The 57671-nt window shown below is 39.5% G+C and carries 43 protein-coding genes and 1 pseudogene (2 of these 44 cut by a window edge); 10 read left to right on the plus strand and 34 right to left on the minus strand.

Going from position 1 to position 57671, the window contains the following annotated elements:
• From AC2SLN_RS12745 to AC2SLN_RS12755, 3 genes are all read right to left on the minus strand, one after another.
• On the minus strand, positions 1-78 hold the 5' portion of the coding sequence (locus AC2SLN_RS12745; protein WP_486549092.1) for an enoyl-CoA hydratase. The gene continues 738 nt to the left of window position 1, outside the view; only the first 78 of its 816 coding nucleotides appear in the window; it begins with the start codon at positions 76-78; the stop codon falls past the left edge of the window.
• A 250-nt stretch (positions 79-328) separates the two neighbouring features.
• Complete coding sequence (locus tag AC2SLN_RS12750; protein ID WP_486549091.1) at positions 329-1180, minus strand: mechanosensitive ion channel family protein; 852 nt, start codon at positions 1178-1180, stop codon at positions 329-331.
• 182 nt (positions 1181-1362) lie between these two features.
• Complete coding sequence (locus tag AC2SLN_RS12755) at positions 1363-2211, minus strand: IclR family transcriptional regulator (protein WP_486549090.1); 849 nt, start codon at positions 2209-2211, stop codon at positions 1363-1365.
• A 432-nt stretch (positions 2212-2643) separates the two neighbouring features.
• Here AC2SLN_RS12755 and AC2SLN_RS12760 point away from each other — a divergent pair, with 432 nt between their 5' ends.
• On the plus strand, positions 2644-3837 hold the full coding sequence (locus tag AC2SLN_RS12760) for an acyl-CoA dehydrogenase (protein ID WP_486549089.1): 1194 nt from the start codon (positions 2644-2646) through the stop codon (positions 3835-3837).
• Positions 3838-4088: 251 nt separating this feature from the next.
• A complete protein-coding gene (locus tag AC2SLN_RS12765; protein WP_486549088.1) occupies positions 4089-5342 on the plus strand; it encodes a CaiB/BaiF CoA transferase family protein in 1254 nt (417 codons plus the stop codon).
• 349 nt (positions 5343-5691) lie between these two features.
• Here the strand turns inward: AC2SLN_RS12765 and AC2SLN_RS12770 are convergent, their stop codons facing one another.
• A complete protein-coding gene (locus tag AC2SLN_RS12770; RefSeq protein ID WP_486549087.1) occupies positions 5692-6501 on the minus strand; it encodes an IclR family transcriptional regulator in 810 nt (269 codons plus the stop codon).
• Positions 6502-6690: 189 nt separating this feature from the next.
• On the opposite strand from AC2SLN_RS12770, the gene AC2SLN_RS12775 reads away from it, so the two are divergent.
• The 3 genes from AC2SLN_RS12775 (at position 6691) to AC2SLN_RS12785 (ending at position 11526) form a co-directional block, all read left to right on the plus strand.
• Positions 6691-8157, plus strand: a complete 1467-nt coding sequence (locus AC2SLN_RS12775) for an NAD-dependent succinate-semialdehyde dehydrogenase (protein WP_486549086.1) — start codon at positions 6691-6693, stop codon at positions 8155-8157.
• Positions 8158-8658: 501 nt separating this feature from the next.
• Positions 8659-9945 (plus strand): 4-aminobutyrate--2-oxoglutarate transaminase, encoded by a 1287-nt coding sequence (gene gabT / locus AC2SLN_RS12780; protein WP_486549100.1) that lies wholly within the window; start codon positions 8659-8661, stop codon positions 9943-9945.
• 141 nt (positions 9946-10086) lie between these two features.
• Entirely contained in the window at positions 10087-11526 is a 1440-nt protein-coding gene (locus AC2SLN_RS12785) for an APC family permease (RefSeq protein ID WP_486549085.1), read from the plus strand.
• Positions 11527-11618: 92 nt separating this feature from the next.
• Here AC2SLN_RS12785 and maiA read toward each other — a convergent pair whose 3' ends face one another.
• Entirely contained in the window at positions 11619-12263 is a 645-nt protein-coding gene (gene maiA / locus AC2SLN_RS12790; RefSeq protein WP_486549099.1) for a maleylacetoacetate isomerase, read from the minus strand.
• A gap of 180 nt (positions 12264-12443) precedes the next feature.
• On the opposite strand from maiA, the gene AC2SLN_RS12795 reads away from it, so the two are divergent.
• Positions 12444-13286, plus strand: coding sequence for an IclR family transcriptional regulator (locus AC2SLN_RS12795; protein ID WP_486549084.1), 843 nt, complete (start codon positions 12444-12446; stop codon positions 13284-13286).
• A gap of 59 nt (positions 13287-13345) precedes the next feature.
• Here the strand turns inward: AC2SLN_RS12795 and dctP are convergent.
• The 4 genes and pseudogenes from dctP to AC2SLN_RS12815 form a co-directional block, all read right to left on the minus strand.
• Positions 13346-14431, minus strand: a pseudogene (dctP, locus tag AC2SLN_RS12800) (TRAP transporter substrate-binding protein DctP).
• Between the two features lie 166 nt (positions 14432-14597).
• Positions 14598-15173, minus strand: coding sequence for a VOC family protein (locus AC2SLN_RS12805; RefSeq protein ID WP_486549083.1), 576 nt, complete (start codon positions 15171-15173; stop codon positions 14598-14600).
• Positions 15174-15331: 158 nt separating this feature from the next.
• A complete protein-coding gene (gene fahA / locus AC2SLN_RS12810) occupies positions 15332-16621 on the minus strand; it encodes a fumarylacetoacetase (protein ID WP_486549082.1) in 1290 nt (429 codons plus the stop codon).
• A 252-nt stretch (positions 16622-16873) separates the two neighbouring features.
• On the minus strand, positions 16874-17791 hold the full coding sequence (locus AC2SLN_RS12815) for a LysR family transcriptional regulator (RefSeq protein ID WP_486549081.1): 918 nt from the start codon (positions 17789-17791) through the stop codon (positions 16874-16876).
• A 167-nt stretch (positions 17792-17958) separates the two neighbouring features.
• Here AC2SLN_RS12815 and hppD point away from each other — a divergent pair, with 167 nt between their 5' ends.
• Together hppD and AC2SLN_RS12825 are read left to right on the plus strand one after the other, a co-directional pair.
• Positions 17959-19050 carry a 4-hydroxyphenylpyruvate dioxygenase gene (gene hppD, locus AC2SLN_RS12820; RefSeq protein WP_486549080.1) on the plus strand — a complete coding sequence of 364 codons (1092 nt, stop codon included), beginning with the start codon at positions 17959-17961 and terminating at the stop codon, positions 19048-19050.
• 188 nt (positions 19051-19238) lie between these two features.
• Positions 19239-20633, plus strand: a complete 1395-nt coding sequence (locus tag AC2SLN_RS12825) for a Na+/H+ antiporter NhaC family protein (RefSeq protein ID WP_486549079.1) — start codon at positions 19239-19241, stop codon at positions 20631-20633.
• Positions 20634-20875: 242 nt separating this feature from the next.
• Here AC2SLN_RS12825 and frdD read toward each other — a convergent pair whose 3' ends face one another.
• From frdD to AC2SLN_RS12850, 5 genes are all read right to left on the minus strand, one after another.
• Complete coding sequence (gene frdD, locus AC2SLN_RS12830) at positions 20876-21226, minus strand: fumarate reductase subunit FrdD (RefSeq protein WP_486549078.1); 351 nt, start codon at positions 21224-21226, stop codon at positions 20876-20878.
• A complete protein-coding gene (locus AC2SLN_RS12835) occupies positions 21223-21627 on the minus strand; it encodes a fumarate reductase subunit C (RefSeq protein WP_486530483.1) in 405 nt (134 codons plus the stop codon). The genes frdD and AC2SLN_RS12835 overlap by 4 nt, the downstream gene beginning before the upstream one ends.
• Before the next feature lie 2 nt (positions 21628-21629).
• On the minus strand, positions 21630-22415 hold the full coding sequence (locus AC2SLN_RS12840) for a succinate dehydrogenase/fumarate reductase iron-sulfur subunit (protein ID WP_486549077.1): 786 nt from the start codon (positions 22413-22415) through the stop codon (positions 21630-21632).
• A gap of 1 nt (position 22416) precedes the next feature.
• On the minus strand, positions 22417-24231 hold the full coding sequence (frdA, locus tag AC2SLN_RS12845) for a fumarate reductase (quinol) flavoprotein subunit (RefSeq protein WP_486549076.1): 1815 nt from the start codon (positions 24229-24231) through the stop codon (positions 22417-22419).
• A 98-nt stretch (positions 24232-24329) separates the two neighbouring features.
• Positions 24330-25598 carry an MFS transporter gene (locus AC2SLN_RS12850; RefSeq protein ID WP_486549075.1) on the minus strand — a complete coding sequence of 423 codons (1269 nt, stop codon included), beginning with the start codon at positions 25596-25598 and terminating at the stop codon, positions 24330-24332.
• A gap of 428 nt (positions 25599-26026) precedes the next feature.
• Between AC2SLN_RS12850 and AC2SLN_RS12855 the strand changes: the two genes are divergently transcribed.
• Both AC2SLN_RS12855 and AC2SLN_RS12860 read left to right on the plus strand, forming a co-directional pair.
• Positions 26027-29428, plus strand: coding sequence for a UDP-N-acetylmuramoyl-tripeptide--D-alanyl-D-alanine ligase (locus AC2SLN_RS12855; protein WP_486549074.1), 3402 nt, complete (start codon positions 26027-26029; stop codon positions 29426-29428).
• Positions 29429-29609: 181 nt separating this feature from the next.
• Complete coding sequence (locus AC2SLN_RS12860) at positions 29610-30677, plus strand: hypothetical protein (protein WP_486549073.1); 1068 nt, start codon at positions 29610-29612, stop codon at positions 30675-30677.
• A gap of 253 nt (positions 30678-30930) precedes the next feature.
• On the opposite strand, the gene AC2SLN_RS12865 is transcribed toward AC2SLN_RS12860, so the two are convergent.
• The 20 genes from AC2SLN_RS12865 to AC2SLN_RS12960 all read right to left on the minus strand — a co-directional run.
• Positions 30931-32133 carry a DegT/DnrJ/EryC1/StrS family aminotransferase gene (locus AC2SLN_RS12865; RefSeq protein WP_486549072.1) on the minus strand — a complete coding sequence of 401 codons (1203 nt, stop codon included), beginning with the start codon at positions 32131-32133 and terminating at the stop codon, positions 30931-30933.
• Positions 32134-32298: 165 nt separating this feature from the next.
• Entirely contained in the window at positions 32299-35712 is a 3414-nt protein-coding gene (locus AC2SLN_RS12870; protein ID WP_495057340.1) for a glycosyl hydrolase family 28-related protein, read from the minus strand.
• 570 nt (positions 35713-36282) lie between these two features.
• Positions 36283-37353 (minus strand): DUF4184 family protein, encoded by a 1071-nt coding sequence (locus tag AC2SLN_RS12875; RefSeq protein WP_486549070.1) that lies wholly within the window; start codon positions 37351-37353, stop codon positions 36283-36285.
• A gap of 98 nt (positions 37354-37451) precedes the next feature.
• The gene (locus AC2SLN_RS12880; RefSeq protein ID WP_486549069.1) at positions 37452-38111 is read right to left on the minus strand and encodes a NeuD/PglB/VioB family sugar acetyltransferase; all 660 of its coding nucleotides are present in this window, start codon (positions 38109-38111) and stop codon (positions 37452-37454) included.
• A 384-nt stretch (positions 38112-38495) separates the two neighbouring features.
• Entirely contained in the window at positions 38496-39572 is a 1077-nt protein-coding gene (locus tag AC2SLN_RS12885; protein WP_486549068.1) for a GNAT family N-acetyltransferase, read from the minus strand.
• 4 nt (positions 39573-39576) lie between these two features.
• Positions 39577-40185: a sugar transferase gene (locus tag AC2SLN_RS12890; protein WP_486549067.1), complete on the minus strand. Its 609-nt coding sequence runs from the start codon at positions 40183-40185 to the stop codon at positions 39577-39579.
• 14 nt (positions 40186-40199) lie between these two features.
• A complete protein-coding gene (locus tag AC2SLN_RS12895; RefSeq protein ID WP_486530471.1) occupies positions 40200-41336 on the minus strand; it encodes a glycosyltransferase family 4 protein in 1137 nt (378 codons plus the stop codon).
• Between the two features lie 11 nt (positions 41337-41347).
• Positions 41348-42433 carry a glycosyltransferase gene (locus AC2SLN_RS12900; protein WP_486549066.1) on the minus strand — a complete coding sequence of 362 codons (1086 nt, stop codon included), beginning with the start codon at positions 42431-42433 and terminating at the stop codon, positions 41348-41350.
• A complete protein-coding gene (locus AC2SLN_RS12905) occupies positions 42426-43508 on the minus strand; it encodes a hypothetical protein (RefSeq protein ID WP_486549065.1) in 1083 nt (360 codons plus the stop codon). Before AC2SLN_RS12905 ends, AC2SLN_RS12900 begins: the two co-directional genes overlap by 8 nt.
• A gap of 102 nt (positions 43509-43610) precedes the next feature.
• A complete protein-coding gene (locus AC2SLN_RS12910) occupies positions 43611-44849 on the minus strand; it encodes a lipopolysaccharide biosynthesis protein (RefSeq protein ID WP_486549064.1) in 1239 nt (412 codons plus the stop codon).
• Positions 44850-44879: 30 nt separating this feature from the next.
• A complete protein-coding gene (locus AC2SLN_RS12915; RefSeq protein WP_486530467.1) occupies positions 44880-45974 on the minus strand; it encodes a DegT/DnrJ/EryC1/StrS family aminotransferase in 1095 nt (364 codons plus the stop codon).
• Between the two features lie 2 nt (positions 45975-45976).
• Positions 45977-46558 (minus strand): acyltransferase, encoded by a 582-nt coding sequence (locus AC2SLN_RS12920; RefSeq protein ID WP_486530466.1) that lies wholly within the window; start codon positions 46556-46558, stop codon positions 45977-45979.
• 22 nt (positions 46559-46580) lie between these two features.
• Entirely contained in the window at positions 46581-47531 is a 951-nt protein-coding gene (locus AC2SLN_RS12925) for a Gfo/Idh/MocA family protein (protein WP_486530465.1), read from the minus strand.
• 29 nt (positions 47532-47560) lie between these two features.
• On the minus strand, positions 47561-48592 hold the full coding sequence (locus AC2SLN_RS12930) for an NAD-dependent epimerase/dehydratase family protein (protein WP_486549063.1): 1032 nt from the start codon (positions 48590-48592) through the stop codon (positions 47561-47563).
• Positions 48593-48620: 28 nt separating this feature from the next.
• Entirely contained in the window at positions 48621-49910 is a 1290-nt protein-coding gene (gene tviB, locus AC2SLN_RS12935; RefSeq protein WP_486549062.1) for a Vi polysaccharide biosynthesis UDP-N-acetylglucosamine C-6 dehydrogenase TviB, read from the minus strand.
• A gap of 71 nt (positions 49911-49981) precedes the next feature.
• Positions 49982-52015, minus strand: a complete 2034-nt coding sequence (locus AC2SLN_RS12940) for a polysaccharide biosynthesis protein (protein ID WP_486549061.1) — start codon at positions 52013-52015, stop codon at positions 49982-49984.
• Between the two features lie 24 nt (positions 52016-52039).
• Positions 52040-54292: a polysaccharide biosynthesis tyrosine autokinase gene (locus AC2SLN_RS12945; protein ID WP_486549060.1), complete on the minus strand. Its 2253-nt coding sequence runs from the start codon at positions 54290-54292 to the stop codon at positions 52040-52042.
• Between the two features lie 62 nt (positions 54293-54354).
• Entirely contained in the window at positions 54355-54786 is a 432-nt protein-coding gene (locus tag AC2SLN_RS12950) for a low molecular weight protein-tyrosine-phosphatase (RefSeq protein WP_486530460.1), read from the minus strand.
• Positions 54787-54838: 52 nt separating this feature from the next.
• Positions 54839-55996, minus strand: a complete 1158-nt coding sequence (locus AC2SLN_RS12955; protein WP_486549059.1) for a polysaccharide biosynthesis/export family protein — start codon at positions 55994-55996, stop codon at positions 54839-54841.
• A 357-nt stretch (positions 55997-56353) separates the two neighbouring features.
• Positions 56354-57671, minus strand: the 3' portion of a protein-coding gene (locus tag AC2SLN_RS12960; protein WP_486549058.1) for an ATP-dependent helicase. It continues 896 nt past the right edge of the window; the window shows 1318 of its 2214 coding nt (coding positions 897-2214); its start codon lies beyond the right edge, outside the window; its stop codon occupies positions 56354-56356.

Genomic DNA, 57671 nt, shown 5'->3' on the forward strand with positions numbered 1-57671 from the left:
AACACCATTTATGGCGTTGCTGTTGTCTCTTAGGACAAAAGGGTCTTCTGGGTAAGGGGTGGTATTTGAGTGTGTCATTCGTCATCCTTAACGAGTCGTGTGTTATTTATAGGCAGTTTAATATAGGCAGTTTAAATATAACATAACTTATGTTATTTGAGGGTATCAAGCATTAAGAGTATCAAGCAATTTTTTGCAATACTGTCTCCCCCTTAAATTCACTAGGCTGTTACGCTGAAATGTTGGTATCGCCGCCCTGTATAATTGCTGTCGTCATGTTAAAAGCAGTTGTAAATAAAATCCTTTTACTCACAAGTTATTCCGTAGTTTAGGACTGTTTGGCATTAGCCACCAGTTTTTCTAAACCTTCAATATGTACGCTGCGTTGCGGAAATGGTATTTCGATATGATGATCATCCAGCGCTATTTTAAACTGCTCAAGTAGATCGCAGTTTAATGCCCACCAGTCTGAATTCGTTGTCCATACATTCAAGGTTAAATCGACAGCGTTATCACCAAGATTGGTCACTCGTACGATAGGTTCAGGATCTTGAAGAGTAAGTGGGTTATCTTTTGCGAGCTTTAGCATGATGTCCTTTGCTGTCTTGATATCTGCACCGTAGCCAATGCCGACTGTGATATCCACACGTCGATTGGGCAGAGCAGTATAATTGATAATCGCAGATGTGCTGATGTCGTTATTAGGAATAATGACATCATGATTATTAATAGTAGTGAGATGGGTGTTGACTAAGGTAATTTTTGTGACCGTACCGGTGTAATCACTAATTTGTACAAAGTCGCCGCTGACAAAAGGACGAAATAGAACAATTATGATGCCTGCTGCAAAGTTAGACAGTTGGTCTTTTAATGATAGACCAATAGCTAGAGCGGCACCACCTAGAATAGCCACAACTGAGTTCGTTTGCACACCGACTTTGTTCAGCGCGGCTAAAATAACAATAACTAGTAATACGCCATATAACAACCGACTTAAAAATCCAGATACCGTATCATCTAGATGGCTGCGTTTCATCATCCGAGTGGCAAGATGTACCACTCTTTTAGCCAGCCAGCGGCCCACAATAAATATCAGTATTGCTACTGCTACTTTGATAACCAAACCTAATGCATTTTCGCTTAAGCTCGCGATGTCTAAAGTAAACCCTAAAAATTCCATAATTACTCTTTTTAATATTGTGTGGTTGATATTATGTGGTTAATTATTTAAGTATGAGAATATTGAAAAATGTGAATAAGTAGATTAATGTAGACTACATTATATAAGTAGATTAATGGGCTCATAGCGCTGGTTGCTCAAACTAAACTAATTAGTAACACTCTGAAAAAATAAAGTCGCCGTTATTCGCCCTCTATTTGTGAGGCAAGCAGTTTAAGCTTAGGGACAATAGTATTCACATAATCATGGGTAGCCCAGTTTGACTTGGGTACACTGGCGTTTAGGGCATGGGTATACTGTCTTTTTGTACTGTCGTATAAAGGAACGGCAACCGCCAGTATGTCGGGAGAATATTCTCCATCTGATAGGCAGTACCCATGTTTATAAAAAAACTGCGCCTGAGTTTTTAGTTTTTCACTAATGTGCTGTTTATCTTCTTCACTATCTAAATCTGGCAAGCTGTTAATAACCTGTTGCTGCATAGATGGGCTAAGCATCGCAAAATAAGCCCGACCAATTGCCGTCTTATCAATGGGCACGCTAGAGCCAGCAGCAAGATTAACCGCAAGCCGAGCCGGACTACGATAGCAAGCCAAATAATGCATCTCGCCTTCAATCTCAGTGGCAATATTCACAGACACCTTATTTTCCATAGCAAAATCTTTAAGCAGGGGCAGCGCTTCGTTTGCTAGGTCATGTCTGTGCCAAGAGCTAGCACTGAGCTTCAGTAGGTTTTTTCCTAAGCAGTAGCTGTCATTCTCTTTTCGGCGCATAAAACCAAGTGTGTGTAAGGTATGAATCAGTCGGCTGACCGTCGCTTTGGGTAACTGTGTTAGTTCACATAGTTGCTGGTGAGTCAGCTCGCTTGCATGTTCAAAGGTACTAAGCAACAACATACCGCGTCCGAGTGCGTGAATGAAGGCTCTATCATCATTATGTTTTGCTTGTGACAGGGAGGCTTTGATTGAGTCCGTTAATTCGGGGTGCGGATCTATGTGAGGCGGTTGCTTAGATGTGTTGATTGTATTCATATTGATAACCCTGTCTTAGGCTGTCGGTTGGTATGGCTACGTTATAGCGCTCATGCTTAAGCCAATCATCAATAGCTAAAGCATGGTTATAGCACTAATTTAAATGAATGCACTGATTTAACTCAATGACTTTACATCAGTGATGACATCTGCTTTAATAATTATCAATTAATGGAACTTAGTTTCGCATAGTGGAACTTGTTTGTCTAATATTTTTTACCGATTAGTTTTCAAAGTGTCCATACTCGTATCGCCGCACCTGCTGAACGTCGTAATGCTTAAAACTAGGGCTGTTTAAAAGGAGCGACGTTTGAATAGCGCTTTTAATATGACTTTTCTCATTAGCTGTTACTGCTAATTTTTCATAGCCTTTAATAGCAACAAATGAGTAGTAAAGCCTCAATTATTGATGACATTAACAAGGAGTTAGTCATGTCTGATACGCCAACATATTCACAGCCATCATTTGAATGGTCGGACCCTTTTTTGCTACGTGACCAGTTAACGGAAGAGGAGTTAATGGTTCTGCGTTCGGCGCGTGACTTTTGCCAAAGCGAATTAATGCCTGGTATTAAGGAAGCCAACCGTCATGAAAACTTTGATCGTAACATCATGCGTAAAATGGGTGAGCTTGGCTTACTTGGTGTGACTATCGACGGTTATGGATGTGCCGGGTTGTCGAGCGTGGCATATGGGTTAATCGCCAAAGAAGTTGAAGCGGTCGATTCTGGGTATCGCTCTGCTATGAGTGTGCAATCAAGTCTGGTAATGCATCCAATTTGGGCTTATGGTACCGATGCGCAGAAAGAGAAATATTTGCCTAAGCTTGCCACTGGCGACTATGTTGGCTGCTTTGGTTTAACAGAACCGGATGCTGGCTCTGATCCTGGGTCGATGAAAACCCGTGCTAAATCTGTAGACGGCGGCTATCAGCTTAAAGGTAGCAAAATGTGGATTACTAATAGTCCGATTGCTGATGTGTTTGTAGTATGGGCAAAAGATGACAATGATGAGATTCGTGGATTCATTTTAGAGAAAGGCATGGAAGGATTATCGGCACCTAAAATTGAAGGTAAGTTTTCACTGCGAGCCTCAATTACAGGCGAGATTGTGATGGATAATGTGTTTGTACCAGAAGAAAATGCCTTTCCGAATATACGCGGTTTAAAAGGTCCGTTTGGCTGTTTAAATAAAGCGCGTTACGGCATTGCTTGGGGCTCTATGGGTGCGGCAGAATTTTGCTGGCAAGCAGCACGTCAATATACACTGGACCGCAAACAGTTCAATCGTCCTTTAGCAGCAACCCAGCTGGTACAGTTAAAGCTTGCTGATATGCAGACTGAAATTGCCTTAGGCTTGCAAGCCGCACTACGGGTTGGCCGGTTAATGGATGAGCATAATGCAGCCCCAGAGATGATTTCACTGATTAAACGGAATAACTGTGGTAAAGCATTGAATATTGCTCGTGTTGCCCGTGATATGTATGGAGGCAATGGTATCAGTGATGAGTATCACGTTATTCGTCATGTTATGAATCTAGAGGCGGTTAATACTTACGAAGGTACTCATGATGTTCATGCCCTTATTTTAGGTCGTGCACAGACGGGTATTCAAGCGTTTGCTTAATCTTAATACAGTCGGTAGTCAGTGAACCTATAAGCTGCTGAGGTGTTAACCTCGTTTAGACGACCCAATGTCGTGCTTTTAATCGTTTACCTCGCTAGTCTATACCTTGAACTCACTACTGTATTTGTTGAAAATGGTATTAATTATAGTTTTCACAATCAAAGTTTCTTTCACAGCATGCCCTAAAGTGATTAAAGCGCTTTAGGGCATGTTTTGTAATAAGTGTGAAAATGGATTTTTGTGGAGATAATATGCACACTCAAGCAATAAACACCCAAGCCATAAATAATAAAACAATAACCAAGCAAGCCGCTCAAACCCAAGCCTTACACGGTATTAAAGTGCTGGATTTATCTCGCGTGTTGGCAGGCCCGTCTTGTACACAAATATTGGCAGATCTGGGCGCAGAAGTTATCAAAGTGGAAAGACCAAAAATTGGCGATGAAACACGGCATTGGACACCGCCGAGCTTTGTTGATGGCGATGATTTAACCTCTGCCTATTTTGCGACGGTTAATCGCAATAAAAAATCCATCACTGTGGATATTACTCAGTCAGAAGGGCAGGAGCTAATTAAAAAGCTAGTTATGGATAGTGATGTGTTGGTGGAAAATTTTAAAGTGGGTGGACTTAAAAAATACGGTTTAGACTATGCGTCGTTAAAAACGTTAAACCCAACGCTTATTTACGCATCACTAACAGGGTTTGGGCAAACAGGCCCTGATGCCCATAAGCCAGGATATGATTATATTATTCAGGGTTTATCAGGATTGATGAGCATTACTGGCCCAAGTGACGGCGAGCCACATAAAGTTGGCGTTGCTGTGGTGGATTTGTTTGCAGGCTTGCAGCTGACGATTGGTATACAAGCGGCCCTATTGGCGAGGCAACAAACAGGCTTAGGTCAGCAGGTTGATGTGGCACTTCTTGATAGTGCTATTGCCATGTTGGCAAATATTGGTATGAACCATTTAGCAACTGGCGATACGCCACCCCGATTGGGTAACGCTCACCCCAATATTTGCCCGTACCAAGTTTTTGAAGCGGCTGATGGCAATCATTTTATTTTAGCATGTGGTAATGACAGCCAGTTTGCTAAGATTTGTGAGGCATTAGAATTAGAGATACATGGAGATGCGCGTTTTGCTACCAATCCAAGCCGAGTAGCAAATCGTGATGAGCTGACAGACATTTTAACCACTGCATTTAAACAAAAAAATCGTGATGCATGGTTAGCTACTCTGCAAGCGACACATGTACCTTGTGGGCCAATCCATAATGTGACAGAAGCCTTGGCCATGCCGCAAGTGGCGGCGCGTGATATGGTCATAAGCTTTGCAGATAGTCCTGTTCATGTGCTTGGCAATCCTATTAAGTTATCTGGCACGCCCGTGCGCTACGATACACCACCACCTAGATTTGGTGCTGATACCGAAGCAGTCCTTAAAAGCTTAGGGCTAACGGCTCATGAAATTGAAAAATTGCAGTCTCATGACATAGTGTAGTTGATGTTGATGCCAATGATACCGATGCCGTCATTGATGCTATTAGTGCTATTGATACTATAGTCAAAGAAGTCTAAAATGGTTACAAGGCAACCGAGTGCAAGTACTACTGGAGTAGGCTTAACGAGGTTAACGCCGTAACCGTTTAGTAGTTCGCTGACTATATTAGTGCGATTAGTAATGCAACGGCGCACGCAGGATATTAATGAGACCAATAGCAATTATAAATAGCAATGCTAAAGCCTTACTCCTACCGAGTAAGGCTTTTTTTTAAGTTATGAGGATGAAGCGTTTAACAACATAAATTAACTAAGACAAGAAACCTAAAGTTTTAATCATTAAAAACTGATTAAGCCGCGTTGGCTGAGCTCAATCGTTCGGTTATGTCTGCTGAAAGTGCCAGTAAGGCCTCACTCACCTCCTGTTTATTTTGCTGGTACTCTCTTTGCAAAAAGCTCACTGCCATGCCCGCTATGGCAGTACCAGTTGCGTCACGAATGCAAGTGCCCAAACAATACATACCTTCGCGTAACTGCCCGTTATCCAATGAAACCCCAGTTTTTCTGACTTGGCTGAGCTCATTCTGCAACTCTCCTAAAGTGGTGACGCCATAGCTGGTCATCGGATCGGGCATCGAATACTGATACATCTGCATTAACATCTCGTCACTATAGGTTGCCAGCATGGCTTTACCAGTAGCCGCAAACACAGCGGGCACACGCACCCCAGCATGGAAGGTAAAACCGAGTGGGGCAGGAGATTCGTGGCAGGCTAGAAACACGACTTCATGACCATCCATCTTTGATAGGGTAACCGTATGTTTGAGTAAGGTTGGGTAGTGGTTGATTAGCTCATGGAATAGTTGAATCACGGTGTGCTGTTGCTCGTATTTTCCTGCCCAGTAAAGCAGATATGATCCTAAGTGAAACCGATTGTCACGGTCTTTAAAAACCAAGTTTTTGGATAATAAACTTTGCAAAATAGTGTGAGTGCTACTTCTTGGTAATGACAGCTGCGTTGCAATCTCCGCTGAAGTCAGCGGAAAAGGGCTTACCGTGATTAAATCTAAAATGAGGCACATTTTGTCAATAGCCGGTACGCTAACAGCAGGTCTTTGGTAATTGGCTTTTTCCTGAGGCTTGTGCTGAGATGGTTTCAAATGGCTATTCCTATAGATCTTTGTATGAATTAATGACTTTTATATTTTAAAATCGATCTTTATCGTTTTTATTGCAATTACTCGAAAAGGCACTTTATAATGGGTTGTCTTATATAAAAAACAACGATTCAGTATATTGAATTTAATGTTTTTAATCAAATGCAATTTTAGCGCCCAAGGAGTGTCGTAATGTTCTCACTAAAGAATCCTTCATTGATTAAGTCTCAATGCTTGGTTGGCAATAGTTCAGGCAATGGCTGGATTGATGCTGAAGATGGAAGCACTATTGAGGTAACCAACCCATTTGATGGTTCAGTTATTGGTAAGGTACCTAGCTTAAGCCAAGCGCAAGTTGAGCAGGCGGTTGCTGCTGCAGATAGTGTACAAGCCGAATGGGCCTCGAAAACACCTAGCGAGCGGGCAAAATTGTTGAATAAATGGGCGGATCTCATTGATGAAAACCATGAGGATTTAGCCGTTCTAATGACGGCTGAGATGGGTAAACCGTTAAAAGAATCTCGTGGAGAAATTACGTACGCGAATAGCTTTATTCGTTGGTTTGCCGAAGAGGGCAAGCGTGTTTATGGCGATACTATTCCTGCTAACAAAACCAGCCAACGTATCACCGTGCTTAAACAACCTGTGGGTGTATGTGCCGCTATTACACCTTGGAATTTCCCCTCTGCTATGATTACTCGTAAGGCTGCGCCTGCCTTAGCTGCGGGCTGTACTATGGTGGTTAAACCTGCCTCGCAAACGCCTTTATCAGCATTAGCTTTAGGCGAGCTTGCTATGCAAGCGGGTATCCCTCAGGGCGTTTTACAGATAGTGACGGGTAAATCATCTGTCGCCGGTGATGTACTGACAGGCGATAAACGTATTCATAAGCTCTCTTTCACAGGGTCTACCGAGGTAGGTCGCAACTTAATGGCGCAATGTGCTGATACGATTAAGAAGTTATCGCTTGAGCTTGGCGGCAACGCCCCGTTCATTGTATTTGAGGATGCTAATTTAGAGCAGGCAGCAGCGGGTTTGATTGCGGCCAAATATCGTAATGCAGGACAAACCTGTGTCTGTGCCAACCGTGTGTACGTTCAACAGTCAATTAAAGATAAGTTTTTAGACATATACCTCAAAAAAGTGGCTGAATTAAAAGTAGGTAATGGTCTTACCGAGGGCGTGGATATTGGTCCACTTATTAACCAAGATGCCTTAGATAAAGTAAAAGCTTTGCTGCAAGATGCTCTAGATAAAGGGGCAACCTTACTAGCAGGCGGTAGTGAAAACGAGGCTGCAAAACTTACCTTTAATCCAACCGTTATCACGGACATTAGTGCAGATATGGATATTGCACATGAAGAAATTTTTGGCCCCATTACCTCTATCTTTACATTTGATGATGAAGCTGAGGTTATTAAACAAGCCAACGATACTATCTATGGCTTGGCTGCCTATTTTTATAGTACAGATTTAGCCCGATCATGGCGTGTTACCGAGGGCTTAGAATACGGTATGGTCGGTCAAAACACAGGCATTTTATCCACCGAAGTCGCTCCGTTTGGTGGGGTTAAGCAGTCTGGCTTTGGTAGAGAAGGCTCGAAATACGGTATTGAAGAGTACCTGATTGTTAAATACTGGTGTCAAGAGCTGGGCTAATGCTTGCCCAAAACTTAGTAAAACATTCTAAAGTGGCTTGATGTGACGGATTGATATGACAGCTTGATATGAGGGGTAACCTTACTCAATTTGTACTCTGGTTTGTCTCGCTTAAAGTATACCTTGTACGATTCATGCTGGGTTGCCCAATATCTAATTTAGATTTTTTCTTATAGCTGTTTTGAAGGCCAATTTTGATAGCCGATAACTTTAAATTCAGTGAATTTAAATGTGATAGAAAGTAAGCGTTACAGGTAATTTTATTCAGCAAACGCTAGGGCGTATCCTCAATTCGTACAATTGCATTTAAATGGGCTAAAAATAGCTAAATCTTGTCATACCACGTCAAATAACGGGTAAATATCTCGATATTTACCTATTATTTTCCTTGTCTGACTGCGATTTATCTAATTTTTATCTCCATTTTCAAAATGAGGACACGCCCTAGACAAACCATCTAATACAAGGAAAGTAACTATGAATGATATGACGAATAATATGATGAATAATGTGACGAATAATAATCTAGCAACCGCGACAACCAATCAATCACTATTAGCCCGTCGCCAAGCTGTATTGCCAAAAGGGCTTGGTGTGGCTTTTCCAGTGTTTGCAGATAAAGCAAAAAATACAGAGGTTTGGGATATTGAAGGCAACCGTTATATCGATTTTATTGGTGGAATATCTGTATTGAATACCGGTCATAATCATCCAAAAATTACTCAGCGTGTGCGTGAACAGCTTGATAAGTTTACCCATACCGCTGCTCAGATTATGAACTATGAAAGCTATGTGACCTTGGCAGAAAAGCTGTGCGAAAAAGCACCCATCAGCGGCGACAAAAAAGCAGTATTTTTTACCACAGGTGCTGAAGCGGTTGAAAATACTTTAAAAATTGCCAAGGCGAGTACGGGTCGTTATGGGGTTATCTCATTTGTTGGCGGTTGGCATGGTCGTACCGCTATGTGTCTGGGGCTCACAGGTAAAGTAGTACCCTACAAAAACAATTTTGGTCCGATGCCAGCGTCTATTTATCATGCGCTTTTCCCCGCACCTGAACTTGGTGTGATTGAAGAGCAGGCGCTAAATAGTATTGATATGATATTCCAAGCATCCATTCACCCTAGCGATGTCGCAGCGATGATTATCGAGCCAGTACAAGGCGAGGGTGGCTTCCATCAAGTGACTCCGTCTTTTGCGAAAGCGCTACGTCAGATATGTGATGAACATGGCATTGTGCTTATTTTTGACGAAGTACAATCTTGCTTTGGACGTACGGGTACCTTGTTTGCGACTGAGCAATTGGGTGTAGAGCCAGATTTAATGACCAGTGCCAAAAGTTTAGCAGGGGGTTATCCCCTCTCAGCAGTTATCGGACGCGCTGATATTATGGATGCGCCACAACTAGGTGGTCTGGGTGGCACATACTCGGGGAATCCCCTTGGCTGTGTCGCAGCACTGGCAGTTATGGAAGTGATTGAAGAGGAAAACTTACTTGAGCGCAGTCAGGTTATCGGCGATAAGATTGCTAGATTTTTAGAAGATTTGAGCCATCCAAATATCGCAAACATACGCCATAAAGGGGCAATGTTGGCCTTTGATTTAGTCGATGACACTGGTAACCCTGACCCTGCTGCAACTGTAGACTTAAGAGCAGCGGCTTTTGAAAAAGGTCTGTTATTGGCATCCTGTGGCCGCTATGGTAACTCGGTACGTATTATGGTGCCGTTAACGGTATCAGACGAGATACTAAAGGAAGGTTTAGAGATTATTAAGGCGTGCTTATGAAGACAGGCTCTTAGATTAATCGGGATAAAGGCCACCTCAGATTCTGGGTAGTTTTCTTATGGATATAAGCTCTTTTTATTGAGATGAGCAATGTAGATGGTGGTATTAAATTAAGTCACAGATTAAAACAAAGGATTTGTTATGTCTGATTTTAAAAAATCGTTAGGAACGGTTGATATTATTGCACTCGCATTTGGTGCCATGGTAGGCTGGGGCTGGGTAGTCTTAGCGGGAGGCTGGGTTATCTCAGCAGGTATTTGGGGTGCTGTACTGGCATTCTTGATTGGTGGTTTGGCGGTAATACTGATAGGTGTCACTTATGCGGAGCTCGCTGCTTCAATGCCTATTACAGGTGGGGAGCATACCTATACCCATAGGGCGATGGGCACGCATATCTCGTTTATATGCTCGTGGAGTATTTTATTTGGCTACTTATCTGTCGTTGCTTTTGAAGCAGTAGCCTTACCGACCGTTGTAGAATATCTTGTGCCAAATTTTAACCAAGGTCTACTTTGGAATATTGCCGGCTGGGATGTTTACGGCTCTTGGGTGGCAGTGGGTATGATAGGCTCAATTCTAGTGACTTGGCTGAACATTCGCGGTATAGGTGTTAGTGCTATGTTCCAGAAAATCGCAGTGACAGGCATTTTACTGGTTGGTATATTGCTGTTCATCGGTGCGCTTTTATATACACCAGCTAACTCTGATGCGGTTCAAGCACCTGCCTTTATTGGCGGAGTTGGCGGTATTATGGCCGTCATCATCATGGTGCCGTTCATGTTTGTTGGATTTGACGTGATTCCTCAGGCTGCAGAAGAGATTGATTTAACCCGCCCAAATATTGGTAAGTTCCTAATACTATCATTGATAGTTGCCGTTGCTTGGTATGCTGGAGTTGCATGGAGTGTAGGACGTACCCTACCGCTTTTACAAGCGCAAGAATCCACCCTAGCCACTGCCGATGCAATGACCAATGCGTGGAATGGTAAATGGGCAGGGATATTACTCGTGATGGCTGGTGTACTTGGTATTCTATCAAGCTGGAATGCCTTTTTGATTGGCGGCAGCCGTTTAATGTTTGCGATGGCTAAGTCACACATGTTACCCAACTTTTTGGCAAAAATTCATCCTAAATACAATACCCCAGTTAATGCTATTCTGCTTATTGGTGGCCTTGCCACCTTAGCGCCATTGTTTGGGCGTAGAATGTTGGTTTGGGTGGTTGATGCCGGTGGTTTTGGTATTGTCATTGCTTATACTTGTGTTGCTCTTGCCTTTTTAGTGCTACGTTATCGTGAGCCAGATATGGTTCGACCTTTCAAAATACCTGCGGGTAAAGCGGTTGGTTTTGTGACCATTATTTTAAGTCTTGGTTTATTGGCTTTATATATGCCGGGCATGCCGTCGGCCCTAATAGCCATTGAATGGTGGATTTTCTTGGGATGGACAGTGCTTGGTATCCTTTTATATGGATATTCGCTCGTTAAATATCCCGGTAAGAGTAAAGAATTTATGGATGAAGAAATTGTTGCCGTAAAAGAGCTGAATGTCGAATGGCTTAAGGAAAATAGACTACTTTAACGTTTAGTCTTAAATGGTCAAATTAAGAAAGCTCTGCTTAGAAATAGGCAGAGCTTTCTTAATTATCTAGGGGGCTAACAGTTCAGTCACAATTAGCTTTTTGGCGCATCTTCTTGGTTATTCGGTGCTGCTTTTTCAAATGCTGGCAATGATCGGCAATGTGCATCAATAGCAGCAATGTTTGGATAAGGCGTGAGGTCTACCTTGAAGCGATTGGCTGAGTAAATCTGTGGAATTAAATAGCAGTCTGCTAAGGTAGGGCTATTGCCATAGCAAAAATTACCACGGCTAGTATCTGCTGCCAATAACGTTTCTAATGCACTAAAGCCATCCACCATCCAGCGTTGGCACCATGCCATTACTTGGTCTTGATCTGCTGATAATTGGTTGCGTAGATATTGTAAAATACGGCGATTATTGATGGGATGAATATCACAACCAATCATAGCGCAGAGCGCACGCACACGTAAACGACCCTCTGCATCTTTAGGTAATAAAGGCTTATCTGGGTAGGTTTCCTCTAGCCATTCTAAAATAGCAGGACTTTGAAACATCAGTAGGTCGTCTACTTTTAGTACGGGGACTAAGCCTTGTGGATTGATAGATTTAAACGCCGCCTCAGATTGCTCGTCTTGTGCTAAATTAACGGGTAGCGATTGATAATCTAACCCCTTAAGGTTTAGTGCTATACGAGTGCGGTATGACGTGCCACTGCGAAAGTAGCCATAAAGTTGCATCATCTTAGTGTCCTTATAAGCAGTTATAGATAGTTTCAATAAACAGCCATCGTTAATAGGAATTGCTTTTGTACATGTTAAACAGCTTACATTATGGTTATAATCAGGTCAGAATTTATCTCATATACCAATGGCTAAATTGTCAGAATACATTACGATTTTACAGAGTAAACTAAAACTATGTCATTAGTCGAACCATCTGCACGTTCAAACAAAATCCAAAGTGGTGTGCAGTCACTTGAAATCGGTCTGTCTGTGTTAGATGTACTTATTGATAAAAATCAGCCTATGATGCTCAAAGATATTGCCCAAGTTATGGATATGAATCCTGCAAAAGTGCATCGTTATTTGGTAAGCCTCATCCGAAAGCAATATGCGCAAAAGTTAGAGGATGGCCGCTATAGCTTAGGCTTACGAATAAATGCGCTTGGACATAATAGCTTAGAGCAAAACAATATTTTACAGAGACTATTGCATGCAGCAACTGATATTAAAGACGCTTTAAACTGTGGTGTACAAATCGCAAAATGGGTCAGTGAGGGTCCAGTTATTATTCAGTCTGTAGAGCCTGATAGCCCTATTAGCCTCATTACTCGCATTGGCTCAAGAATGCCACTAACAGCGTCTGCAACGGGTTATTTATTTGCGGCTTATCAACCTGAATCTATGGTAAAAGAGCTTATGTTTGCGGAGTGGCAAACTCAATCTGACAAAATGCAGTCGGCAGTTTTCAGTGAGAATACGCAATCTAATCGATCAATTCATAACAGTGATCTCGATAAGAATTGGGAACGATTCACACAGCTTAAGGCAGCCATCTTAACCCAAGGGTATGCTGCTGTAACAGGTGATTTACTGATGGGCATCAACGCTATATCTTTACCGGTATTGCTATCGCCGTCTACCGCCAAGCCTTTAGAGTATGCCATTACCGTTATTGGTACGGCAGAGCAACTACCAAGAGAGAAACACCAGCATATTGCTGATGTTATCTCGTCAATCGCTACACACCACAGCATGTAATCTATATAACTAGCCTATAACAAGCAGGTGTAACATGCAGGCTCGATTAAACCGTAACGCTATTGAGCACACGCTAAGCTGGCTTCTTTGGCTTTTTCATAAACACTCTGGGCATCCAAACCAGTTGCGCTAACCTCATCAAGATATCGCTGCGTCCCTTCAAGCAAAGGGCCCTTCCAATCAGGGTCATTCAGTGGGTCAGGGATGTCAATCATAATATCCCCATTCGCTTTAGCCTCTTCCATCACGGCTGCATTCTCCGTGTCAAAAACTTTAGCGGCAATAGCAGCCATAGACGCACCAGAATTATCGTCGATGACTTTCTTTAGATCATCCGGCAAGCTCTCATATTTGTCCTTGTTCATATTAACGACTAGAGCAGCACTGTAAAAAGGAATATTGGTGTGAGCGTGCATAAGCTCCGTTAACCTGAAAGCGCCAAAGGGCTACCAAGAAAAACTCAGCCCATCAATAACCCCACGGTCAATGGACATATAGACATCTGGCGCTGGCATCCCCACAGGCGCCGCGCCCACAGTTTCAATAATATGGCTGGCGACAGCTGAGGGCTGACGAATGCGCAGGCCTTTCAAATCAGCGGGTACTTTGATAGGTTTATCTACCGTATGTAAGGCGCCTGGTCCTGTGCCCATGACATAAAGTAAGTGCGAGTCATCATATTCATTAGCGATAACGCCGTCATCATATAACTTATGAATAACACAGCTTTGCTGTGCCGCTGAATTTGAGATACCGGGTAGCTCAGCAATCTGAGAGAGTGGAAAGCGACCAGCAGTATAACCATAAGCTTGCATGCCGATATCAACTGTTCCTTTCGCTGCGGCATCGTAGGTTGCACCCGGTTTACTTAATGTGGCTGAAGGATATATCTCAACTTTAAGCCTACCGTTAGACTCGTCTTCAATCTTTTTCGCCCAAGGTTCGAAAACTTGCTTATTAACAGGGTCAGTTGCTGGCATGAAATGTGAGAAGCGAAGTACAGTAACCTCTTGCGCAGCGTCTTTAGCTTTTGACTCAACGCTAGCGTCTCCTTCAACATTGGCATTCGTTTCTTGTTTATTGGTACAGCCTGACAAGCCTATGAAGGCTGCTACGGCAATACTGACTAATAGTTTAGTATTCATCAAAATTCCTTTTTTGATTTTAAATTATTTAGAACGGCGGGCAGATAAGGTAGTACTCAAGCAGTCTAGACTTTATGAAAGATTATGCCTTATGTATCTGTTGTATCTGCCTCATGTTTCGTGCCGCACACCTCGTGGTGCATATCTCAAGTTAAAGATTAACAAATTATTCGCCAACAGGGATAACTTCTTTAACCTCTGCCAGCTCCTCTGCATGCAAAAACTGAGTATGTGCTGGTGCACGTTTGGTTCGTGACCATTCTTCTAGCATATCGTACTTCATCTCTTCGGTAATACGAGAGATTTTTTCTTCTGAGGTAACGTCATCATAAGTCAGTTCCATGCGATGACCATTGGGATCAAAGAAGTAGATGGAGTGGAAGATGCCATGATTAGTCACACCGACCACATCAATACCGCCGTCTTCTAACTGCTTTTTAGCAGCCATTAAGGCATCTTTATCTTTTACCTTAAAGGCAATGTGCTGCACCCAATCTGGCGTATTGGGGTCTGATCCCATTTCAGGCTGATTGGGTAGCTCAAAAAATGCCAACACATTTCCATTACCCGCATCCAAAAAAATATGCATATACGGGTCGTATGCCTTGGTAGAAGGAACGTGGTCTTCAGCGAAGGCCAAAATAAAATCCATATTAAGATGTTTTTTATACCACTCAACCGTTTGTTTAGCGTCTTTGCATCGATACGCCACGTGGTGGATTTGTTCAATTTTAAAGCTCATTATCAATATCCTTTTGACTGATGTTGCACTGAAATAGTTCTTCTAATGTCACTTTGTAGGGTCTTACTTAAAGGGTTTAAGTAAGACCCTAACTAAGCATATGGCAAGTAGTTCTATTAAAGTTTAATCTGGATTTAAACCTAATTTCTTAATCAAAATTACTGTTTAAAATCAAACGTCACAGCGGGTAATACCTTACTGCTCACTTCGCCAAAACCAACCCGCACGCCATCTTTTTCAGCATAGCCTTTCATAATTACCGTATCGCCATCTTCAATAAACGTACGTGTCATGCCATTACCAATATCAACCGGCTTAGTCGCATTCCAAGCGATTTCAAGCATTGAACCGTAGGAGTCTGGTGTCGGTCCAGAGATAGTACCCGATCCCATCATATCGCCAACATTTACCTCACATCCGGTAATGGTGTGATGGGTAAGTTGTTGCGCCATCGACCAATACATGTACTTAAAGTTGGTTTTACAGACAGTGGTCGTCTGTTGTTGGTTTTGTGCTTTTAACTCTACCGAAAGGTTAATATCGTAGGTATTTTCTACTTTACTTTCACGCAGATAGGCAAGGGGCGTAGGGTCTTGAGTTGGGCATTCTGTTTTAAAGGGTTCCAGCGCATCTAATGTCACTATCCAAGGAGACACAGAGGACGCGAAGGTTTTGGCATTAAATGGGCCTAAAGGCACATATTCCCATTTTTGAATATCACGTGCTGACCAATCATTTAATAGCACCATCCCAAAAATGTGCTCCCAAGCATTATCGATTGAAATAGGTTGGCCTATTTTATTTGGCTTACCGACCACAAAAGCCGTTTCAAGTTCAAAATCTAAACGACGACAGGGCGAGAAAATGGGTCGCTCGTCGGCCTTAGGCTTGATTTGACCTGAAGGGCGTACCACATCTTGACCGCTCACGATCACGGTACTGGCACGGCCATTATAGCCAACAGGCATTTCAGTCCAGTTTGGGAGTAGTGCATTGTTCGGATCGCGGAACATAGTGCCGACGTTGGTTGCGTGCTCTTTAGAGGAATAAAAGTCCGTAAATCCCGGCACGTGTACAGGCAGATGGAGAGTCACATCAGATTGATTAAACAAGGCTTTATCTTGCAATTGTTTATCATCTCGTAAAGTAGCATTGTCGGCTGACAGTAGAGTTTGAATGGTGTGGCGTGCGCGGGTCCAATTGTCTCTACCAGACTCGATGAAGGCGTTTAAAGTAGGTTGTTCAAAATAATTACCACCGTTTAGTACCAGTAACCCTTCATCTTCAAGAATGGATAAATCCAACACTTTATCGCCAATGGCTACACCAGCACGACGTTTGCCATCAGGGGTATCACTAAAGATACCGTAAGGAAGATTATGAATAGAGAAGTCGCAATCATTAGCGACACGAATGAATGATGAAAGGGTGTTGTCAGCTTTTGACATGGTTGCGCTCCTTGCATAGGGTTTTAGAAATTAAGTTAAGAATAGAATTTTATTATTTACGAATTAGTAAATTAATTACAAATAATGTAATTTATAGTGACCGATATTGCAAGTAGTATTGTGTTTGTTTGTGGGAGGGCATTTCTTGAATGGGCTGTATCCTACTTTGTACCCATAAAATGTAAGGTACTGTATGCAACTTGCTATATCTAAATTGATGTAAATTAGGACATGCTCTAATAACTCAGATGCTTATATGTCTTTGAAATAGCTCTTGAAGTGCGATTGTAGAAATGTCTTGAAGGCGATAGTCGCTGGCGAAAGCGCCCGAGAAGATCTTTGATAAATGAAGAATTTACGGGTTTTAATGGGGTCAGTAAGCGGTCTCATTTGTAGTTGGTTGGCACTGACCCAGTCAATAACCTCAGGCATGTAGGGTAGGCAGAGTGTGATACCAAAACCTTGTCGGGTCATCTCAAGTGCAGTAGACATAAAGTTGACTTTATATTGAGTTTGTAGGATGTGACTGGCGACGGCTTCATCAAGCTCCATGGTTATTTGCTCAATAAATGGACCGTTTAAGGTAATAAGTGGGTAGTTAACTAAGTCGCCCCAATGAAGACTCTCTTTTTGTGTCAGCGCGTGGTTATCAGGCATAACCACACAAAAGGGCAGCTCGTATAGTAGATCAGTGCTCACATCATCATCTTGTAGAAAAACAAGCTCAGAACCAACGCCCAAATCCACTTCAATATTCTGTACTTTTTTCAGTACATCTTCAGCAGAACAGTCCAAAATAGAAATTCTGATATCAGGATAAATCTTTGCAAACTGAGCGACAACGGCAGGCATAGACGAGGCGGCAAACTGAGAGACAACGAGACGCACGTGGCCTTTTGCTAAATTAGTCAAACTATTGGCTTCATTTTCTAATAAATGCATCTCGTTTAATACCCGCCTTGCTTGCGGCAATAAGCTCATGCCAGCATTAGATAGTGATAACTGGCGAGTGGTGCGATCAAATAAAACCACATCAAGGTTAAATTCAAGTTCTTTAATTAATCCGCTCACGGCAGATTGAGAAAGATGCATCTGCTCGCTGGCCTTAGTAAAACTGCCTTGGTCAGCAACTTGAATAAAGGCATTGATTTGTCTAATCGTGATATTCATAAGGAATCCTGATAAATAAATCATAAAATACAATTAGTCTTATAAATAAACCTAATTTAATATGATTGCAAGTTTAATATCCGTACAGCAGATTTATTGCACCTCACTCAATTGATCAGGATGTTACTTTTGCTTTTAATGGACAACCACTATTAAGGATAATGACAATGGCTGATTTATTTGACAATCCAATGGGACTAAATGGATTCGACTTTGTTGAGTTCGCCTCACCTAAGCCAGAAGCAGTAGAAGAACTATTTGAAAAGTTGGGTTTTACCCATGTTGCCAATCACCGATCAAAAGATGTGGCCTTGTATCGTCAGGGCGACATTAACCTTGTGTTAAACCGTGAGCCAAGAAGCCAAGCCAGCTACTTTGTTGAGGAGCATGGGGCAGGTGCTTGTAGCATGGGTTTCCGCGTCAAAAACTCTAAACAAGCTTTTGAGCTTGCTATTGAAAATGGTGCGCAGCCTGTAGACGTGCCCACCGGCTTCATGGAATTGAAATTGCCTGCCATCAAAGGTATTGGCGGTTCGTTGATTTATTTGATTGACCGTTATGAAGATGGCGCTTCGATTTTTGATGTCGATTTTGAGTTTTTACCCGATGTGGATAGAAATCCAGTCGGATACGGGTTTAAAGTCATTGATCACTTAACGCACAACGTCTACCGTGGTCGTATGGCATATTGGGCAAACTTTTACGAGCGTATTTTTAACTTCCGTGAAATCCGCTACTTTGACATCAAAGGCGAATATACAGGGCTAACCAGTAAAGCTATGACCGCACCTGATGGCAAAATTCGTATTCCCTTAAACGAAGAGTCTAAGCAGGGCGGTGGTCAGATTGAAGAGTACCTCATGCATTTCAACGGTGAGGGTATTCAGCATATCGCTTTATTGAGTGATAACTTGCTGGAGAGTATTGATAAGTTAGTCGAAGCGGGCATTCCGTTAATGACTGCCCCACCTGAGACATATTATCAAATGCTAGATGAGCGCCTACCTGGTCATGGCGAGGATGTATCAGAGCTGCAAACTCGTGGCATCTTGCTAGATGGTACAACTGAGGGTGGTACGCCACGCTTGTTGTTGCAAATTTTTTCAGAAACCATCTTGGGTAGCCCCGTTTTCTTTGAATTTATTCAGCGTAAAGGCGACTATGAAGAAGGGTTTGGAGAAGGAAACTTCAAAGCCTTATTCGAATCAATAGAACGCGACCAAATTAACCGTGGTGCTATCGGTAGTAAAGAAGACTAATACGATTGCAAACAGACAAATGCCTAAACTCATCAGTGATGAGTCTAGGCATTTTTGATTAATGATGGTAATAATGACCGTTTTATATACTCCTATATTCATTTATATTATATCTTATTGATATTTAAACGATAATTCCAACATTAATCTAAGCATTGCTAATCAAATCAACTACACAAGGATGTTTTATGACGCCAAAGATTTTGACTCAGTTTTCGCCTAAAACGGCATTTGTCTTGTCCGCCATCATCATTGCCATCATGGGCGTTACCATGATTGGATTTGGTTGGGTACCTCACTTATCCCTTATTTTAGCTATTTGTGCTTTGCTTGGTGTCGGGCTATACAAAAAGCTCACTTTTAATGACATGCAAGCGCAAATGGCCGCTGGCGTGATGAGTGGTATTGGTGCCATATATCTGTTTTTCTTTATCGGATTAATGGTTGCTGCTCTGATGATGTCTGGCGCTATTCCAACCATTATGTACTACGGCTTTGAGCTTATCTCTCCTCAATATTACTACATTTCTGCATTTGTGCTAACCTCAATCATCGGTGTTGCACTGGGCAGTAGTTTAACCACTGTGGCCACCTTGGGGGTGGCATTTATTGGCATGAGCAATGCGTTTGAAGCAAATGTAGCAATCGCCGCAGGTGCCGTGGTATCAGGTGCATTCTTTGGTGATAAAATGTCGCCCTTGTCAGACACCTGTACCATCGCATCATCGATTGTGGGTATTGATTTGTTTGAGCACATTCGCAATATGATGTACACCACAGTACCCGCATGGTTACTGACCTTAGCGTTGTTTTGGTTCTTTTCTGGGCAAACGGTTAGTGCAGATTTGAGCCAAGTCAGCGTGTTACAAGGTCAACTTATTGACAGTGGCTTGGTACATGGCTATTCGGTTGTACCCTTTATCGTGTTGGTTGCCCTCGCATTATTAAGAGTCAACGCCATCTACACCATTATTTGCACTATTATTGTGGCACTGATTGTAACCTTTATGCACAGCACGCCAAGCATTGGCGAGTTAGGGGGTTACTTTTTTGCGGGTTACAAACCGGCCGAAGCCTTAGATTTGGGCGAAGTGGGCGGCATGTTGTCGCGCGGTGGTGTACAAAGTATGTTCTTCACACAAACCATTGTGATACTGGCCTTGAGTCTTGGCGGTTTATTACGAGCACTTGGCATCTTACCGGCACTATTATTAGGTATTAAAGACACCTTAACCAGCTCTGGTCGAGCGATTTTTGCAGCAGCGATGGCAGCATTAAGTATCAACGTACTTATCGGAGAACAATACTTGAGTCTGCTATTGTCTGGCACCTCGTTCCGCCCAACTTTTGAGCGATTAAATTTACACCCTAAAAACCTCTCTCGTACCATTGAAGATGCCGGAACGGTCATTAACCCATTAGTGCCTTGGAGCGTTTGCGGTGTGTTTATCAGCCAAGCCTTAGGTGTGCCGGTGCTTGATTATCTACCGTATGCTTTCTTCTGTTATCTGTCGTTGTTATTAACCATCCTATTCGGTTTCACTGGCATTACTATTACCATGCTGGACAAAAAAGAAGCTTAGCTTTGGTTTAGAAGACCGCTTTAAACCGTTTTAAAGACTAAAAAAAGCGTGATGGGTTATAAACAATTAAGTTTGTAGCCCATCACGCTTTTCGCTTGTATCTGCTCATCTAGGCAAGGGTGTGGCTAAGGTCTGCACCGTCTCTTGCTTCGCGTAGCCAGTGCAAAACCTAAGCCACAAAGCCCGCCTAAATGAGCAGGATACCGCTACAATCGTGGCTAAACCGCTCTAAATTATCTGATTCAGTATGTTAAACCAACAAACAGTGTGATTAAAAATGCAGCAACCGCCAGCGTGTATAGCGCATATCGAGTGCCGTTACCCACATGAATGTGCATGTCATGCAGCACGTAGTACAGACGATGTGCCCCATGCCACATAAAGGTAAAAACCAGTACCGAAAACAGCAATAGAAAGAACCAATGGCTCATCCACCGATGCGCATACTCATAAAAGGTTGCCGTATCGCCAATAACGCCAAAAGGTAACAGGATACAAATAATAAGAATAATGGGGGCAAGCGTTAACGCCGCTGTTGTACCGCCTGCTGAGAAAATACCCCAAAATATGGGCTTCAGGTGCTTTTTACTCATAATCTCCCCCAAGCCAGTCCTGCAATAATGGCAAAAATAATGACACTGATAATAACGAAAGCAACCCAGCTGCCCGCAATCATTTTTTTATCTTCGACAAACGTCTCGCCCACTTGAATAGGCATGGCTTTTGGCATGGCCGCAAACCACTCAACCGTATTAAACAAGGCGGCGATAATGGCAAAAATATTAAAAACAACCACGATAGGATTACGCTGAAAGGCCATCCAGCTCTCCCATGCTTCTGGCGATGTGGCGAGCGCAGCAATGCACCAAAATAAGTTTAGAGAAGCTAGAATGACAGGCACACAGGTCAGTTCACGCAACATATACTTTTTATAAAAAGTACTTTGCATGTACCAATTACTGGGCTGTTTGGCAATATAAGGTTTTCTGGCCATGATTAAGACTCCTCTTGCTCTTTTTTATTACTACTAATTAAGTCCATAGCCCAGTAACCCACGCCTTGAGCTTTTGCTTGCTGAATAGCACCAGCAGGATCAACCTTTTTCGGACAAACATCTGAGCAATAGCCAACAAAAGTGCATGGCCAGATGCCATTTTCTTCATTGAGCATTTTAAAGCGTATCTTGGCACCCTCATCACGGCTATCTAAGTTATAACGGTGTGCTAAAGCAGAAGCCGCAGGACCTAAGAACTCAGCATTTAAACCCACTTGTGGGCAGGCTTGGTAGCAGAGCATGCAGTTAATACACATGGTGTACTGTTTGTATTTTGCCAACTGTTTTGGCGTTTGAATATTCTCTTTTTCACTTAAGGCTCTTGGGTTTTTAGTGATGATATAAGGGCTTACAGATTCAAGCTTTTTCATGAAGCCATCCGTATTTACCACCAAATCTTTCTCAATGGGGAAGTTATCCATCGCACCAATAACAATTTCCCCTTGACCGCCATTTTCTACAGCATAATCACGCACAAACGTAGAGCAAGCCAACTTAGGTTTGCCATTGATAACCATACCGCAAGACCCACACACCTCCATTCGGCATGACCAACGATAAGCCAGCTCAGGCTGCAAATCATCCTTGATAGCCCCAAGCGCATCTAAAATAGACATATCCTGCGTCCACTTAATATCAAATGACTCAGGCCAAGGCTGGTCATCAACATCTGGGCGATAACGCATTACCGTTACTTTAATAGGTTTATTACTATTTAGATGAGTCATATCATTTCTCCCCAGCAGCGCCGTAAGCACGAGTGGCCGGCTGCGACTTGGTAATGAGTACATCACTATATTCAATTTTTGGGTCAAGCCCTTCTGGCTGATGAAAGGCTAGTGAATGTTTGAGGAACCTTTCATCATTACGCTCTGGATAATCCAAACGCTGATGCGAACCACGAGACTCGGTACGCGCACTGGCGCTATAAATCATACTCTCAGCAACATCCAATAAATAGCCAAGCTCAATCGTGGTTAGCCAATCGGTATTAAAAGTAGTGCTGTGGTCAGTGATGCGCACATTTTTGTAGCGTTCTTTTAGGGCTTTTATTTCAGCAATAGCAATCTCAGAGTTTTCCGCACTGCGGTAGATGCCAACGTTGGCTTCCATCATCTCGCCCAAGGCACGGCGAATATCCGCAGGCTTTTCTGTACCATTGGTGCGATTCAGCAGCTCGCCAAATGGACGATAAGCTTGCTTAGCTAGCTGCTCAAATTGTGCTTGTGATAGATCCGAAGTATTCTGCTTGGCAAATGCTAGGGCATCTTCGCCTGCTACCTTACCGAATACACAAAGCTCAGTCAGTGAGTTTGACCCCAAACGGTTCGCACCATGCAAGCCTACTGACGAGCATTCGCCAACTGCAAATAACCCTGCAATACGTGTTTGACAACGGCTGTCTGTCTCAATGCCACCCATCGTATAATGCACCGTCGCCCGAACGGGGATAGGGTCGTAAACAGGATCAACACCTACAAACTTTTGTGCAAGCGAACGAATAAAGGGTAGGCGCTCATTGATATAAGACTCGCCAAGATGACGCAGGTCAAGATATACCGCCGGACCACGTGGGGTATCCACTGTTCTGCCTGCTTTCCACTCATGATAAAACGCTTGCGATAAGCGGTCACGTGGCCCTAATTCCATATATTTATTTTTAGGTTCGCCGACAGGCGTTTCAGGCCCTAAGCCGTAGTCTTGCAGATAGCGATAGCCATCTTTGTTGACTAAAATACCGCCTTCACCACGGCAACCTTCGGTCATTAAAATACCTGAACCAGGCAGGCCAGTGGGATGATACTGAACAAACTCCATATCACGGAGAGGTACACCGTGACGATAGGCAAGCGCCATACCATCACCTGTTACGATACCGCCATTGGTATTGAAGGTATAAACTCGTCCTGCACCGCCAGTTGCGATAATGACGCTTTTGGCTTGCACGGCTACCGTTTTGCCATTTTGCACATCGTAAGTCAGCACACCTTCAAGCGAGCCCATATGTTTATTTGTGACGCGATCTGTATTTGTGGTGCTATTTATGCTTTTATCCACAATCAAATCCAGAGCAAAGTACTCATCTAAACGTTTAATATTTGGATACTGCATAGACGTTTGAAATAGGGTATGTAAGATATGGAAGCCGGTTTTATCAGAGGCAAACCAAGTGCGTGGAATTTTCATGCCCCCAAAGCGGCGAACGTTAGCACGTCCATTAGGCAAGCGTGACCAAGGACACCCCCAGTGCTCCAACTGGATCATCTCTTCAGTGGCGTGCTCAACGAAATATTGCACCACATCTTGCTCACATAACCAATCACCGCCAGATACTGTATCGTTGAAGTGATTGTCTAATGAGTCATCTTCTCGTACAACCCCAGCAGCGCCACCTTCGGCCGCTACTGTATGGCTACGCATCGGGTAGACTTTTGATATCAAAGTCACTTCAGTTTCAGGTGAGCTGCGGGCAATCTCTATAGCAGCTCGTAAACCTGCGCCACCAGCACCAATAATGGCCACATCTGTTTTTACAATTTGCATAGCGTCCTCACTGAAGTTTGTATAGAACCATTGTAACAATTCCTTTATGACATTATGGCTATATTTTGATATATATTTACAACAATACAATAGAGTTATTAGTTCTTTGGTTCAAAAGAGCGAAGCAGTAGAGAAAGCCCAATAGCAATAATAGCCGCAAATCCTGATATCAAATAACTGGTGGTAAAGTTTCCTGTTAACTCTGCAATAGTGCCTGCAACGACAGGGCCTAGAGACTGCCCACCGGCAAAAGTAAATGTCAAGGCCGCCAATGCACTGGCAGCAGCGGCTGTTCCAAAGTAGTCTCCCGCACAGGCAGCCATAATAACTGGTACGCTCCACACGACCAGTCCAAAGATGATAATTGATAGGTAAAGTCCAGCACTCCAGTCATTAAAACCAACCAACATATAAGCGATAGCAAGAAAGAAAAAGGACAAGGCCAAACCGAGACGCCTACCAATATGATCAGAAATCCACCCAAAGATCAGCCCAGAAAACATGCTTAAAAATCCTATTCCTGCCCAAAGTTGCCCAGACAAGGCTTCACTAAGCTGATAGTTATCAACCATACTGGTCACAATAAATGTGACATAGGTCATATAAGTTGCCCCATAAATAGCAAATATGACGCCTAAATACCCCAGCAACCTGATGTCTTTACGTTGAATCTTTTGCTGATGATCTATTGGCGGATGTTTAGGCGCCTGCCCAAAAGGTACTAGGCCGATATCGCTTGGCTTATTACGCATAATGCAAAATATCAAAATAGCTACTAACGCACTAATTAATGAGAAAAATAACCAACCGGTTTGCCACGACAGTAAACCAAAAATTGGCCATAGTTTTGGTACCATAAAGCCAGATAAGATAATACCAAGCCCAGCGCCAGACATCACAAGCCCTAATGCAAGACCACGGTGTGAAGGGTAGAACCAGTATGACATGCCACTCATCATCGGCAAGACAACGCCGCCACTACCTATACCTGTCATGATATAGAGCACGCATAGAAGGGAATAGCTTGTGGTCAATGCCATACCAAACATAGATAGGGAGATAACCAGCAAACTGGCGGTGGTGGTTAGCCTTATACCCAGTTTGGGTATAATCAGCGGACTAATCATGACCGAAAATAAATATCCGGCTAGGTTAGCAAAACCTAACAAACCGCTTTGACTATAATTGAGACCTAATGATGATGACATTGATGGCAATAGCATACCAAAAGCGAAGCGCCCTAGACCAAGTCCGCACAACATGGCGATGGCTGCCGTTATGGCAATAACCCAAGCATAGTGTAGTCTATTAGGCTTAACTGGTAATGTGGGGTGGGATTTATCTGTACTAACTCTTTTATTTTGCATTGGCGTACACCAATACAAAAAAGGACTTTATAATAATAGTAGTGTTATTGATAACGGCCACATCCTTATAAAATAGCGGCGCTTCCATGGGCCAAGTGCTCAAATCCATTAAATACTATCCCTATAGACTACCCGTATGGTCATTGTTACTTTTAAAAACATCTAAAATTTTCAAACTTGCTAAATTTAAGAATTGCAATGTGCGCAATGATTTTCTGTTACAACACTTTTAGACTTAATATTTAAAATTCTGAGATGATAGATGTATGCCTTTATCTCGTTATATCATAAAAGGGTTACTGTTAGACTAAATTTGAATGTCAGTTAAGATAATCTTATAAAATTTTTATTGTTATTAAGGTTTTAAACGGTAGTATCATTATCAGTGAATGAAAATATAAGTAAAACAGCTTAAGAAGGCAATAAGAATGACCAAGAGTAAAAGTATAAAAACTCATGAATATCCAGTAGTTAATCAGTCAACTTCTATTGATGTAGTAAGCTATTTAGAAAAAAATCTTTGTCACATTTATGAGAGCTGGGTGCAAACGCGTATTACTCAGTTTGTACTTAATAACCGTAAGGATAACGACTTTCTAGATGCAACGTTACATACACTGCCTAGCACTTTTATCTTGTCGGTATCTGATGGTTATAAAAGAGCTAAAACGGTAACCTTCATTATTGATGACTTAGTAACTGTTAGACAGTTAAATAATCAGGGACAAGGTATCTGTGAGGCCAATCTTGAGTATAGCAATGGTTTTATAAAGTTTGAACAAATATTGCCAATAGTAGCTAAAAAACTACACACGCTATCCTCTAAATTTGAGTCGCCTATCATTTGGTTAAGACTTGAGTGGTTAAACCAAATAACACCAATGAGATGGGGCGGGTTTAAGGACAGCTTGAAGCGGTTTAAGCGTAATTATTATCGATCAGGCGTTGCTTTTCAAGGTATACGTGAGCCTTGGTTACTTGCGACTGAAATGGAACTCAATGCCAATGCGTGTTTGTATCAGGGTCATAAAGTTGCCCATGCAGGCGTTAATGAGAATAACCTAAAGGTATATTTAAGAGCTCGCCATGGCAGTAGTCAAATACCAGAATTTCAAGATGACTTACCTGTCGTTAGTTTTAATACAGCAGGGGTCTTTATCAATCTAGTAACGGATGAGTTTCATATTCTGGAGCTGCAACCACGTAACAAGGGTAGGCGTCGTATGCTGCCTTTATCGACTGATAACACGGCGCCAATTATTGAGCAGGCCAGCATTTTTTTAGCCAAGCAAGTTAATCCATCGGGTCAATATACTTACGGCTATTTTCCATGTTTTAATCGCAGCATCAATACATACAACAGCCTACGCCATGCCAGTAGCACCTACGCCTTGATTGAGGGCTATGAAGCCTGTAAGGCCTTTGGTCGTCTTGAAGTGAGTTCAAACTCAAGCAGTGATTCGAAATCGTCCTTAGGGTTGCCTTTAGCATTTGCTTTAGAAGAAATACAGGCACAAATCGATAAGGCGATGTATTACTTAACTCATGAACTGATTCAATTGTATGACGATAAAGCGTACGTTATCGATACAGGGGGAGAAATCAAACTAGGTGCAAATGCGGTCGCTATCTTGGCATTGGTCAAGTATTTACAGGTCTTTGAAGATAAGTCTTTTACCGTTCAATACCATACATTGGCTGAGAAATTAGCACTAGGTATTCTTGCGATGCAACAAGAGGATGGTAGCTTTGTACATGTCTTACATAGCAAAGATTTAACCCTCAAACAAAAAAACCGTATCATATACTATGATGGAGAAGCTGCCTTTGCTTTAATGCGATTATATGGACTTACGAGGGATGATCGTTGGCTCAACTGCGTTATCCGAGCGTTTGACTATTTTATTGAGGCCAAGCATGATCGGGCACATGACCATTGGTTATCTTATTGTTCAAATGAACTGGTTATTTATAAACCTGAAAAGAAGTACTTTAAGTTTGCCGTCGATAATATTAAGGGCTACACCGATTTTATCAAAAATCGTATTACTACCTTTCCCACTTTGTTAGAGTTATCGATGGCATTTCATAACATGCTTTTGAAATTAGATGAGTATCCAGAGTTTCGCGATATATTAGATGGCTTTGATATCCAAGGGTTTTATCAGGCGCTGCATATTCGAGCAAACTACTTAATGAATGGATTCTTCTTTCCTGAAGTGGCCATGTTTTATAAAGCCCCAAATAGTATTTTGCATGGTTTCTTTATTCGTCATCATTCTTTTAGAGTACGAATTGATGATGTGGAACACTATTTATCTGGTCTTATTGCTTACAACACCTTCATAAAAACGGCAACTTATCCGAAGCTAGCTTCATGTCGAGATGTTAATAGGCAATTAGCCTCATCCAAACCAGTATTAACGGGTCATTCATTACAAAAGGCGACTAAAGGTAGATGGCTAGAACCCCCACAGTCAGAGTGGCAAGCTACAGGGCTTTGCATTTGGTCACCTAGTTTTAAACAGGGACAGCTACTGGTGGCGCGTGGCAAAAACATGAAAACAGGTTATTTGCCTAAAGTTGCCGTTGTATCATTAGTTAAAAAAGGGGCATCCGCAATCATTACAGACGATGAAACTGAATACAGAGATGTTGGTGTGCCTGTACTAAAGGTTGGTAACGTACGGGAGGCAACTATTGATATCGGTCGGTATGCTAGGCAAGTTCTAAATGGTCAAGTAATAGGTGTCACTGGGAGTGCTGGTAAAACAACGACAGTGAGTATGTTAGCGCATACATTAGATAAGTTCGGTGGTGCTGATTATACGAAATCCAGCGCTAATCTGCCAGCAGGCATTGCATGGAATTTAGCTTCTATGTCTCAGGAGGTTAACTATTGGGTAATGGAGATGGCAATTGGCTCAATGGCTGTAAACACTGATTTAGTTCGCCCTGATGTGGCTTTAATTACTAATATTGCTCCCGCCCATCTTGAGTACCACTATAACTTAGAAAATATTGCGCTAAAAAAAGCGCGCATTTTTGAAGGTATGTTGCCAGGCTCACTTGCTGTGGTTTGCCGAGATATTGACCAATATGATTTGATTGAACGTTGTGCTCATATTCAAGGGCTTAAAGTCATCAGTTATGGCGTACATAAAGACTCGACAATTAAACTGCTTAGCTATACACAAAATAAATCACTATCTCTCAACGATAAGAAAAAAAATACCGAGTCAAAAGGTCAGGCCATAATCGCGATTGATAATCAAAAATATACATTAAGTTTGATGGCTCGGGGTCAGCATATGGTGGTAAATGCTATGGCTGTTCTAGCAGTTACCAGCCACTTTAATCTATCTATTAAGGAAGCAATTGCTATACTTGAAACATTTGAAGCGGTGTCTGGAAGGGGCAAGGTTGTATCATTGTCGTATCAAAATAAACCTATCACGCTTTATGATGAGGCTTACAATGCTAACCCGTTATCTATGAAGGCCGCACTACAAACGTTTGAACAACTTAATGTGCCTGACCGTCAAAAACTTTTGATTTTGGGGGATATGTTGGAGCTGGGCAATAATAGTGAGAAATATCATATAGATTTAGCACCTATCATTCAAGGTATGAGTTACCGAACGGTTATTTTTGTGGGTAAGTTGAGCCAAGAGCTATCCACAAAACTTAAAGAGAGTGGGGTACCCGTTCACTATTTTCAAGACAGTAAACAACTTGCCACGCAGTTAGATGCTCTAATACAAGAAAATGATCATATTTTGATTAAAGCGTCTCATGGTATTGGTTTAAATAAGTTGTTCTTGGGCTAGTATATAGTAGTTACTACTCTGATCATTACTGCTTTATTAGCGATGAATTATATGCAGAGAATATAAAAATTTGTTTTAAATAATCTAAGCAAATTATGTAAATATGAAAATCGCTAAAAATACTGAAAATTTTTAAAATGCGAATATGCCTCCCTATCTCTTGACTTAAAAGGAAATAACCATGTTAAAGAAATTACCAGACAAACGCACAGTTTTTGTTCTTTCTGCTTTTATTACAGCTTTACAACCTATGAATTCAAGCGCAGCAGCTAGTTGGAATATATCTGATAATAACGGTAGTTTTACTTCTATGACAGCACTGATAAACTCTGCAGGTATTTGTTATAAGCTTAACCGTCCCAGAGCATTTTTTAAATACCCCAGTCAACCGAATCAAAATGTTTTTAAGTTCTCACTAGAAACTGATAAAGATGTCGAACAAGAGTTAACACGCATAACCTCAGCTGAGCAAGTCGTTGATATTCAAAAACAACTAGTAATAGCAGATAGGCTATATAAAAGCGTATTAAAATTAGAACCGCCGTTATCAGCCCCACGCTATCAGAACGCTAAATTTATAACGGTAACCATAGCGCCTGCCAATAGAGCTTATGGTATCGCTTATGATGAAGTAACAACTAATAATAATTTGAGTACGCCCGATTGCTTTATTAGTATGAAAGTAAGCAATCAGGTTTTTGCGCATAAAAACAATACCCCTGCACATGAGTTATTCCACCTTTATCAAAACAGTTATATGATGTTCAAACAAGGCTGGCTGACTGAAGGTTTAGCGCGTTGGTCGGAGTCCTTGTTAGCTGAAGGTGTAGGAGCTGGTGTAGATACTCCTTTACCAAAAAATCGTGCAGAGCTCTTAGAAGTCATGGACAAGAGTTATGGTGCGAGTACGATGTGGGTCAGGTTATTTAAGCTATTAGATGATGACGAAAAAATGATGCTTACTAATGATATGAAACAACAAAAATATCTAAATGGTAAGACAGTTGTGAGCGATGATAAAGCTTTAGGAACTGAGTTTATTGCTATATTGTTTGAAGAGCTCCATGCTGAAAGTGTCAGCGTTTCGAAGCAAAAAGGTTGGAACATTTATGGCTGGCGGGAAGCAGACCAACGTGATAAAGCGTTAAATAAAAATATTTGGACAGCGCTAAAACGTGCGGTTAATAAAAAACGCCTGGTTAGTCAACAGTCAGATGAGCTACGTCAGTTTTTGGCGATTGAATTATGATAGTAGAATATGAAATTTTAGTATTTTTTAAAGATTTTTTTACTGACTAACACTAATCGTTCCTCATAAGTTAACTCAGTATACTTTAGTTACACGATACACAAGGAAACCATGTTTTAAGGTTAGTGGTAGAGTTATTGAACATTTATACAATTAGCCCAATCAGCTAATGCATTACCTGATTGGGTATTCACTGATTAGGCATGGCTTACTATTTTTAATCTATCCTCCCTACTAAACAGTTATTCTTTGCTTATTTTCTATCCACATCGCTAAATACAGCATTAATCGCTTCAACAGTTTGTTTAATCTCATCTTCTGTTAATGTCGGATGTATCAAAAACATTAAACTGGTGTCACCAAGCTGTTTCGCAACAGGTAACCTTGGGTCTGGGCGTAATCCAGTATTATCAAAAGCTTTCTCTAAATATACCTCAGATGCTGAACCAGAATAACAGGGCACATCATGTTCGTTTATCTGCGTAATAATACGATCACGTGTCCATCCTGCTGGCAAGTTATCAGGGTTTACATAAACATATAGCTTATAGTAAGCATGCGTGCATTCTGTAAAGCCTTCGGTTTCTTCCATAACAGGAACATTCAAATAGCCTTTGGCTTCCCATGGTTTACAGGCTTGCAATATAGCGTGCGCATTAACCGTGCGCTTTTTGGTCCATTCAGGCATATATCTAAGCTGAATACGACCAATAGCAGATTGCATTTCAGTTAGGCGCCAGTTTGTACCAAAGCTTTCATGTAACCAGCGGTATCCGGGTGGATGCTCTTTTTCATAAACGGCAGCATAGCTTTTACCATGGTCTTTAAACGCCCACATCTTACGCCACAGTGTCTCATCATTGGTAGTAACCATTCCCCCTTCACCGCCAGTGGTCATGATCTTATCTTGGCAGAAACTCCATGCCCCAATATGACCAATACTTCCCACACTACGACCTTTATAACGAGCGCCATGGGCTTGTGCACAATCCTCTATGACGAATAGGTTATGCCTATCAGCCAATGCCATAATACCATCCATATCACAAGGCCAACCTGCTAGATGGACACAAACAATGGCCCGAGTTTTATCAGTGATCACAGCAGCAATTGTTTCAGGGGCTATATTACCGCTGTCAGGGTCAATATCAGCAAATATAGGCTTTGCCCCAGCATTAACGACACTAGAAACGCTAGCAATAAAGGTACGCGGCGTAACGATAACCTCATCGTCTGGTTGCAAGTCCAAAGCCTCTAAAGCCACATCCAAGGCTAGAGTACCATTACCCACTGCAATGGCATATTTGCTATCAGCAAACTTAGCAAACTCACGTTCGAATTCGCGACCTTCATTGCCTGTCCAATAGTTAACTTTATTAGAGAGTAGAACCTGACTGACGGCATCTGCTTCTTCTTGAGTAAAGCTTGGCCAAGGCGAGAATTTAGTATTTAACATTATTAAAACCTTCTTTTAATTAGACCAGTAGAAAATACTTTAGATATTTTAAAGCACAATTATCAAAAATTATTATAATCTGGGTCTAATGAATTATTTTTGATTGTTGCTGAATAATTATAAATAAACAATTGAATTAGATGAAATTATTTTTAAAAAACTCTCTTATAAAACTAAGTTAATAACAAAGTCTTTCTCTGTAAGGGGTTCATTTACTATCGCAAATTGTATTTGATTATAAGCACTTCCCGAACCATCCGCATCGAAGTATAACGCATCTCCTTTTTGGATAATACGTGTATTGGCGTCTATTAAATTCGGATCTGATGTGAACCAATTATCGTTTAACTTACCAAAAATAGCCTTACTCAAACCAATTTTGTCCCCTTCTTCTCGGCTAAAGTCAGTAATGGTATCCAAGTTGTTTTTACTAAGCTCAGCTCGGAAAAGAAAAGTATCAGCACCTTGTTCTCCGGTCAAAGTATCATTGCCTTTGTTTCCATCTAATACGTCATTGCCATTACCACTTTTTATAATATTGTTACCTACATTACCTATAATAACGTTATCTTCATCATTACCAATAGCCTTTATAGCTTTATCTTTACCCATTAGATAAAGATTCAACATGTTTTTATCTAAAGAATGATTTTCAATACTAAACACATCATTGTCTGACACGTAATAATCTTTCTCAGATAGAATAGCCGCATTAAAGTTATCAATAGTATTGTTCGAGCTTTTTAGATTTGATTCAATTGAATCATACAAAGTCGAGTAATATGCTTCTTTAGAAAGCACAGTGTTATTTTTAATAATATTTGTGGTATTAACTCCAGAATGATCATCAATTAAACCATTAACAACGAGATTGTCGCTAATAAATATTCTTTTACCTTGTTTATTAATTCTAATACCAACTGGTTTGCTGTCTTCAGCATAGAGAAAGTTATTAGTAATGTGACTGTCACTTATACCGTATAATATAAGGCTACCTTTTGCATTACCTTTAGAAATGTTTCCTTCAATACGAATATTACTAATTTCCACATTGGTTCGTAGAGCACCTTCAGTAAGATATATACCAGTTCCAGCGTTATCAATGAACGTAGATCCAATAATGTCTACATTGGTTACAGTTTGGTTATCGTTTGGCTCAATATCAATACCAGCTGCAGGTGCCGTGCCTCTATTATTTTTAAAAGTTGAATTTAATATTTTAATATCATTACCTTCTGTAATACTGATTCCTTGACGACGATTATGATCTGCAACAACATTATATAAGACAATATTCTCACTAGATCCTTTAGTCACTCCTCCCCAGCCTATATAATAACCATCGCCCCAAAAATCTTTAGCAGTAACATTTTCAACTACCACATTTTTTGAGGATAGTATTCGTACCCCCATTCCCCACTCCCCAGTGGTGCCAAGATGAGTATCACGGTCACCAATAAGAGTACCACCACTAATATGAGCATTTTCTACGAGATAGAATGAAAATAAACTATATCTATCAGAACCATTGGGTATTACTTCAAGGATCGTATTATCATTCATTTTAACAGTTACATTGCTACGCATATTTAGCATAGAGTCAGCATTAACCATATAATGACCTTGGGGGATTAAAACTGTCCCACCCCCAAGCTTTGCTACATCGTTAATTGCTTTTTGAATTGCTTGAGTATCGTCGGTTTTGCCATCCCCTTTCGCACCGTAGTCTGACGTTTTCACATCAATAATGAGATCAGTTGGGGGTTCAGGAATATAACTTATTACATCGTCGTTGTTTACTTTAGTATCTTCATTGGTAGGAGGTTTAACAGTATCGACAGGAACAGGTTTACTAGGTTCGGGGATGACAACAGCATCATCATTATCGTCACTATCCGTTGCTATTTTTTCCTCATCTTTGACAACATCATCTTTAACAACAGGAACAACAGGCGCTAGTTCATCGTCATAGATATCTGTAATTTTATCAGGCGTAGTATCGATGGTAGTGTCATTGTCCGTAATGACTTTAGGGGTGTCGTCGTTGTTTACTTTAGGATCTTCATTGGTAGGAGGTTTAACAGTATCGACAGGAACAGGTTTACTAGGTTCGGGGATGACAACAGCATCATCATTATCGTCACTATCCGTTGCTATTTTTTCCTCATCTTTGACAACATCATCTTTAACAACAGGAACAACAGGCGCTAGTTCATCGTCATAGATATCTGTAATTTTATCAGGCGTAGTATCGATGGTAGTGTCATTGTCCGTAATGACTTTAGGGGTGTCGTCGTTGTTTACTTTAGTATCTTCATTGGTAGGAGGTTTAACAGTATCGACTGGAACAGGTTTACTAGGTTCGGGGATGATAACAGCATCATCATTATCGTCACTATCCGTTGCTATTTTTTCCTCATCTTTGACAACATCATCTTTAACAACAGGAACAACAGGCGCTAGTTCATCGTCATAGATATCTGTAATTTTATCAGGCGTAGTATCGATGGTAGTGTCATTGTCCGTAATGACTTTAGGGGTGTCGTCGTTGTTTACTTTAGGATCTTCATTGGTAGGAGGTTTAACAGTATCGACAGGAACAGGTTTACTAGGTTCGGGGATGACAACAGCATCATCATTATCGTCACTATCCGTTGCTATTTTTTCCTCATCTTTGACAACATCATCTTTAACAACAGGAACAACAGGCGCTAGTTCATCGTCATAGATATCTGTAATTTTATCAGGCGTAGTATCGATGGTAGTGTCATTGTCCGTAATGACTTTAGGGGTGTCGTCGTTGTTTACTTTAGTATCTTCATTGGTAGGAGGTTTAACAGTATCGACAGGAACAGGTTTATTAGGTTCGGGGATGACAACAGCATCATCATTATCGTCACTATCCGTTGCTATTTTTTCCTCATCTTTGACAACATCATCTTTAACAACAGGAACAACAGGCGCTAGTTCATCGTCATAGATATCTGTAATTTTATCAGGCGTAGTATCGATGGTAGTGTCATTGTCCGTAATGACTTTAGGGGTGTCGTCGTTGTTTACTTTAGTATCTTCATTGGTAGGAGGTTTAACAGTATCGACAGGAACAGGTTTATTAGGTTCGGGGATGACAACAGCATCATCATTATCGGTATCGTCACCACTAACAGTTGTTAAGCTATATGTACCAATAGCGGCGGCCGCTCCAGAAAACACCCAGGGTGTATAGCTTGTAGTTTCTATGGACTCAGTACTTGGTGCTTCTGATATTAACCCAGTCTCATCTACTAAAAAATTATAAAATTGACCGTTAGCATCAACACCAGTTAATGATACTGAGTCTTCAGAGTTTTCAGTTTGGTTAAAGTAATCTTGTAAACGGAAAACAACTTCATCATCTTTATATATCAGCAGATCATCATCTTCACGTACAGAATTCCTTTTTTTAGAAAAAAGGTCTAAGTCCTCAGTGATAAAAAATTTAGAGTTTTTCTGTACCGGTATAGTTTGTATTTTACCAACCTGTATAACCAAAGGGGTTTTTTGATTAGGGGGAATGATGTCTAAGATAGGCGGGATCATATAATTTCCTTGTCTGATAATGCTCGCATTATTTTAACCATTTAATATGTTTGTTATAAACGTTTATTAAAGTATAAAGTATACTTAATACTTAATAATGACAGTTAAATATAAAACAGGTTTGTTTTCACTTTTATTCATGGCTTGATTAACTATAAGATAAATTATTATTTTAGACTTAGTCTATCTAACTCACTGATGATATTCTAGATAATTTAGAGTGATGACATGCCTATATAATTTAATAACTTAGACCTATTGTATTTTCAATTTCTATCTCTATTAATACTTTAGATGACGTATTTGGTATTTTTAATAATATTCAGTATCAATGAGTACTATAATAAAAGTAGACACTCACTGATAGAATTATAGCAGGAGAATTCGTCATGAAAAAATCAACATTTAGTCATACCTAAATGGTTTGTACTCTAGATGAGCGCCTCACTATTGCAGAGATCTCGCTAGAGTACAACATTTAGCCAATTTATATTTTGTAATGAGAAGCATTCTACAAAACTTTAGGAGACTGTATTAGCGGTGCAAGACTTTGCGACAGTGAATTTCGGCTTAAATTCGGCGGGAGTGATTAAACCAATATATTATATGAAAAAGTAGGGTGTAAAAAAACACTATTACTGCGGTTTTAGGTAACCAACGTATGAGTACTTGTGCGGCAAACGAATAAGGCTGACTGACAAAAAGGGGATAGAATCTAAGTGATTCTCGAATCCCTATAATAATAGAAGTTATAGCTATAAACCCAATAATTAATAAGCTTTGGGTTTTACTAAATAGTAAATGCGGAGGGTTAAATCGCTGCAATTGTTTTAAGTTAGGATTTGAGGCACTGTTATTAACTACTTTGTTTAAAGAGTTAAGCGTAGATAAGTTGTTTTTTCGCTGTTTTAAAAAAAGAATACTAGTAAACCATATTAAAGCAGCTATTCCAATTACTGAGGTAAAAAACTGCAAAAAACGAGCCAGCTGGATATTATCTAATAAAGGTATACTTATCCAAATCTGTAGCCAATCAAAGCGGTTGGCGATAAACCCATCAGGATGGGTAATACCATCCCATATTAAATGTGTAGCTGCCCCGAAAACGAGGGCGGTAGCAATGGGTAAAAAATGATGGCTTAACCAATACAAAGCCCGCAGAATAATAGGTTGAGCTTCCTGAATATTTATACTATGCGTTGTTTTAGGCCTGCTGCCTACTGAAATACTCATATTATTCACAGGCAAAAAATCGATGTTGCATTCGCGACTCTGCTGGATATTAGTAATATTTTGCTTAGTGGGTTCTTTAATAACTAAAGATTGCGAAATAAAAGAGGGGTATAAAAAAGGGTTTATGAGCCCAAATAGTGCCGGTTTAAGCCACCACTGCCATAAAGCAAATAACACCAATCCCCATGGTAAGCAATAAGTTAATAAGCTTATCCAATCATGCGAGGTCACCCATGCCTTCTCATCACTGGCAAAATTTATAAATAAGTTACCAACATAGTAAGGCATATCTGGCATCATACAACCAATCAGCATCGCTTCGAAGTTTAGCCAACGTAGACTATGGGTTGGCGTATTTTTGCGATAAAAAGGCAGAGCAGCAGCCATGTGAGCGAGTGTATATGCCATAAAATTTTTTTATGAGGTTGTAAGCGATGTATAAATTAAGGTTTTGTCATTGTGAAACAATCGAAAATATTAGCTGTCACTATCTCTTTAATTAAGGGTTATTTAATTAAGGGACGGGCAGGGTTGCCTACGACAACAGCACCTGCTGGTACATTTTTAGTCACAACCGCACCCATACCTACAATAGCGCCTCTTCCAATAATGATTGGTTGATCAGGTGTTCCATTTTTAATAACTGCACCAGTACCTATATAAGCATGATCATGGATGTGGATATTTCCATTACAGTTTACCCTTGGTGCAAAGGTAACGAAATCGCCAATTATGCAGTCATGCTCTACATAGCTATATAGATTGGCATGGAAGCATTTGCCAATGCTAACATTAGAGCCGATCGTTACATATGGACTGAGGGCAGCACCTGATGAGATATTTACTTCATCCATCACGATAGCAGTATCATCGATAACCGTCCACATTGATATATTGTCTTTAAGTAATTTTTCAGCCAGCTTCTGGCGTATTAGACTATTTGAAATGGCAATAAGGACTGATTTGTTGGGTGTATCTAAAGCTGCAAACATAGCATAGTTCATAGCCAAATATCCGTTAACAACCGTTATTTCCTTATAAGCATCATCAATAAAGATAATCTTATTTTCATGGTCGTTGTCTGAAAGCTTAAGCTGTTTAATGGCCGAAGGCATTAAGCTACGACCACAACCAGCAGCACCGTATAAAGCAAATATATTATTCATGGCTTGTCTGCATATTTGATAATAAAAATAAAATTCCGTAATGAATCAATTGTTTACCATTATTAGATATATGTATCAATTTATTTAATCCTAAGGTCTTAGCCTAATTAACTTTTAATTCCCTATTACATTAATTTGGTTTTAGTTGTGTCAATGTTATAGTCTAATTGATAGTAATCTGTGTACAACATGAGTAAAATCCGAGAATATTAATTGATTACTAATAAAAAATTAAATATGATTTAAAGAGTTGACGTTATACGTATGAAAAACCATCAATAAGTTATTATTTTAATATCAAACCCAATAATCACTGAAAAATAAATAAAAGTATTCTGTGACTAAGGCAATCAGTTTTTAGCAACTATAAAGTAAGGTTTTATCTTAGGTTTCTTCCAATTTAATATTGGCTTTTTCCGATCTGTATAAAGGAAAGTAGTTTAAATTTTCTGACGTTGATGTAAGGTTGGCACATTGAACTAAATCATCATATTTCATTGGGTTAATAATTAGCCTATATGTCTTAAAATACAGTTCATACTCCTGAGAGCTGAACCCTTTTTTAAAGTCATATATTGAGTCTTTTTGTGCACCCACGCCACCGCCAAAATGTAGTACCTTGTAATTATTTTCACGTCCCCAAGCTCTTGCTTGATATATAAGCAACTTGTAGGGTTCGAGGTATTTATATTCGTTTAATGTACCACCTAAGTGGGCTTGAATAATTCCATTTTCTTTACAATGTGTACAAAGTAAAGCTGCTATTGCCTTGCCTTCATGATATGCCATGAATAGCTTTAGTCTATCGTGAAGGTTATCTTTAAGGGAGTAGTAATACTTATTGTCAAAATAGTAATACTCTGATGCTTTAGCGTTGTCCATGGTCTCTAAGTATATTTGAGAAAATATTGGGATATTCTCTTCTGAAAACTGTTCTATTGTAGATACTACATTATTCTTAATTGCTTTTTTTATACCTCGTCTATGCCTCCTTGAAGTCTCACTCTCATGCTCTTCCTCTGATTTTGTTAAGTCAGAGATTAATGTTTGGCCATGGGTCAATGTTTGACCTACAGTGATGTTATCATTCCATTGCTTATTAAGCAGTGGATGTAGTCTTTTAAATAATGAAACGCAGCCTTCATTAAACAAAAAGGACTGTATCTGCTCTAAAATTATATTTATCTCGTCATACGTGAGTGAGTCATCGATTATTGGACCGCCATAACCATAGCTAGAGGTCGCATCCCAGTAGCCATTCCCAAGATCTCTTGCTATGAAAGGCATAAGGATTTTTTTGCCCCTATACTCAGCTATAATCCCTTTAGGAGTTCCCTTATCGATTAGGGAGGAAGCCATCAGCCATCCTGATAAATGATAAACATCAAAAGAGTATTGTTGGATTTGTTTGTCCCACATATCACCAATGGGTATAAAGTCTACTAATACATCTTCTATCATTTATTTATTCATCCTCAGAATTACTACCAGTAAAAAAATGAAGATTCTCATCTTCTCCTTCGGGATTAATGCCATCCTTAACAATTACTTTTTTTATGGTTTTAACCAGTATTTTTAGATCCAACCATAATGATTGATTGTCGACATACCAGGTATCTAATTTAAACTTCTCTTCCCAACTAATAGCATTACGACCATTTACTTGAGCATAGCCTGTTATACCAGGACGCACCTCATGCCGGCGTGCTTGTTCTTTATTATAAAGAGGCACATATTGCATAAGTAGGGGACGAGGGCCTACTAAGCTCATATCTCCCTTTAGCACGTTCCAAAACTCAGGCAGCTCATCTAAACTTGTAGCGCGTAGCTTTTTCCCAAATTCGGTCAAACGCTCGCTGTCAGGTAAGGGGTGTCCTTGATCGTCTGTTGCGTCTCTCATGGTGCGAAACTTAATCATTTCAAAAGGCTCACCGTGCAAACCTGGACGAGTTTGGCGAAATAAAACGGGCGAGCCGAGATTTTTCTTAACTTTGTATGCGATTGCCGTATATACAGGAGCGAGCAGTACAAGAGCTGCCGAACTGGCAGTAATATCAAAGAGGCGTTTTAGCATAGAGTTACCTATTATTATAATCCCATTTCAGTAAGCATAGATTTATTCACGTTATGCACGTCAAACTTTTTTTCTGCTAATTGACGAGAGGCTTTTCCCATTGAAATTATTAAATCTGGATGCTTTATAAACTGCTCCATTGCTATCGCTAATTGATCTACAGATTTAATAGCAACGAGATAGCCATTATAGCCATTTATAACAGTCTCTCGACAACCCGGTGCATCAGTGGTAATAATAGGGCGACCCATGGACATAGCTTCTAGGACTGTGCGAGGAGTACCCTCTCGGTATGAAGGTAATACATAAACTGAGCTAGCTGCAATGGCTGGTTTTACATCATCTAACTTACCCCAAAAATTAAATATCTTATTGTCTACCCAGCTATCGAGCTCATGCTGCTGTATAGCATCAGGGTTTTCATCTATCCAGCCTACTAAGTCAAATTGGGTTTGCGGATATTTAGATTTAATAATTTTAGATGCTTCAGCATACTCTCTAACACCTTTGTCGCCGAGCAGTCGAGCTATTAATAAAAACCTAATCTTAGGTTTATCATCTTTTAATGGAAGCGGTGCAATATCATATTCCATAACATCAACTCCTGATCCATTAACAAGTGCGACAGAGGTAGTTGATGAAATTAAATTTAGGTTCTTAAAAAGCTGCAAATCGTCAGGGTTCTGGAAAAACACTTTATCAGCTTTAGATAACGCTTGTTTATAAAGACTATGTATCAGCTTTTGTAACTTACTACGTTTTGCAGTTTCTTCTACTTGTTGGAATGCGTAACCGAGTCCAGTGATTAATGCGAAGCGGTTTGGTACTTTAGCAAGCCACGATGCGATCGTTCCATAAATAACAGGTTTTATGGTATAGCTCATTACATAGTCGGGTTTAATTTTCTTTGCTAAAAAATATAATGCGGCTAATGTTTTGGCATCATTAATAGGATTAGTACCAGTACGCTGCATTGGTATATTGTGCACTATATAACCAAGTGCTTGAAGCTTCTGGAACTCCTTCGGAAAGTTGTCAAACTCAGGTGCTGCTATATGAATCTCAAAACCTTGGTTATGAAGGGCATTGATCAATGCACCACGGAATTTAAGGAGTGAGACAGGATAGCTTGCGATAATTAGAAACTTCATAGTTCATATCTCTATTTTTGAAGTATACGATGGAAGTAATCTATAACTTTGGGGCTTGAAAACCTTTGTAAACCAGCCTCACTGACTATAGAGTTAAATTGAGTGTTATCGTTATAGTTATGTTCGGTCTCAATAATTAATTCTGCTATTTCTGATGCGGATAGGTTAGGAGATATATAATCTAAACCATTTTCGAAATTACCAAAGTTACGAGAATCTCCAGTATCACTTACTAACACACTACAACCATTCAATATAGCCTCAGCGACAACTCGTGACGGATAATTTGTTATTTCCTGAAGAGAAAAAACCAGTCTAGCTTTACTAAGTATTTGCTCAGCAGGTACGTATCCATAAAATATAATTGGTATACCTAACTCTTCTAATAGTTTGACTTTATACTTGACTGAATCTTCTAAGGGGCCATAGCCGGCAATAAAAAAACTAAAGTCTTCTGCCACTTCTAACTTTATAAGATTCCATATGTCAGGAATAATATCAAGTAGCTTTTCTACGCCTTTGCCATTAATTAATCTACCGATATAGCCATATAGCGGTTTCTTGGTTTGTAATTCAATAGCTTTCGGATAAACATAGGTTCCATTAGGTGTTAGAAAAAGTTTAGAGCTTTTTATTAATTTGTAACTAGATACTTTGTTAAAAATATCAGGATTAAGGATGTCGACTTTTGAAACAAAAAAAAGGGATATAAATTGACGAACTCTTGAACGGTTAAAAGTTTTTAAAGATGGAGCATAATAGCAATTAGTTAGAGACATGGTTATATTATGGGGCTTAAACCAATGCAAAAAAAACAGGCAATTCATCGGATAGAGAAAATTTGCTTTAATATTTTTAAGGTTTTTCAACCATGCATAATAGTTTGATATAAAAGTTAGGAAACTATCATTTGGTTTACCAATAATTACAATGTTATCTTCATTTTCAAAATCTAATTTGCTGTAAAGTTTGGCGCTAATAACTAAAAAAATATTATTATCTTTGTGCAATAACGATTTGAAGATATCAACAAATCTTTTTTCAGCGCCACCTATATCCATAGAAACCAAAACAATATACTTAGGTCTGCTACACATTATAAGAACCTCTTGGGTTTATATATATACTTTTGAGTAATATTATTAAGATGAAGAACCATACGTAGAAAGTATCTAACATCCATGAACGATGAATAGCTAAGGCAAATATTAGGAATGAAAAAACTCCAAGTGTTTTGAATTCCTTAGTTTTTAAAATCTGTAGAATAGTAGGGGTAATTCCTATTATGAAAAAGATAATTGATAAATAACCATACTTTAATAAGAATGCTCTAATATCGGAAGAAAACATATTATAGTGCTCAAGAACTTTATTGCCTAAACCAAATATAATGTCAAAATTATCAAGATTGAAAGCAGACATATCTAGTTGAGACCTTTCATCCAATAAGTCATCACCTTGGAATTTTGAGGTCATAAAGTTAAGTATTTTTAAAAAACTTTCACTAAAAAATAACAGGATAATTATCGGAGAAAGAAAAATTGTCCTAATCAAGAAATTGGTTTTGTTTGACTTTATTAATAGAATTAATAGAAATATGAAATATGCGGCCGCTGAAAAAGTAGAAATGATACCAAGGACTAACGTTTTATTTATTTTACCTTTGAAAGGTTCTTTCTCTGCAGCTAAAAGGATACACAGGTATAAACCAAAATGGCCAGGCTCACCAAACCAACCAATATTTCTAATGATATTAATGCCGCTAATATTGTATAGCTGGGTATTTAAATATGCCATTCCATAGTATATTTTGTATACATCTGTAGATTTTAAACGTGTTTCTTGTGGTATTTGATAATCTGGGAATGGCGCTTTTAAGTAAAATAATATAATAGATATGATGCTTAGCAAGGTAATTATAAATATAATATATTTGACGTTATTCCATACTCTTATTAAATCTTTATTCAGCCATAGAACTCCTAGTATAAGCATTGACATATATAAAATATGTTTAAGACTAAAAAAGTCATACTGTCTGAAAGGTATCATTAAATAGGTAAAAAACATTGCTACAAAAATAATATAAAAAAGCACTCTTACATCTAAACTTGTTTTCGGCTTAGTAAATAAGCATGTCGCAACAAATGCCGCTGAGACTAAGGTAAACATCCATGATCTTTCCCACACGAAAAATGGTTGAAAAGAGAAGAATACAAATACAGTAAAGATGTAAATTTGGAGGTTTTTTAACTGCATTAGTGTATCCACATATTAATTAATAGTCCTAGCTGTTTTAGCTTTTGAAAGGGTATATGACATAGCTAAATACACGATATAGTGAAATGAATATATGATTGAGTATAGCTTAACAGCAGAGAAAATATCATCAGTGGTTAAAAAAGAAATCAAGGTAAAAGTTAAGAGTGAAATTTGCCAGATTAAATCATACTTCTGACCATTGCTAATAAAAAAAGTATAGCTTAATGGACTTGAAATGAATTTTAAAAAAAACATTGGAAGCATTATTTGCGCTAAGGCCCCTGAATCAGCCCAATTCGCACCAAAAATAAAAATAAAAATTTGTTCTATAAATAATATAGCGACTATTAAAGGTATTATTGAAATTGAAAACAAAGATTTAAAAGTCTCTACATAACTTTTAGTGCATTGTCCTGTAAGTCTAAATTCGGTAGCTGCTTTTTCTTTAAAAACAGAAAGTATGGAGCCTCCGATTAAAGATATGGGGGCTAGCATTACTCTAGACATTAACGCATAAATAGCTACTGCACTTGTCCCAAACTTAAAACCTATAATAATAATTGGCAACTGTATAGCTAAGCTGTTTATTAAACCTGCGGGCATTGAAATTAGTGGGAAGTTCTTATGCTTAATAAGAACTTCTTTAGACTTTTCCAAATTTACATGAAATAACTTGGATTCCTTTAAAGTAGGTAAAAGTAGTATTAATAAAGCACATGAGGAGATCAAACCTAGGGCATGGAATGCTAAAAGATTTTCTCCAGAAGGCGAGACTTTAGCACATAGTAGTAAACCAACACTTATTAATAGTGCTTGAAATATTTTATTAAGACTTAGTTTCTTATATTCAGTATTCTGTATATAAATGGATTGCAATACAGAGTTAAAGCTTAATGCAAATAGTATAATAGATACTGACAGCCAAAAATAAATACTATACTCTAAGACTTCAAAATAATTTAGTATTATAGTAATAAGTGCAAAAATTAAACTGGTTAAAACTGCAACAAGTATTGATGTTCTTAACACCTCCAAACTGCCTTTAATGGAATCTTCAATAAAGATAGCCATATCTAGTCTAAGATTTCCTATTACTACAAAAATAGTAGCAACACTAATACCATAGAAGTAACTACCCATAATCTCTTTATTTATTTCTCTAGTTAAGATAGGTAAAACTGCTAATAGTATTAGTTGAGCTATTCCTGTTCCAGAGGCTACAGTTAATACTCTTTGCCAAAATATATTCATATTTGAATCATTCTTTCTTTATCATAAGTTTTAAAGTTCCGGAGTTAAACTTTTTATTTGATTAACTATAGTACACAGATCTTCCTCACTCAAATAGGGATGCATCGGCAAACTAACGACTTTTTTTGAAACCAAATTACCAACTGGCAATTTACTAGAACTATCAGAAACAGCCGGTTGTTTATTAAGAGGGATAGGGTAGTGCACTGCAGTGGGGATGTTTTGCTTTTTCAATTCCGATTGCAAAACATCACGATTTTCAGTTTGTATTGTATATTGCGCCCAGGCACTTTCATTATAGGGTCTAATTAGTGGCGTTGTGGTAATACCGAAATTATTTAATTGTTCTGTATAGGTGCTAGAAAGTTTTTGTTTCGCTTTTATTTCATCATCAAGGATTTCTAATTTTGGTAATAAAATAGCAGCCTGTAGTGTATCTAGACGACTATTCACACCAATACGTATGTGATGATATCTTCGATCTTGCCCATGACGTGCAATTTGCCGAATAATAGTTGCTAAGTCTTCGTTATTAGTAAATATAGCACCCCCATCCCCATAGCAACCTAAAGGTTTGCTAGGAAAAAAGCTTGTGCAACCTATAGTTGTTAAATTACAAGATTTTTTACCTTTATAAGTTGCTCCAAAACTTTGAGCACCATCCTCAATAACAGGTAAATTATGTTTATCAGCTATGGCATTGATAGCGTCAAAATCTGCACATTGACCGTATAAGCTAACTGGAATAATTGCTTTAGTACGAGAGGTAATAGCAGCTTCTAAAAGCGTGGCGTCTATGTTATAGGTCTTTGCATCAATATCTACATATATAGGGGTTGCACCTAATAAGGCAACTGTTTCAGCTGTAGCAATATAGGTAAATCCAGGGGTTATTACTTCGTCTCCGGGCCCTACACCCAATGCCATTAAAGAAATTTGCAAAGCATCTGTACCATTAGCACAAGTAATACAATATTTGGCCCCATTATACTCGCATAGCTTTTCTTCAAGCTCATCTACTTCAGGGCCTAATATATATTGGCCATGTGTTAACACTTTTTGGATATTAGCTTGGATTTTATCGCCTATGCGTTCCTGTTGAGCAGCTAAGTCAATAAATTTCATGTCTATATCTCCTTAGTCAACTTACTATCATTAAGAATATATTTAGTACCTGTATGGGTACAAATGGCTTCTCCATTACCTTTAACTGGTAGGTTTAAACGTTCGCCAAATTCGCTCATCCATCCAATTTGTTTAGCCGGTACACCAACTAGTAGAGCATAATCAGGCACATCTTTATTGACTAAAGAGCCAGCGCCGATAAATGCAAACTCACCAATAGTTATTCCACATACTATTGTACAATTAGCTCCTAAGGTTGCTCCTTTTTTAACAAATGTGCTCATATATTCTGACTTTCTATCTACAAATGAGCGCGGGTTATAAACATTGGTGAATACCATGCTGGGTCCACAAAAAACACCATCTTCAAGAGTAACGTTGTCATAGATAGAAACATTATTTTGTATTTTACAGTCATTACCAATGATAACTTTATTACCTATAAAAACATTTTGACCCATAGAGCATTTTTTACCGATGACAGCACCAGCACATATATGCACAAAGTGCCAAACCTTACTTTCTTCACCAATTGAAGCACCGTCATCAATAATTGCAGTAGGATGTCGATAGAAATTACTCATTTTTATACCTTGTATATTTATTTTAGATTTTATTTTTTAAAAAGGGGTGGTACTCACCTTTTAATCCAATACTTTTTGCATCCCGAATATGAGCAACCGTATTTATAGCGGTTCTATTTTCTTCTAGGCCAAAACCATTACCTTTAAGAATTTCTTTATAACTGCGATCGTGTAAATCAGTAAATCCTCCTGAAAACTCGATTTCTTTACCATCTACAGTGATAGAACGAAAAGTTCTTTGCCCCGTAGAAAGAATCTCTTCAGGTATATCTTTAACATCTATTGACAGGAACCAACGGACACGAGCATTTTCATACTCCAAATATCCACCAGCAGTAGTTTCAGAAGAGAAATGAACAATATTATCTTGTAACTTACCAAAGATGAAATGCAACATGTCAAAGAAATGAACCCCAATATTAGTAGCTATACCACCAGACTTTTTTGAATCTCCTTTCCATGATTGTAAATACCAACGTCCTCGAGCTGTTATATATGTTAAATCTACTTCATATTTTTTAGAAATACTTTTGCTTTGAACCCTCTGTTTTAAATCTATAATAGAAGGGTGAAGTCTTAACTGTAATATAGTGTTGATTTTATGTCCTGTACTTTTTTCAATATCTACTAAACCATCGATGTTCCAAGGATTAAGTACTAATGGCTTTTCACAAATGGCATCTGCTCCATTTCTTAAAGCAAATCGCATGTGCGAATCATGTAAATAGTTTGGTGAACATATAGACATGTAATCAATCTTTTGATTGTTCGGATGCCTGCTTAACTTATCAATATGCCTATCAAATCTCTCAAACTCCGTAAAAAAATGAGCCTCTGGGAAATAACTATCAATTATCCCTACAGAGTCGTTAGGGTCATAAGCTGCAATAAGGTTATTATGAGTATTGTTTATAGCTTTCATGTGGCGGGGTGCAATATATCCCGAGGCCCCAATTAGCGCAAAATTTTTCATTGATGTATACCTCTTATTTTTAAATTAATTTAAAGAACGTGTTTATGCTTAACAAACCAAGCAATTGCTTCATCTATACCTTTATTAATATTGAATATTGGCCTATATCCAAGCATGTTTATGGCTTTACTAATGTCTGCTTGACTATGCCTAACGTCGCCTTCTCTAAAGTCGCGATAGACTGGTTCATCTTTATAAGTAATTGCATTATCATCCAGTGCAGATTTAATGGCATTGAATAGCTCGTTAAGCGTCGTTCTATCGCCTACGGCTACGTTATAGATTTGATTTTTGGCATCCGCATTCTGAGTCGTGGCTGCTAAAATATTCATTTGCACGGTATTATCTATATAGCAAAAGTCTCGGCTAGTTTCGCCATCACCGTTTACATAGACAGGCTCACCGATAATCATTGCAGCGGTCCATTTAGGGATAACAGCAGCATAGGCACCGCCAGGATTTTGACGCTTACCAAAAACATTAAAATAACGTAGCCCTATGCTGTTAAAACCGTAGACAGTTGCAAATACATTGGCATATAGCTCGTTGACATACTTAGTGACGGCATAAGGAGACAGTGGCTTACCAATGGTCTCTTCTACTTTCGGTAATCCAGGATGGTCTCCATAAGTCGAGCTACTTGCCGCGTATGTAAAACTTTCAACCTCCGCATCTCGAGCAGCGGTAAGCATATTTAAGAAACCGGAAATATTAACATCATTGGTGGTTATCGGATCTTTAATTGAGCGAGGTACAGAACCTAGTGCGGCTTGATGCAATACATAATCGACCCCAGAGCAAGCGTTTGTACAGGTCTTGAAGTCTCTGATATCGCCTTCAATAAATCTAAAGCGTTGCCATTGTTCATGAGATACCAGATTTTGAACTTCGTCTAAATTTTTTTGATACCCTGTTGCAAAGTTATCTAAACCAACCACAGTCTGATTCAGCTTTAACAGTGTCTCTAATAAGTTTGAGCCAATAAACCCTGCAACCCCGGTTACTAACCAAGTTTTTGGATGTTCCATTAGTGTTTTTTTGGTATTATCAAATTGTGTCATGATATATATTCCAAGGTTATTAACTTAGTTAAAGGCGAAGATCACTATGCTCTTTATCAAATACATATTTCAGATCATAAAGGACATGCTCAGATTTGCCTAACGATCTTACTTTATCAACTCCCATTTGTTTAAACTCTTGGTGGGCCACTGCCATGATAATTCCGTCGTAATCGTTGGATAGCATAGAGATGTCATTTATTGGCTTAATTCCATATTCATGTTCAGCCTCACTTGGGTCTACCCACGGGTCCACAACATCTACTTGAATATTATATTCTTGTAGTTCATGCACGATATCAATTACCTTGGTATTACGCACATCTGGACAGTTTTCTTTAAAGCTAAGCCCCATAATTAAAACTTTAGCGCCATCGACATGAATGCGTCTTTTTAGCATTATTTTTATAAGCTGGGTAACGACGTATTCACCCATACTGTCATTAAGACGTCTTCCTGCTAAAATAATTTCTGGGTTGTAACCAATGGCTTGTGCTTTATGAGTTAAATAGTAAGGGTCAACCCCGATACAATGTCCACCAACTAGACCAGGGCGGAAGGGTAAAAAATTCCATTTGGTTCCCGCTGCTGTTAATACAGCCTCTGTATCGATACCCATTTTATTAAAGATAACTGCTAACTCGTTAATCAATGCAATATTTACATCGCGCTGAGTGTTTTCAATGACTTTAGCGGCCTCAGCAACTTTTATCGATTCTGCTTTATGTGTTCCCGCTGTGATAATTAAGTTATAAACGTCATCTATAAAGTCTGCTACTTCTGGGGTTGAACCCGCAGTGACCTTTAAAATATTTGTTACACGGTGCTCTTTATCACCTGGATTAATGCGTTCTGGACTGTATCCTGCATAAAAATCTTGGTTAAATTTAAGCTTTGATGAGCGTTCTAACTCTGGTATGCAGACCTCCTCAGTAGCTCCTGGATATACTGTAGATTCATATACGACAATAGCACCTTTGCTTAACACACTGCCAATTGCTGTAGACGCTTTAACAAGAGGGGTTAAATCTGGTTGTTTATGAGCATCTATAGGCGTTGGTACCGTAACAATAAAAAAGTTACAATCTTTTAAGTCGTTGATATTAGAGCTAAATTTTAACTGTTTTGATTCTGCGAGCTCAGCATCACTTACTTCTAATGTATGATCTGTACCGGATTTCAATTCTTTAATACGTACATCATTAATATCGAAGCCAGTTACTGGTAGCTTTTTACCAAACTCTACTGCTAAGGGGAGGCCGACATAGCCTAGTCCAATTACTGCAATCCGGAGGTTATCAATGCTTAAAGTGTTCATTAAAATTATCCTTTACTAATAATGATTATGGAGTTAATTGTGATTCAGTTTTTATTATGGTATGGCCACTCTTAAGTAGTGGTATTTTCTTGATAGCCTTCTACGTAATGTTTAAATTGCTGTTTAAGCCACTCTATATCGTGTTTTTGTGCTCTTTTGGCAAATTCGTTAATAGTATTCTCAATACTACTAAGTGGAAAGCTGTGCTCAATAGCCTGCATGATTAGAGGATGATGAGTAGTCTCTACATTGTCCTCACCGATGATAAGCTCTTCATATAGCTTCTCGCCAGGACGTAGACCCGTGAATACAATCTCGATATCTCCTTCAGGATTACTATCCTCTTTTACATTAAATCCGCTCAAGTGAATCATACGACGGGCTAAGTCCACAATTTTTACTGGTTTACCCATATCCAATACGAAAACCTCGCCACCTTTCGCCATAGCACCCGCTTGAATGACTAAATTAGCGGCTTCGGGTATGGTCATGAAGTAGCGAGTCACATCAGAGTGTGTAACAGTTATTGGTCCACCTTGTTCGATTTGACGGGTAAATAATGGCACTACCGAACCTGATGACCCTAATACATTGCCAAATCGCACCATGCTGATACGAGTAGGGGACTTCTGAGAATCGCTATTTTTCAACAACTCGTTACTAAACCCTTGGCATACCAGTTCAGCCAAGCGTTTTGATGCCCCCATAATATTAGTAGGGCGTACAGCTTTATCAGTAGAGATAAGCACAAACGTAGCAACATGTGCCTCAATAGCGGCTTTTACACAATGATAAGTCCCTTTTGTATTATTTATAGCTCCTTCAAAAGGGTTATGCTCAACGATAGGTACGTGTTTGTAAGCTGCGGCATGATAAACAGTATCAACGTGATATGTGTCAAAGACATCTCTTAACTTATCTTCGTTGGTAACATTACCAATCAGAGCGACAATTTGTATTTGCTCGGCTAATGGTATATCTTTTTGTTGCACCATTAACTCTTGATGAATAGAATATAGAGCGTATTCAGATAGTTCATAAAGCACCAAACAGCGTGGCTGATTCTTCAAGATTTGCCGACAAAGCTCACTGCCAATAGAGCCGCCAGCACCAGTTACCACCACACTTTTATCTTTTATGTCTTGATGCAATAACTGAGTGTCAGGTTCTACGGTTTGGCGGTCAAGTACATCGAGTATGTCGACACGTCGCATAGTGCTGACAGTAACTTTTCCCTCTGCAATTTCTTGCAAGCTTGGCAGCTCTTTAATCTTTATAGAAATATCGGTCAAACCATCAATAATCTCGCGTCTTCTCGCTCGGGGTATAGAGGGCATTGCCAGAAATACTTGTGACACTTTAAGGTCTTTTACCAATGCCTTTAAATCGGATGCAAGGTAGATTTGCTTACCTAATATACGTCCACCTGTCAACCTTGAGTCATCATCGACAAAAGCCACAACGTTATAACGGTTTGAAACTTGCAGCGCTTCAAATAATTCTTTACCCGATGAACCAGCGCCATAGATAATCACATTATCAAGATGATCGCTATTACCACTATTCTTTAGGCTTTTACCTTGTGATTTTGTTAACAATACATACAGTGTCAAACGACTAGACCATACCCAAATAAGCAATAAAAATAAGTGAATCAAAGGTACAGAACGAGGGATATCATTTGACCAACCTGCAATATTAGTAAAAGCAAATACAATTAATAAACCAACAAAAAGCATTAACACCCGACGCATATCCGTATCAAAGAATACGCGTGATACCCCTTTATAGAAACGAATAGCGTACAGGCCAATAATAGGAATTAATGCATAGGCCGCTAATTTTATAGGGCTGATATGAAAGGCGAAGCTATCATACCGAAGTGATAATGCTATAAATAAGCAGAATATCGATGCTATATAATCTGAGATAATTAAGATGGCTTGCTTAACATTACGCGGTAACGCTAAAAACCATCCAACCAAATGGTTTATGTTATGTAATGAGATACCTGCACTATTAGTCACACTAAAAGCGCCAGCCGAATGCTGAGTACTCTTACTTTCGTGTGTCATTGTTTGCTTTGCTTTATGCTGAGTCGTCATATCTACGTTACTTATGTTTAAAAGCTATTTTTTAGTAGCGTTATTGGGTGTGTAAGCGTATGAGTAATGGTAGCTGTATTTATCCATCAGGCTTTTTGTCATGTCATTGAGAACAATACCATCAACAGTTATATTGCCTTTATTCATCTGTTTAATAGCATACGCTAACTGTCCTTGTATAGACTGACCATATCTTGTGACCATAAGCACTTTGTCAGCATACTGTGCAATAATAATGGCATCAGTTGCAGCCAACACAGGCGGAGAGTCTATAATGATATAATCGTACATTGAAACCAGCTGTAACATGAGGACTTTAAGACGGTCAGTAGACAATAGAGATGAAGGGTTGTGTGGGTGGTTACCACGAGGCATGAAGTCGATATTCTCAAAACTCGTCTTCTGTATGTAACCTTTGGGCTGAGCGTCATCGACTAATAGGTAATCAGATAACCCAGTATTTTCAGATACGCTAAACGTTTTATGCAGTTCTCCTAAGCGCATATCACCATCAATTAGCAAGATTTTCTTGTCCAATTGCGAGAATGTTTCTGTTAGGTTTGCGGTTATAAAAGATTTTCCAATATCAGGACTTTCACCACTAATTAAGATCACTTGGCCTTGTGGGGTATTAGAAGTTGGTTTCCCCGCTGGATTAACATTGGGCATACCATACATTAGATAGGTTCTAAGGCTTTTGATACCCTCATAACTCAAGCTATTATGGTCAACCATCGCCAGCAAACGATCTCCCCCTTTTTTATGTTTTCCTAGGCGTTGGGTTGCCTTAGAGCGGGGGATTGTGGCAATGACAGGTACACCCGTTTTAGCCTCAATAACTTCTGGATCATTAACTGTGTGGCGCATTAAGTTTTTAAGTAATACAATAGCATTTCCTAAAATCGTGCCTATCAATAATGCTAACAGCCATATCTGCTGTTTTTTTGGCGCAATGGGTTGAAAGGTACTAATAGGCCTATCGATAACACTCACATAACCAATCTCGCCAGCTCGTGCAATCTTGAGCTGCTCGTAGTTTTTGAGCATAGTGAGATATATTTCACGATTTATCCCCATGTCTTCAGAGAGTTGCATAAATTGGCGCTGAATTTCAGGTAATTGTGCTGTGGTTTTTTGAATTTCTTGTTTTCGTTTGTTCAGCACATCAAGCTGTTCATTAATTTGAGTAACAAGGGGGTGTTCAGAGGTATAAAAAGTCTCTAACTCGGCTTTTTTTAAGTTAAGTTGATTGAGTTGGGTGTCAATACGCGAGTTTTCTGTAAGCAATAATTCAGCTTCTTTGGAGACGTCAATCGTGCCATATTTTTCACGGAACTCATTAAAGGCTGCCTCTGATTCTTCAAGCGTTTTTCTAAGCTCAGGTATTTGACTTTCCATGAACTCAATAGTTGTCGTGGTCTGTTGTGAGCCTCGATCTTGGTTTTTGTTGACATATGAGGTAACAATATGTTCAAGTATGTTGGTTACTTGGTCTTGATTAGGCCCAGTGAGTGTTAACTGAATAATGCCCGTTTGATTACCACGCTCTGAAACTGATAAAGCACTATTGAGAGCATCCGTTACTGCTTTAACAGACTGTTTAGATATATTGATAGGATATGGGTTAGTGGGTAAAGACTGCACATGAATATGTATCTCGCCATTTTTAGTACTAAACGTTGTTGGCTTGCCGATTTGTCCGTTAAATTTATCAGTGCCATGGCTTAATTGAAAGCCTGTTTCTGTAGAAGTTAATTGAAACTCTTTACCAATATAGGCTTGAGGAACTTCAAAAGCGCTCACACTGACTGGGCCACTAACGGTGTCAAGGGTAACGTTATTTTCAGTATTAATTTGGGTGGGCACACTACCACTTTGTATGCGATCGATAAACCCTATATTTGGGTCGCTAAGGGAAATATCTAATTGCAAAGCATCAACAACCGGTTGTAGAACCATCCTAGAGTTAATTAACTCACGCTCCGTTTGTGCTGGGCTAACATCTTCACCGACTAAGTCTGAAATATTAGCCCCCAGACCTGTAATGCCCTTAGATTTCTCATCGATTTGCACTAAAGCATCAGTTTGATAAGTCGGCTGCACATAACGGCTATAAATAATACCCAACAGTAAGCCTAACAATGCACAAATAAGGACGGTTTTCCAGCCACGCATGATGAACGAAAGTAGCAATAGAAGATCAACTTCTTTGTTATCCTCATTGTGATTGGGTGTTTTTTTTGACGTATTAGTCGGCTTTGATTTGTTGATACTCATAAATTATCACTAATATTAAATGGTCAAAATAATTAAATGGTCAAAATATTTTAGATTAAGGATTAATTAAGTCTATCCTGCCAGTCTGCTAAACTCTCAGTAATATCATGATAGGCTTTTTCAAAAGCGCTTTCTCCACGTCTATATGGGTCTGCAATATCCTTGTCACGCCATACCCCCAATCTGAAAGTTTTACCACGGCAATAAGGCCATTTGGACACAATCCATTTGGTTTGACTGTCTGTCATTGTTAAAATCAAATCTGAATTTAAAACCATGTCTTCATTAATTTGCTTAGCGATATGATCGGTAATATCAATACTGCTATCTGCCATTAATTTAATGGCATTTGGGTCAGCTGGATGGCCAATAACTGCTGAAATTCCAGCTGAATCTATCTTTTTGTTTGGATACCGTGATTGCAGTATCGCTTTTGCCATTGGGCTACGACAGATATTGCCCACGCAAACTACTAAAATGTTATTCAAAGCCATGGCAATAGTAACCTGTCACCTTTTTAAATACGTAAGAAATCAGATAAAGTGGTTATAAACCTGACAAAATGGAAATGGTTGAGGCCGAAGGTAATATCGAACTAATAAATCGTGACCAACGGGTTAAACCGGTTGGGTCAACATAAACGATATCATTAGACTGCATCTCGAATCGATTTGCGAGCGCCAAATTGGTCACTTGCTGTAAATCAACGTAGTAGATATCGGTGTAAGCAGACCTTCCGTGATCACGGACCACATAAACTTTTGCCGCGTTAGCTGTACGAGAGTCCAATCCCTTTGCTTCGCCAATTACTTGAGCTAGGCTAATGCCTTGATCAGGTATTTCTAGAGGTTCAACGTTACCAAACTCGCCAAGTACATATACTTTATTACGGTCTTTGTTATTAATGTGAATAGAGTCGCCATCTTGCAAATAAATTTGACTGGCAGACACGCCCATCTTTTGAAGGTCTCGCAGCCCTAAATTATATCGGACACCTTGTCGAATAAGCTCAATATTATTGGCATCTCCAGATGGGTTTGCCCCGCCCGCTAAAGATATTGCGCTATAAAGGGAGACAGGGGTGTCTGCAATGCTAAATTCGCCCGGGTTTTTTACCTCACCATCAATAAAAAACTTATTACCGCGGTAATTTAAGATTTTAACTTGCGGATCAGGATACTTTAGATAGCGTTGTAATCTCGTACGTAAATTAGTAGTAAACTGAGAGACGCTAAGCCCACTTGCTTTGATACGTCCAATTAGTGGAAACTGAATATAGCCCTGTTGGTCAACTGGATATCCAGAAGCATAAGGATTATTAGAGTTAGGATAAGAGTTTGACATTATTTCAGGGTAGCTAAGGAGCTTAATATCTAGCACATCCCCTGGACTGATACTATAATTGACAGATTTCGATGTTCTTAACAAATCTTGCACTTGCGAACGGCTGGTGTGACCTTCTGAATTATAGGTCGCTTGAGAGCTGCTGTATGCGCCACTTATAGAGTCAACACTTGGTAAGTTAGTTGCAGTGAGCGGTTGTACATTAAATTGCATACCATTATCAGCAACAAAAGCACCATAAGGTGGTAAGTCTCCGGAGTCTAAGCCAGAGTTTATACTTGCGCATCCTGTCGATAAACCAATAACTAAGATGCAACTGATTTTAGTTATGAATGGAGGCTGTTTTATTATTAAGCTCATGTTGGCTCTCTATTATTATTGTTAACGATTTGGAGCTATACTCAAAAATTCAAAAGACTGTTTACCTTTTATAACGTGTTCTCTTGCTAACATTTAGGTTGTCTAACAAATTTAAGAAGTATATTTGTATAATTGAATGAAAGTCTGATCCTTTATAAGTATGCAGAAATTAAGCAATTGAAAGGGTTAAACAAAAATAGGTAAACTTATTGATATATTTCGAGTATAAGTTTTAATTGGTCATTAGAATATGACACGGCATGCCAACTCTGCTTAAAAACAGATGGCATAAGTTTATTTTCCGACAAACGGTTTTTAGGGGCTTCTGAATTGTTTGATAACCTAAACCTAAATAGCCTACCACCATTGTGGTTTATTTTCTGGCGTAACGCTCTGTTTCGTCTCCCTGTTAATCACTTTATCTGCGGGCACTTCAGCAACAAATCGCGATACCTTATCAAAGTATCCAGAATAGCTTGCAAAGTAGTCTGGCGCAGTGAGGTACAATCGAAATTTCGCACGGCTACATGCCACATAAAATAACTTACGCTCCTCCTCCATTGCCTCAAAGTCATCTGCCGAGCGATAATGAGGCATTAGGCCATCGACTAAAGCATTTAGGAATACCACAGACCATTCAAGACCTTTAGCGCTGTGAATGGTGGATATGGTAACCGAATCTTCATTTTCTAACGCCGGTTTATCCAGCGTTGCTACAGAATCATTAGGCGGATCGAGTGCTAAGTGCTCTAAAAAATTATCCATACTGACGTGCTCTGCGGCAAGATTCTTTAACACACGGAAATCCTCAGCACGTTCACGCCAATTCTCTTCTAAGGTTTTTAAAATAGGAACGTAAAAGTCAATAATTTGTTCGATGATTACTAAAACGGTTTCGGATTGACTGGCTTTGGTAAGGATGTGATACAAGTCACTCAATTGCTCATTTTTTTTATTGAATGTAGGATCAAGTAGCGGTTCAAGAGAGTTGTTACTAGCATTGATAGCGTTTGTTAATCTCGTTGCGGTCACTAGACCAACACCTTTAAATATAGTTAAGATACGGTGCCATGAAATGGTGTCATTTGGATTGTACAGTACTTTTACAAAAGCCAATATGTCTTTAATATGACGTTTTTCAATAAATTTAATACCTCCGACAACGATAAAAGGAATACCTCTTTCCATAAACTCAAGCTGAATGTGGTTGGACTGAAAAGAGGTACGGCAAAGCACGGCAAAGTCGTTATAGTCGAGTTCGGGTTTTAGCTCAATGAGAGTGTCGGCTATAAACTTAGCTTCTGCTGCTTCGTTACTTTGTCGGCAAAATACCGGTTTGTGGCCGGCAATTGGCAGATCTGAAAAAAGCTTCTTTTGATAACCTAAGGTAATTTGTTCTGACAGCGCATTGATATAGTCAAGTACGGCAGGCGTACTTCGATAATTTTGCTCAAGTTTTATTAACTTGGCATCGGGATAAGTGTCGCCAAATAGCAGTATGTTTTTGTAGTTGGCCCCTCGAAAGGCATAAATACTTTGATTATCGTCGCCTACAACCATTAATGAACTGTCTATATAAGGAGAATCAGTCTTACAGATTAAATCAATTAGCTGTTTTTGGGGAATGTTGGTATCTTGATATTCATCCACCATGACATGACGATAGGTATCCTGC

The sequence above is a fragment of the Psychrobacter sp. CX90 genome, assembly GCF_057396305.2.

What these genes read in the sequence shown, in the direction of transcription:
- AC2SLN_RS12920 (WP_486530466.1), bottom strand. Translation starts at nt 46,558, where the DNA reads ATGAGTAATTTCTATCGACATCCTACTGCAATTATTGATGACGGTGCT.
- hppD (WP_486549080.1), top strand. Translation starts at nt 17,959, where the DNA reads ATGGCTGATTTATTTGACAATCCAATGGGACTAAATGGATTCGACTTT.
- AC2SLN_RS12815 (WP_486549081.1), bottom strand. Translation starts at nt 17,791, where the DNA reads ATGAATATCACGATTAGACAAATCAATGCCTTTATTCAAGTTGCTGAC.
- AC2SLN_RS12880 (WP_486549069.1), bottom strand. Translation starts at nt 38,111, where the DNA reads ATGAATAATATATTTGCTTTATACGGTGCTGCTGGTTGTGGTCGTAGC.
- AC2SLN_RS12910 (WP_486549064.1), bottom strand. Translation starts at nt 44,849, where the DNA reads ATGAATATATTTTGGCAAAGAGTATTAACTGTAGCCTCTGGAACAGGA.
- gabT (WP_486549100.1), top strand. Translation starts at nt 8,659, where the DNA reads ATGAATAATGTGACGAATAATAATCTAGCAACCGCGACAACCAATCAA.
- AC2SLN_RS12785 (WP_486549085.1), top strand. Translation starts at nt 10,087, where the DNA reads ATGTCTGATTTTAAAAAATCGTTAGGAACGGTTGATATTATTGCACTC.
- AC2SLN_RS12750 (WP_486549091.1), bottom strand. Translation starts at nt 1,180, where the DNA reads ATGGAATTTTTAGGGTTTACTTTAGACATCGCGAGCTTAAGCGAAAAT.
- AC2SLN_RS12775 (WP_486549086.1), top strand. Translation starts at nt 6,691, where the DNA reads ATGTTCTCACTAAAGAATCCTTCATTGATTAAGTCTCAATGCTTGGTT.
- AC2SLN_RS12885 (WP_486549068.1), bottom strand. Translation starts at nt 39,572, where the DNA reads ATGATAGAAGATGTATTAGTAGACTTTATACCCATTGGTGATATGTGG.
- fahA (WP_486549082.1), bottom strand. Translation starts at nt 16,621, where the DNA reads ATGTCAAAAGCTGACAACACCCTTTCATCATTCATTCGTGTCGCTAAT.
- AC2SLN_RS12955 (WP_486549059.1), bottom strand. Translation starts at nt 55,996, where the DNA reads ATGAGCTTAATAATAAAACAGCCTCCATTCATAACTAAAATCAGTTGC.
- AC2SLN_RS12940 (WP_486549061.1), bottom strand. Translation starts at nt 52,015, where the DNA reads ATGACGACTCAGCATAAAGCAAAGCAAACAATGACACACGAAAGTAAG.
- AC2SLN_RS12755 (WP_486549090.1), bottom strand. Translation starts at nt 2,211, where the DNA reads ATGAATACAATCAACACATCTAAGCAACCGCCTCACATAGATCCGCAC.
- AC2SLN_RS12870 (WP_495057340.1), bottom strand. Translation starts at nt 35,712, where the DNA reads ATGATCCCGCCTATCTTAGACATCATTCCCCCTAATCAAAAAACCCCT.
- AC2SLN_RS12860 (WP_486549073.1), top strand. Translation starts at nt 29,610, where the DNA reads ATGTTAAAGAAATTACCAGACAAACGCACAGTTTTTGTTCTTTCTGCT.
- AC2SLN_RS12865 (WP_486549072.1), bottom strand. Translation starts at nt 32,133, where the DNA reads ATGTTAAATACTAAATTCTCGCCTTGGCCAAGCTTTACTCAAGAAGAA.
- AC2SLN_RS12900 (WP_486549066.1), bottom strand. Translation starts at nt 42,433, where the DNA reads ATGTGTAGCAGACCTAAGTATATTGTTTTGGTTTCTATGGATATAGGT.
- AC2SLN_RS12855 (WP_486549074.1), top strand. Translation starts at nt 26,027, where the DNA reads ATGACCAAGAGTAAAAGTATAAAAACTCATGAATATCCAGTAGTTAAT.
- frdA (WP_486549076.1), bottom strand. Translation starts at nt 24,231, where the DNA reads ATGCAAATTGTAAAAACAGATGTGGCCATTATTGGTGCTGGTGGCGCA.
- AC2SLN_RS12915 (WP_486530467.1), bottom strand. Translation starts at nt 45,974, where the DNA reads ATGAAATTTATTGACTTAGCTGCTCAACAGGAACGCATAGGCGATAAA.
- AC2SLN_RS12760 (WP_486549089.1), top strand. Translation starts at nt 2,644, where the DNA reads ATGTCTGATACGCCAACATATTCACAGCCATCATTTGAATGGTCGGAC.
- AC2SLN_RS12795 (WP_486549084.1), top strand. Translation starts at nt 12,444, where the DNA reads ATGTCATTAGTCGAACCATCTGCACGTTCAAACAAAATCCAAAGTGGT.
- AC2SLN_RS12930 (WP_486549063.1), bottom strand. Translation starts at nt 48,592, where the DNA reads ATGACACAATTTGATAATACCAAAAAAACACTAATGGAACATCCAAAA.
- maiA (WP_486549099.1), bottom strand. Translation starts at nt 12,263, where the DNA reads ATGCAACTTTATGGCTACTTTCGCAGTGGCACGTCATACCGCACTCGT.
- AC2SLN_RS12805 (WP_486549083.1), bottom strand. Translation starts at nt 15,173, where the DNA reads ATGAGCTTTAAAATTGAACAAATCCACCACGTGGCGTATCGATGCAAA.
- AC2SLN_RS12825 (WP_486549079.1), top strand. Translation starts at nt 19,239, where the DNA reads ATGACGCCAAAGATTTTGACTCAGTTTTCGCCTAAAACGGCATTTGTC.
- AC2SLN_RS12950 (WP_486530460.1), bottom strand. Translation starts at nt 54,786, where the DNA reads ATGGCTTTGAATAACATTTTAGTAGTTTGCGTGGGCAATATCTGTCGT.
- AC2SLN_RS12925 (WP_486530465.1), bottom strand. Translation starts at nt 47,531, where the DNA reads ATGAAAAATTTTGCGCTAATTGGGGCCTCGGGATATATTGCACCCCGC.
- AC2SLN_RS12945 (WP_486549060.1), bottom strand. Translation starts at nt 54,292, where the DNA reads ATGAGTATCAACAAATCAAAGCCGACTAATACGTCAAAAAAAACACCC.
- tviB (WP_486549062.1), bottom strand. Translation starts at nt 49,910, where the DNA reads ATGAACACTTTAAGCATTGATAACCTCCGGATTGCAGTAATTGGACTA.
- AC2SLN_RS12835 (WP_486530483.1), bottom strand. Translation starts at nt 21,627, where the DNA reads ATGGCCAGAAAACCTTATATTGCCAAACAGCCCAGTAATTGGTACATG.
- AC2SLN_RS12765 (WP_486549088.1), top strand. Translation starts at nt 4,089, where the DNA reads ATGCACACTCAAGCAATAAACACCCAAGCCATAAATAATAAAACAATA.
- frdD (WP_486549078.1), bottom strand. Translation starts at nt 21,226, where the DNA reads ATGAGTAAAAAGCACCTGAAGCCCATATTTTGGGGTATTTTCTCAGCA.
- AC2SLN_RS12840 (WP_486549077.1), bottom strand. Translation starts at nt 22,415, where the DNA reads ATGACTCATCTAAATAGTAATAAACCTATTAAAGTAACGGTAATGCGT.
- AC2SLN_RS12905 (WP_486549065.1), bottom strand. Translation starts at nt 43,508, where the DNA reads ATGTTTACCTTAGTCTCAGCGGCATTTGTTGCGACATGCTTATTTACT.
- AC2SLN_RS12875 (WP_486549070.1), bottom strand. Translation starts at nt 37,353, where the DNA reads ATGGCATATACACTCGCTCACATGGCTGCTGCTCTGCCTTTTTATCGC.
- AC2SLN_RS12895 (WP_486530471.1), bottom strand. Translation starts at nt 41,336, where the DNA reads ATGAAGTTTCTAATTATCGCAAGCTATCCTGTCTCACTCCTTAAATTC.
- AC2SLN_RS12890 (WP_486549067.1), bottom strand. Translation starts at nt 40,185, where the DNA reads ATGCTAAAACGCCTCTTTGATATTACTGCCAGTTCGGCAGCTCTTGTA.
- AC2SLN_RS12850 (WP_486549075.1), bottom strand. Translation starts at nt 25,598, where the DNA reads ATGCAAAATAAAAGAGTTAGTACAGATAAATCCCACCCCACATTACCA.